General features: G+C 38.8%; 49 protein-coding genes and 1 riboswitch (2 of these 50 only partly in view). Of the genes, 40 read left to right on the top strand and 9 right to left on the bottom strand.

The window, feature by feature from the left end; genetic code table 11:
• The 4 genes from MKX96_RS14940 to MKX96_RS14925 all read left to right on the top strand — a co-directional run.
• Nucleotides 1-131, top strand: the final stretch of a protein-coding gene (locus MKX96_RS14940; protein WP_340884738.1) for an SDR family oxidoreductase. It extends 757 nt beyond the left edge of the window; only the last 131 of its 888 coding nucleotides appear in the window; its start codon lies off the left edge, out of view; the stop codon is at nucleotides 129-131.
• Complete coding sequence (locus MKX96_RS14935) at nucleotides 118-1194, top strand: N-acetylneuraminate synthase family protein (RefSeq protein WP_340884733.1); 1077 nt, start codon at nucleotides 118-120, stop codon at nucleotides 1192-1194. Before MKX96_RS14940 ends, MKX96_RS14935 begins: the two co-directional genes overlap by 14 nt.
• Nucleotides 1191-1715, top strand: coding sequence for a GNAT family N-acetyltransferase (locus tag MKX96_RS14930; protein ID WP_340884732.1), 525 nt, complete (start codon nucleotides 1191-1193; stop codon nucleotides 1713-1715). The genes MKX96_RS14935 and MKX96_RS14930 overlap by 4 nt, the downstream gene beginning before the upstream one ends.
• A 212-nt stretch (nucleotides 1716-1927) precedes the next feature.
• Entirely contained in the window at nucleotides 1928-3016 is a 1089-nt protein-coding gene (locus tag MKX96_RS14925; protein ID WP_340884728.1) for a DUF2920 family protein, read from the top strand.
• A gap of 54 nt (nucleotides 3017-3070) precedes the next feature.
• Here the strand turns inward: MKX96_RS14925 and MKX96_RS14920 are convergent, their stop codons facing one another.
• A complete protein-coding gene (locus MKX96_RS14920; protein WP_340886069.1) occupies nucleotides 3071-3889 on the bottom strand; it encodes a flagellin N-terminal helical domain-containing protein in 819 nt (272 codons plus the stop codon).
• Nucleotides 3890-4021: 132 nt separating this feature from the next.
• Between MKX96_RS14920 and MKX96_RS14915 the strand changes: the two genes are divergently transcribed.
• The 4 genes from MKX96_RS14915 to MKX96_RS14900 are packed head-to-tail and all read left to right on the top strand — an operon-like array spanning nucleotide 4022 to nucleotide 7238.
• Complete coding sequence (locus tag MKX96_RS14915) at nucleotides 4022-4402, top strand: flagellar protein FlaG (RefSeq protein WP_340862776.1); 381 nt, start codon at nucleotides 4022-4024, stop codon at nucleotides 4400-4402.
• A gap of 11 nt (nucleotides 4403-4413) precedes the next feature.
• Complete coding sequence (fliD, locus tag MKX96_RS14910; protein WP_340884726.1) at nucleotides 4414-6450, top strand: flagellar filament capping protein FliD; 2037 nt, start codon at nucleotides 4414-4416, stop codon at nucleotides 6448-6450.
• 36 nt (nucleotides 6451-6486) lie between these two features.
• Nucleotides 6487-6888, top strand: coding sequence for a flagellar export chaperone FliS (gene fliS, locus MKX96_RS14905; protein ID WP_340884724.1), 402 nt, complete (start codon nucleotides 6487-6489; stop codon nucleotides 6886-6888).
• The gene (locus MKX96_RS14900) at nucleotides 6888-7238 is read left to right on the top strand and encodes a flagellar protein FliT (protein ID WP_340884723.1); all 351 of its coding nucleotides are present in this window, start codon (nucleotides 6888-6890) and stop codon (nucleotides 7236-7238) included. The genes fliS and MKX96_RS14900 overlap by 1 nt, the downstream gene beginning before the upstream one ends.
• 36 nt (nucleotides 7239-7274) lie before the next feature.
• Here the strand turns inward: MKX96_RS14900 and MKX96_RS14895 are convergent, their stop codons facing one another.
• A complete protein-coding gene (locus MKX96_RS14895) occupies nucleotides 7275-7607 on the bottom strand; it encodes an SCP2 sterol-binding domain-containing protein (protein ID WP_340884720.1) in 333 nt (110 codons plus the stop codon).
• A gap of 156 nt (nucleotides 7608-7763) precedes the next feature.
• Here MKX96_RS14895 and MKX96_RS14890 point away from each other — a divergent pair, with 156 nt between their 5' ends.
• The 13 genes from MKX96_RS14890 (at nucleotide 7764) to MKX96_RS14830 (ending at nucleotide 25731) form a co-directional block, all read left to right on the top strand.
• Complete coding sequence (locus tag MKX96_RS14890) at nucleotides 7764-8468, top strand: C40 family peptidase (protein WP_340884717.1); 705 nt, start codon at nucleotides 7764-7766, stop codon at nucleotides 8466-8468.
• Nucleotides 8469-8487: 19 nt separating this feature from the next.
• Complete coding sequence (locus MKX96_RS14885; protein WP_340884715.1) at nucleotides 8488-10176, top strand: methyl-accepting chemotaxis protein; 1689 nt, start codon at nucleotides 8488-8490, stop codon at nucleotides 10174-10176.
• A 160-nt stretch (nucleotides 10177-10336) separates the two neighbouring features.
• On the top strand, nucleotides 10337-12019 hold the full coding sequence (locus MKX96_RS14880; protein ID WP_340884713.1) for a methyl-accepting chemotaxis protein: 1683 nt from the start codon (nucleotides 10337-10339) through the stop codon (nucleotides 12017-12019).
• A gap of 834 nt (nucleotides 12020-12853) precedes the next feature.
• On the top strand, nucleotides 12854-14521 hold the full coding sequence (gene ilvD, locus MKX96_RS14875; protein ID WP_169358833.1) for a dihydroxy-acid dehydratase: 1668 nt from the start codon (nucleotides 12854-12856) through the stop codon (nucleotides 14519-14521).
• 357 nt (nucleotides 14522-14878) lie between these two features.
• A complete protein-coding gene (gene ilvB, locus MKX96_RS14870; protein ID WP_445678218.1) occupies nucleotides 14879-16627 on the top strand; it encodes a biosynthetic-type acetolactate synthase large subunit in 1749 nt (582 codons plus the stop codon).
• The gene (ilvN, locus tag MKX96_RS14865; RefSeq protein ID WP_340884707.1) at nucleotides 16624-17142 is read left to right on the top strand and encodes an acetolactate synthase small subunit; all 519 of its coding nucleotides are present in this window, start codon (nucleotides 16624-16626) and stop codon (nucleotides 17140-17142) included. Before ilvB ends, ilvN begins: the two co-directional genes overlap by 4 nt.
• Nucleotides 17143-17166: 24 nt before the next feature.
• A complete protein-coding gene (gene ilvC / locus MKX96_RS14860; RefSeq protein ID WP_340884703.1) occupies nucleotides 17167-18204 on the top strand; it encodes a ketol-acid reductoisomerase in 1038 nt (345 codons plus the stop codon).
• Nucleotides 18191-19732 (top strand): 2-isopropylmalate synthase, encoded by a 1542-nt coding sequence (locus MKX96_RS14855; RefSeq protein ID WP_340884701.1) that lies wholly within the window; start codon nucleotides 18191-18193, stop codon nucleotides 19730-19732. The genes ilvC and MKX96_RS14855 overlap by 14 nt, the downstream gene beginning before the upstream one ends.
• 23 nt (nucleotides 19733-19755) lie before the next feature.
• Nucleotides 19756-20856 carry a 3-isopropylmalate dehydrogenase gene (gene leuB, locus MKX96_RS14850; RefSeq protein ID WP_340884698.1) on the top strand — a complete coding sequence of 367 codons (1101 nt, stop codon included), beginning with the start codon at nucleotides 19756-19758 and terminating at the stop codon, nucleotides 20854-20856.
• A gap of 15 nt (nucleotides 20857-20871) precedes the next feature.
• Nucleotides 20872-22281 (top strand): 3-isopropylmalate dehydratase large subunit, encoded by a 1410-nt coding sequence (gene leuC / locus MKX96_RS14845; protein WP_340884695.1) that lies wholly within the window; start codon nucleotides 20872-20874, stop codon nucleotides 22279-22281.
• A 12-nt stretch (nucleotides 22282-22293) separates the two neighbouring features.
• On the top strand, nucleotides 22294-22878 hold the full coding sequence (leuD, locus tag MKX96_RS14840; RefSeq protein WP_340884693.1) for a 3-isopropylmalate dehydratase small subunit: 585 nt from the start codon (nucleotides 22294-22296) through the stop codon (nucleotides 22876-22878).
• A gap of 388 nt (nucleotides 22879-23266) precedes the next feature.
• Nucleotides 23267-24112: a VOC family protein gene (locus tag MKX96_RS14835; protein WP_340884690.1), complete on the top strand. Its 846-nt coding sequence runs from the start codon at nucleotides 23267-23269 to the stop codon at nucleotides 24110-24112.
• A 242-nt stretch (nucleotides 24113-24354) separates the two neighbouring features.
• Entirely contained in the window at nucleotides 24355-25731 is a 1377-nt protein-coding gene (locus MKX96_RS14830; protein WP_169360310.1) for an IS4 family transposase, read from the top strand.
• 469 nt (nucleotides 25732-26200) lie between these two features.
• Here MKX96_RS14830 and MKX96_RS14825 read toward each other — a convergent pair whose 3' ends face one another.
• Nucleotides 26201-26992 carry an SDR family oxidoreductase gene (locus MKX96_RS14825; RefSeq protein ID WP_340884688.1) on the bottom strand — a complete coding sequence of 264 codons (792 nt, stop codon included), beginning with the start codon at nucleotides 26990-26992 and terminating at the stop codon, nucleotides 26201-26203.
• A gap of 487 nt (nucleotides 26993-27479) precedes the next feature.
• On the opposite strand from MKX96_RS14825, the gene MKX96_RS14820 reads away from it, so the two are divergent.
• The 15 genes from MKX96_RS14820 to MKX96_RS14750 all read left to right on the top strand — a co-directional run bounded on the left by MKX96_RS14820 (nucleotide 27480) and on the right by MKX96_RS14750 (nucleotide 44823).
• A complete protein-coding gene (locus MKX96_RS14820) occupies nucleotides 27480-27974 on the top strand; it encodes a C40 family peptidase (protein WP_169358843.1) in 495 nt (164 codons plus the stop codon).
• A gap of 387 nt (nucleotides 27975-28361) precedes the next feature.
• On the top strand, nucleotides 28362-28772 hold the full coding sequence (locus MKX96_RS14815) for a PilZ domain-containing protein (protein ID WP_340884685.1): 411 nt from the start codon (nucleotides 28362-28364) through the stop codon (nucleotides 28770-28772).
• A gap of 81 nt (nucleotides 28773-28853) precedes the next feature.
• Entirely contained in the window at nucleotides 28854-29411 is a 558-nt protein-coding gene (hpf, locus tag MKX96_RS14810) for a ribosome hibernation-promoting factor, HPF/YfiA family (RefSeq protein WP_340884683.1), read from the top strand.
• A 572-nt stretch (nucleotides 29412-29983) separates the two neighbouring features.
• Nucleotides 29984-32494, top strand: a complete 2511-nt coding sequence (secA, locus tag MKX96_RS14805) for a preprotein translocase subunit SecA (RefSeq protein WP_340886066.1) — start codon at nucleotides 29984-29986, stop codon at nucleotides 32492-32494.
• A 28-nt stretch (nucleotides 32495-32522) separates the two neighbouring features.
• A protein-coding gene (gene prfB / locus MKX96_RS14800) for a peptide chain release factor 2 (RefSeq protein WP_340886063.1) occupies nucleotides 32523-33624 on the top strand; the annotation gives its coding sequence in 2 pieces (ribosomal slippage) (nucleotides 32523-32594 and nucleotides 32596-33624; 1101 coding nt in all).
• A 78-nt stretch (nucleotides 33625-33702) separates the two neighbouring features.
• Nucleotides 33703-35172, top strand: coding sequence for a methyl-accepting chemotaxis protein (locus MKX96_RS14795; protein WP_340884681.1), 1470 nt, complete (start codon nucleotides 33703-33705; stop codon nucleotides 35170-35172).
• A 208-nt stretch (nucleotides 35173-35380) separates the two neighbouring features.
• The gene (locus MKX96_RS14790) at nucleotides 35381-36208 is read left to right on the top strand and encodes a YitT family protein (protein ID WP_251552822.1); all 828 of its coding nucleotides are present in this window, start codon (nucleotides 35381-35383) and stop codon (nucleotides 36206-36208) included.
• A 48-nt stretch (nucleotides 36209-36256) separates the two neighbouring features.
• Complete coding sequence (cccB, locus tag MKX96_RS14785) at nucleotides 36257-36607, top strand: cytochrome c551 (RefSeq protein ID WP_340884679.1); 351 nt, start codon at nucleotides 36257-36259, stop codon at nucleotides 36605-36607.
• A gap of 1545 nt (nucleotides 36608-38152) precedes the next feature.
• Complete coding sequence (gene ftsE, locus MKX96_RS14780) at nucleotides 38153-38839, top strand: cell division ATP-binding protein FtsE (protein ID WP_340884677.1); 687 nt, start codon at nucleotides 38153-38155, stop codon at nucleotides 38837-38839.
• Nucleotides 38829-39716, top strand: a complete 888-nt coding sequence (ftsX, locus tag MKX96_RS14775) for a permease-like cell division protein FtsX (protein WP_340884675.1) — start codon at nucleotides 38829-38831, stop codon at nucleotides 39714-39716. Before ftsE ends, ftsX begins: the two co-directional genes overlap by 11 nt.
• 28 nt (nucleotides 39717-39744) lie before the next feature.
• Nucleotides 39745-41052, top strand: coding sequence for a murein hydrolase activator EnvC family protein (locus tag MKX96_RS14770; protein WP_340884672.1), 1308 nt, complete (start codon nucleotides 39745-39747; stop codon nucleotides 41050-41052).
• Between the two features lie 186 nt (nucleotides 41053-41238).
• Nucleotides 41239-41817, top strand: a complete 579-nt coding sequence (locus tag MKX96_RS14765) for a redoxin domain-containing protein (protein WP_340884669.1) — start codon at nucleotides 41239-41241, stop codon at nucleotides 41815-41817.
• Nucleotides 41818-41889: 72 nt separating this feature from the next.
• Nucleotides 41890-43311 (top strand): S41 family peptidase, encoded by a 1422-nt coding sequence (locus MKX96_RS14760; protein WP_340884666.1) that lies wholly within the window; start codon nucleotides 41890-41892, stop codon nucleotides 43309-43311.
• Nucleotides 43312-43393: 82 nt separating this feature from the next.
• Nucleotides 43394-44563 (top strand): PDZ domain-containing protein, encoded by a 1170-nt coding sequence (locus MKX96_RS14755; protein WP_340884664.1) that lies wholly within the window; start codon nucleotides 43394-43396, stop codon nucleotides 44561-44563.
• An 8-nt stretch (nucleotides 44564-44571) separates the two neighbouring features.
• A complete protein-coding gene (locus MKX96_RS14750; RefSeq protein WP_169361045.1) occupies nucleotides 44572-44823 on the top strand; it encodes a CsbA family protein in 252 nt (83 codons plus the stop codon).
• 309 nt (nucleotides 44824-45132) lie between these two features.
• Here the strand turns inward: MKX96_RS14750 and MKX96_RS14745 are convergent, their stop codons facing one another.
• From MKX96_RS14745 to MKX96_RS14720, 6 genes are all read right to left on the bottom strand, one after another.
• Nucleotides 45133-46335: a M20 family metallopeptidase gene (locus MKX96_RS14745; protein ID WP_340884660.1), complete on the bottom strand. Its 1203-nt coding sequence runs from the start codon at nucleotides 46333-46335 to the stop codon at nucleotides 45133-45135.
• A 17-nt stretch (nucleotides 46336-46352) separates the two neighbouring features.
• On the bottom strand, nucleotides 46353-47216 hold the full coding sequence (locus MKX96_RS14740; protein ID WP_340884657.1) for a MetQ/NlpA family ABC transporter substrate-binding protein: 864 nt from the start codon (nucleotides 47214-47216) through the stop codon (nucleotides 46353-46355).
• A gap of 11 nt (nucleotides 47217-47227) precedes the next feature.
• Nucleotides 47228-47890: a methionine ABC transporter permease gene (locus tag MKX96_RS14735; protein ID WP_340884654.1), complete on the bottom strand. Its 663-nt coding sequence runs from the start codon at nucleotides 47888-47890 to the stop codon at nucleotides 47228-47230.
• Nucleotides 47880-48905: a methionine ABC transporter ATP-binding protein gene (locus MKX96_RS14730; RefSeq protein ID WP_340884652.1), complete on the bottom strand. Its 1026-nt coding sequence runs from the start codon at nucleotides 48903-48905 to the stop codon at nucleotides 47880-47882. Before MKX96_RS14730 ends, MKX96_RS14735 begins: the two co-directional genes overlap by 11 nt.
• A gap of 148 nt (nucleotides 48906-49053) precedes the next feature.
• Nucleotides 49054-49162, bottom strand: a riboswitch (SAM riboswitch).
• A gap of 293 nt (nucleotides 49163-49455) precedes the next feature.
• Nucleotides 49456-49764 carry an AzlD domain-containing protein gene (locus MKX96_RS14725; protein ID WP_340884650.1) on the bottom strand — a complete coding sequence of 103 codons (309 nt, stop codon included), beginning with the start codon at nucleotides 49762-49764 and terminating at the stop codon, nucleotides 49456-49458.
• A gap of 1 nt (nucleotide 49765) precedes the next feature.
• The gene (locus MKX96_RS14720; protein WP_340886060.1) at nucleotides 49766-50449 is read right to left on the bottom strand and encodes an AzlC family ABC transporter permease; all 684 of its coding nucleotides are present in this window, start codon (nucleotides 50447-50449) and stop codon (nucleotides 49766-49768) included.
• A 134-nt stretch (nucleotides 50450-50583) separates the two neighbouring features.
• Here MKX96_RS14720 and MKX96_RS14715 point away from each other — a divergent pair, with 134 nt between their 5' ends.
• The 4 genes from MKX96_RS14715 to addA all read left to right on the top strand — a co-directional run.
• The gene (locus MKX96_RS14715) at nucleotides 50584-51225 is read left to right on the top strand and encodes a TVP38/TMEM64 family protein (protein ID WP_340884648.1); all 642 of its coding nucleotides are present in this window, start codon (nucleotides 50584-50586) and stop codon (nucleotides 51223-51225) included.
• On the top strand, nucleotides 51218-51766 hold the full coding sequence (lepB, locus tag MKX96_RS14710; RefSeq protein WP_340884645.1) for a signal peptidase I: 549 nt from the start codon (nucleotides 51218-51220) through the stop codon (nucleotides 51764-51766). Before MKX96_RS14715 ends, lepB begins: the two co-directional genes overlap by 8 nt.
• A 79-nt stretch (nucleotides 51767-51845) precedes the next feature.
• The gene (gene addB, locus MKX96_RS14705) at nucleotides 51846-55340 is read left to right on the top strand and encodes a helicase-exonuclease AddAB subunit AddB (protein WP_340884643.1); all 3495 of its coding nucleotides are present in this window, start codon (nucleotides 51846-51848) and stop codon (nucleotides 55338-55340) included.
• On the top strand, nucleotides 55327-57671 hold the 5' portion of the coding sequence (gene addA, locus MKX96_RS14700; RefSeq protein ID WP_340884640.1) for a helicase-exonuclease AddAB subunit AddA. Its footprint extends 1369 nt past the window's final position; 2345 of the gene's 3714 nt are visible here — the first part of the coding sequence; it begins with the start codon at nucleotides 55327-55329; its stop codon lies beyond the right edge, outside the window. The genes addB and addA overlap by 14 nt, the downstream gene beginning before the upstream one ends.

The following is a 57671-nucleotide window of genomic DNA, read 5'->3' as shown; positions in this document are numbered from 1 at the left end:
CAAATTCATTAGGTTTAGACATTTCTAAATTACAAAAAGTTCTTCATAAACAACAGGTTCCTTCAAGTAAAGAGGTTATCAACCGATTATACGAAAAATTTAAAGAAGGTGAATTTCATGAATTATCATAGTGAGATTAATATAGGTAGCCAAAAAATCTCTATAAATGATCCAACTTATTTTATTGCAGATGTTGCTTCTAATCATGATGGAGATTTAGCTCGTGCTAAAGAATTGATTTGGTTATCGAAGGAAGCTGGGGCAGATGCAGTAAAATTTCAGCATTTTCATGCTAATAAAATAGTAAGTGATCAAGGATTTAAGAGTCTTGGAAGACAAAGTAGTCATCAATCGAAATGGGATAAAAGTGTATACGATGTTTTTAAAAAATATGAGCTAAACAGAGATTGGAATCTAGAATTAGTTAAAGAAGCCCAAAAAGCAAAAATTGAATTTCTTACAACACCATATGATATTGATGCTGTTGATGAAATAAATAATCATTTGTCTGCATTCAAAATTGGTTCTGGTGATATTTCATGGATTGAATTTATTAAATATATAGCACAAAAAGGTAAGCCGACTTTATTAGCAACTGGGGCATCAGATTTTTCTGATGTAAAGCGTGCGGTCAATGCAATAACGAATATTAATCCTAAGATTGTACTAATGCAGTGCAATACAAATTATACGGGAAGTTTAGAAAATTTTAAATATATTAATCTATATGTATTAAAAACTTATTCTTTAATGTATCCAAATATGATTTTGGGTTTGTCTGATCATACACCAGGCCACTCTACTGTTTTAGGAGCCATAGCACTGGGGGCAAGAGTAATAGAGAAGCATTTCACAGATGATAATAACCGTACTGGACCAGATCATCCATTTTCTATGAACCCATCTAGTTGGTGTGAAATGGTGAATAGGACAAGAGAATTAGAAAATGCCCTTGGTGACGGGGTTAAAGTAATAGAAGAAAACGAAAAGGAAACAGTTATTGTTCAACAAAGAGGAATCTATTTAAAAGAGAATGTGACTAAAGGACATTTCCTTACTATAAAAGATTTTGATTTTTTAAGGCCAGCACTTAAGAATGGATATCTTCCTTATGAGGCAGAAGAACTTGTTGGAATGGAAATGAAATATGAAAAGAAGGTAGGAGAGCCTTTAATTAAAGGAGATTTACAATGATAAAGGGTAAGTTTACTGGACTTAGAGCAATTGAAAGAACAGATTTGCCCATTCTCTTAGAATGGAGGAATAAACCTGAATTTCGTATTTTTTTTAGAGAACATAAAGAACTAAATATGGAAAATCAACAATCTTGGTTTGATAATTATGTAATACTTGATTCTAATACTAGAATGTTTGCAATTATTGAACTAAGCACACAAGAGTTGATTGGCGCTTGTGGTCTTTGCTATATTGATTGGGTAAATAGAAGCGCCGATTTCTCAATATATATAGGAAAAAATGATTTATATATTGATGATATATTGTCAATAGATGCTGCTCTTTCAATGGAGAAATATGCATTTGAAGAATTAAATCTTCATAGACTCTGGGCTGAAATCTACTCAATTGATGAAAAGAAAATAAAGTTTTTTAATAAATTGCAATTTGAACAGGAAGGTCACTTAAAAGAGACTCATTGGACAACAGGACGTTGGGTAGATTCATTATATTTTGGGAAAATAAATAAAAATTATTGAGTTAAAATCTATACTCATTTTTAATCGTTTGAAAATAGATTTGTAAATTTAGTGGAATTTGTTAATGTTTTTTTATTGTTTTTTTTGAATTGATTTTGTTAAAAGATAATATAGATAATTAGTATTTAAAGGTCGAAAATAAATGAAAGAAAGAAGTACTTATTATCTCCTTAGAATATTATAATTCAGTTAAAGTTAGGTGTTGAGAGTAATTGCCTGAAAATCAAAGCATCAAAATCCCTGCACATCATAACATCTATACTGGTTATTCAAATAGAGAGTTAAGAATTGACTTTTCGGTTCCTGAAAAAGGAACAAATGAGAACACTGGTATTCTATTGTTAGCTCCAGGTTTTGGGGGGAATATTGATTCAAATGTGTATAAGAAAATGAGAGAAACATTTGCTGAAAAATATAATTTAGTTACGGTACAATGTGAGTATTTTGGCAGTGAATTTATGCAAAGTACTACATCATTTAAACTAAAAAATAATCTGGAACAATTATTAATTTCTCTATCTCCAGAGGAAAGAAATACAATAGGGAATGACACAGCTAAACTATTTGATATATTATCTAATAAAAAAATAAATCTTCCTGTAATGGCAGATATAAAAGAAACAAATGATGACTTTAATGATATGGGCTATATGCAAGCAATTGATATTATTACGTCAATTGAAGCTATACGAATTATATTAAAAGACAATAATTTTATATTTAACGAAAAAAAAATAATAGGATATGGTCATTCTCATGGTGCTTATCTAATTCATTTAAGTAACCGTTTAGCACCTCATCTTTTTTCTCATATTATAGATAACTCTGCATGGATTGAACCAGTTTATTTAACTGCTAATCGCTATTTATTTCAGAAGTATGGGGAAATGATATTACAAATTGAATTTGATTACTTTGCAAAAGAAATTATAGAAGATAAACAATCACTTAATTTATTCACTGTGTATAATGACTTTAATAACGTGGCAAAAATTATTTCATTTCAAGGAAATAATGATAATTTAATTAACTATTTGGAAAAAGAAAAATTAATCAAAAGTATACCTGATACAAAGTTTATTTTAGTTGATGAAAAAAGAGTAGATGGGCAAATATTTAAATCTAATCAACATGGATTAGATGCTGATTTTTTGAGAATGTTTGACTGTGGACTTAAAGAATTAGGAGTACATCTTAATGATACAGACCTATCAACTAAATATGGAATTACATTATCAAATACAATGATTCAGGTTGACTACTCTCGGGGACTTCCGATTTTTAATAGAAGGTTATTGTAGGTATAAATAAAAAAGACTAGAAACCTTAAAATGGTTTCCTAGTCTTTTTTTATTTTAACTAAATAATCTCAGTACATCATTAACATTCTGATTCGTATGCTTAATTAGCATTTCATCGCCCTTTTGGCGTATTCCTTGTTTAACAAATTCCATCATTTCATAAGCCAAATCTGGATCTCGAATAAGAGATTCTGACTTTTGAAGACTTGCCTCGGTATTCGACACGTTATCCTTATGGTGAGTTAGTGCTTCGTAGTCTGCTCCAGTATTTGCAAGGTGACTAGAAATAATACCTTGGGCTTTATCCACGTTTGTTATTAAATCCTCTGCTTTTTCGCGTGTAGAAAGCTCAGCGATTGCTATACCTAAAGAAGCCGTACTCACATTTACTGTATCAATACGAAGTGCCTGTCCAGAGTTAGCACCCACGTGTATGTACAATGGTCGGACGTCACCGAGAATAGTTTGAGTGTTAAACTCCATTTTGTCGGCAGTATCATCAATTGATTGGAGAAGCTGGTCTAATTCCTTTTGGGCTGCTCCTCTGTCTTCATCTGAAACAGTATCAGTAGATGTTTGTACTGCTAATTCCCTTATCCGTTGTAATACACCGCTAACATGTTGAAGACCTGCATCCGTTGTCTCAAGTACAGAGAGCCCATCCTGCATATTAAGCTGAGCCCTTGCAAGTCCACGAATTTGCCCACGCATTGTTTCCGAGATGGACAAACCTGAAGCATTATCTGCAGCACGAGTCAATTTGTCGCCACCTGAAAGTTTTTCTAATGTTCTAGTTATTGCATTGTCATTTTTCTGATAACGATTGATAGAGAAGGCTATCCCTGCTTGGTTTTGTATTTTCAATTCATTCACCTCCATGTGAATTATTTTACTACTCTATTATTATCGTCAGCTTAAATGGAAATTTTGCTAACAACTGAAAATTAATATTAAATTGCCGATAATGAATATAAGAACATTGTTAGCATAGGGGGAGAGCCTAGTATGCGTCTATCAGCACAGGCACAGTCAAAAGATGTTGCAATTACATCTCAGCTAAAAAAAGAAGTAGTGGGAGATATAACAAAATCAAATGTAACAGAAAATTCTCTAAGACAAATTATGCAAGCTGAGCAAAAAGCAAATGAAAAGGAATTAATTCCAAAAGAAAAAGTACAAAAGGCAATAGATGCATTAAATGAGTTTATGACTATCCAAAACAGAAACTCCAAATTTGTTATGCATGATGGTTTAGATCGCTACTATGTAGAAGTTATAGACGCAGAGACGGAAGAGGTAATAAGAGAAGTTCCACCTCGAAAGCTATTGGATGCATTTTACACGATGCAAAAATTTTTAGGCATGATAATTGACGAAAAAATTTAGGGGGTTATAAAATGGCAGGTTTAAGAGTTGGTGGATTAGCATCGGGAATGGATATTGATCAAATTGTTGGAGATTTGATGAAGGCAGAGAGAATACCATTAGATAAATTATTTCAAAAGAAAACAACAACGGAATGGCAAAGAGATTCTTATCGTTCTATAAATACAAAATTAAAAACCTTTAGTGATTACTTACTTGATAATTTCACATTGTCCAGAAACTTTAACAAAAAAACTGTACAGAGCTCTAATTCAAGTCTAGTAACTGCAACTGCAAATTCCTCTGCTTCAAGTGCTTTATCTCTTGAAGGGGTATCCCAATTGGCTACTGCAGCGAGACAGATTGGAAATACTATCTCTACTACAAGCGGGGGAACAGTATCTGGTACTACTCAAATGAGCGAGCTTGGTGTTGGGGACACGACAATTTCTTTGAAGGCTATCCAAGCAGATGGCAATCTTGCAGCAAAAGCAACAGAGATAGAAATAAGTTCTACGGATACTATTGCTCAAGTAGTATCTAAAATAAACAATAGTAATGCGGGAGTATCAGCATTATTTGAGAATGGTAAGCTATCTATTACTGCAAAAAATACAGGTGATGTAAAGGGCGGAGCTGAAGTCCAAGTAGTTGCAGGGAATGATGTATTTTCAAAATTAGGCATGGCAGATTCTACTAATTTAGCATCTGGAGGAACTAATGCTGTTTTCCAAGTGAACGGTATTACAACGGAAAGATCTTCTAACACTTTCAATATCTCAGGATATACAGTGACATTAAATTCTACATTTAATGTTAAAAATACTTTGCAAGAACAAGTGGCACGATTAGAGATAGCAAAAAAACAAGCAGAGCAAGATGTGAAGAATGCTACAGCAGCTATACCAGTTGCAGAAAATGCTGAAAATGAAGCTAAAACTAACTACGATTTTGCTTTGGAAGGCTTAGGAGGATTAAAAGAAAGCTATACTAATTTAACTAATGGAAGCTCTAAGATCAAGAATACAATTGCTAAGTTAAGTGAAGAAGACTTTGCTAAGTTTAAACAAGGTGTAGAAGATCCTCCAATATCAAATGAAGGGAAAGTATTATTAAACAGTTTAAGTGAAGATGAAAAAACAAATTTAAAAAGTGTAACCGAATCAAATTTTTCATCCTTTAAAAATGTTGCGGAGCTAGACATTAAATTGGAATCAGCAACTACAAATTCAGAAAATGCTAGGAATGATTTGGTAGCTAAACAAATGAAAAGTACTCAGTTGAATGATGATTATAATGATGCAGTTGCTAAAAATAATGCTACATCACCTGATACAACTGTAGCTCCTGTTCAACTTACAGCTAGTGCTGATATAGACTCCATGGTAGATAAAGTAAAAGAGTTTGTTGCAAAGTATAACGAGTTAATTACTGGTATGAATGATTCTTTAAAAGAAAAAAAATATCGTGATTTCCCTCCTTTAACAGACGAACAGCGCAAAGATATGTCTGATAAAGAGCAAGAATTATGGGATGAAAAAGCTAAAAGTGGACTTCTTCGCAGTGATTCAATAGTTAGTAGTGGTTTATCTAGTATGCGTAATGCAATTTATGGTAGAGTAGATGGTATTGGTGATGATTTAATTGATACTCTTGCTGAAATGGGTATCACAACTTCTAGTGTTTACTCAGATGGTGGTAAACTTGTAATCAATGAGGATAAACTGCGTAAATCTCTAACTGAAAATCCCGATAAAGTAGTACAAACTTTAACTCAATCAGGAGAAAAAACTGCAACAGGAGACACCCGTGGTATTGTCAATAGGCTTCGTGATTCTATGAAGGAATTAACTGCAAAAATTGAAGCTAAGGCAGGGAAGGCTACCGCCACTGATCAGCAGTATACTCTTGGTAAAAGCTTAATAGACATGAATACTCGTATTTCTAACTTCCAACGTAGATTAGAAGATATCGAAACTCGTTATTGGAAACAATTCACTGCTATGGAGCAGGCGATTAGCAAAGCCAATTCACAATCAGGCTATCTATCACAATTTGGCCAAAGCTAAATAAAATTATATTTTCAACAAAAGGAGTTGTAAGATTTGTCAGCACAATCGGTCCACCAAGCTTATAAAAATAATAGTGTGAGTACTGCATCACCAGGTGAATTGACTTTGATGTTATACAATGGTTGTTTAAAATTTTTAGGTAAAGCAAAAATTGCGGTAACAGAAAAGAATATTCAAGAGAAAAATACAAACTTGCAGAAAGCACAGAAAATTATTCAAGAGCTTATGATGACCTTAAATATGGATATTGAAGTTTCTAAGTCAATGATGCAAATGTATGAATATATGAACCACCGCTTAATTGAAGCAAATATGAAGAATGACACTGCTATTATTGAGGAAGTGGAAGTATATGTCCTTGATTTCCGCGATACATGGAAGCAAGTCATCCAGATTAATCGTCAAAAGCAATTTACTACTGGCGGTCAAGCGTAATGGCTAGTGTCGAACAATTTTTAGCAGTCTCTGAAGAGCTTTACAACCATCTTTTGAAGAAAACAACTGATGATGAACGTACAGAATTTATAGAAGAAATTAATGAGTTACTGGATGTTCGTGAACAAGTATTGAAAACTATAGATGTAGAAGAAATATCTAAGTTGTCCATTTATAGTAAATTAATAGAGTTGGATTATGGAATTAATAAACAGTTAACTACTGTGATGACTCTTGTTAAGAAAGATATTAAGGAACTTCAGCAAAAGAAACGTCATGAAGGTTCTTATACCAATCCTTACGCCGCTACTCAAACAATTGATGGTATGTATTTTGATAATAAGAAGTAATAAAAAAACGACTTTCATAGCGAAAGTCGTTTTTTATTACGCTTGAAAATTATACTCCTTCAACAACCCCTCCAGCTTCAAAGCAAAACCAATACTCCCATCAACCTTCAGCTTCCCGAACATAAAGGCAGAAGTACTGTTCAAATCCCCATTAATCAGCTTTACAAAATCCTTTGAGCTTAATTTTAATGTGCAATCAGCCTTAGTAGAAGTGTCGTCTGTCACAAATGCTCTACCGTCTGCGATGACCAATTGTTTAACGGATGGCTCGTCGCCAGATAGGTGGAACTCGTAGCGGACGTTTTGGTTTTGGATTGGTGTTGGATTGTTGTTCATTGTGTTTTCGATTTGTGTCCATGTTTCATTCATAGTCATATCCCCTTTGTCTAAATGAATGGTTATTCATTTATGATTATGACATATTTTCTGATAACTTACGAGTGTTTATTTCCCAGGTAATATTTTGTTGAAAGTTGTGGATGTTACGAAAGTTTTACCGATATAAACAGAAAGGGGGTTTAAAGTATGAGAAAGAAAGTGCTGATTATAGCTTTTATGCTGTTTTTTATTACAGAAAATGCAAGTGCAAGTACGCTTTATGAGGTGAAGAAGGGAGATAGCCTTACAAAGATTGCTAAATTACATAAAGTAACGGTCGCTGATTTACGTACTTGGAACAAGCTGACGAAGGATAATATTTATATTAAGCAAAAGCTTGTTGTACAAAAACCAGCGACAGTTAAAAGTGCCACAAAGGTTGTCCCAGCTAAGGCGGCATCCGTTGTGACGCAGCCTGTTCAAACGGTAGCTGCTCCAGTAGCGACACCAGCTCCAGCACCTATTATTTCAGGTGAAGGACATGCCTATTACCCACTAATCATGGATTTTGCTAAACGTTTGGAAGGTATTCCTTATCTGTATGCTGGTAATACGATGGCTGGGTTTGATTGCAGTGGGTTTATTTACTTCCTACATAATCAGGCTGGAGTGAAAATAGAACGTAAAAGCAGTGAGTCTTATTATTTGGATAGTGTTGTGGTGACTAATCCGGTCCCTGGAGATTTAGTGTTTTTTCAAAATACATATAAAGAAGGAATCTCTCATATGGGAATCTTTTTAGGGGATAATCAATTCATCCATGCAGGATCTAAGGGAGTAGAAATTACTAAGCTCGATAATGTGTACTGGGATGAGCACTTTGTATCCTTTAATCGATTTGTTCAAAAGTAATTAAGACAGGAGAATGATTATGAAGTGGACCATTACAAAAAAAATGTGGTTGGGCTTCTCTGCAATTATCCTAGTGATGGTTGTTATTTCTTACTTTAGCAGCCTAGCATCGCAAACTACCACGAGTCAATACAGGGAAATCCTAGAGGTTGATAGTGTTAACGTGAGAATTATCCAGGACATTAAGATGGCTCAAAATGAGACTACAGAAAACCTTTATGATTTTTTATTGACGAAAACGGATGCTTCTAGAAAGAACGTGCGTGTTCATTTGGAGGATGAAAAGAAGCTGATGGAAGACCTTAAAAAAGGACTGAAATCTGATGAGTCGCTACCGTACATTGAGGACTATGAAAGAAAATACAAGATGTTTGTGGAAGCAAATGAAAAGCTAATTTCCAATCAAGTACTCATTGATCCATCTCAAATAAACACGTTAACAAAAGATGTTAAAACGATTAATGATAATATGATTTCTTTGCTAGATAAAATTGATGAGCAGGTTCAGCAGGATATGAATGCTACTGTTGGTGAGCTTTTGGATTACGAGCGCATTGCTATCATTTTTGTTATGTCTATTACAATTGTTGGAGCTGTCCTTGGAATAATCATTGCACTTTTAATCGGAAGAAGTGTTGCACGTCCGATTAAGCGTGTGACTTCCGGTCTGACAGAAATTGCAGGGGGCAATCTACATGTAGAGCCAATTCTTATTAAAAACAAAGATGAGGCTGGGGAAATGGCCACGGCATTTAACAAAATGTCAGCGGACCTCCGTATGATTGTTTCGAATGTACAGGAAACGTCTATGCAGCTTGCAGCTAATGCGGAAGAATTATCAGCCAGTTCAGAGGAAAGTTTAGCGAGCTCACAAATGGTAGCAAGCTCAGCTCATGAGCAAATGGCTAGCAGTGAACAGCAGGTACTCCATATGACAACTTCTATGGAAGGGATGTCGGAGCTTTCACAAGGAGTGAATGAAATTGCCTCTAGTAATGGCGAGATGCTTAATTCTGCTAATAATGTTGGAATGCTTGTAAAACAGGGATCTGATGTGATTGAGGCGGTGGCACAACAGATGAGCACTATTCATGAGACGTTTAATGAAACAGCAACCAATATGAGAGATATGGAGAAGCATTCTAATGATATTCAAGGTATTACTACTCTTATTACACAAATCTCAGAGCAAACAAATCTGCTTGCATTAAACGCTGCGATTGAAGCAGCTCGAGCTGGAGAATATGGAAAAGGATTCGCGGTCGTTGCAGACGAGGTACGAAAGCTTGCAGAGCAATCCAAAAATGCTGCATCTGAAATTGCTGAAATGGTTGGAGTCATCCAGGGAGCTACTGGAAATGCAGTAGTGGCCATCACTGCGGGAGAAGGCAAGGTTAAAGAAGGATTAGCGAAAACAAAAGAGTCCTTACGTGTGTTTGAGAATATTGAATCGGCCGTAGTAGAGGTAGGTTTTAAAGTGGAAACAGTTTCAGCTTCAATTGAGCAAATACAGGCAATTGCCCGAACGGTAACCGAGGGTTCAAGAGAGGTGCAAAGGCTTGCGGAGATCGTAGCTCAAGGGGCAACAGATACAAGCTCCGCTACAGAGCAGCAGCTTGCATCTAATAGTGAAATTACGTCTAATGCTCAATCTCTAGCAAATTTAGCAGAAAAATTACAAGATAATATAAGTCATTTTAAAATGTAGGTATAAAGGTTCTATACTTAATTTAAAAAGTGTAGAACTTTTTTATGCCATTAGGAATAAATATGTACATTTATCTATGTCAAAATACCTTATAAAGAGTATAATTATAGAGGTGCATTTTACTCATGTATGAAAATAATTACGGAAAAGGAGTTCCAAAATGAAATTATCAATTTCTAAAAAAATGTGGTTCGGGTTTTCATTTGTTTTACTTTTATTAGTTTTAATAAGTGTTATTTCTATTTTTACTTCTTATGACCTTGCAAATAAGTATAAAGATATTATTGATAAGGATATTGAAAAGATTAATTTAGTATCAGAAATTGAAGTAATTCAAAAGGATATGGCCACTGCTATTCTAGAGTTCGTTATGTTCGGTTCAGATGAGGCTGTCCAAAAATTTGATCAAGAAATAGAAAAGGGATCAGTCGCAGCTCGTGCTTTAATAGAATCTGTAAAGGATGAAGAGTCACAAAAGTTATTAAAGGACCTTCAAACAGAGACTGTACAGCTTTTTGAATCAAATGATAAAATAATCAAATTGAAAAAAAGTAATCAACCTTTTGAACAATATGCAGCAAAGTCAAGCGAACTTAACGGCAATGCTTTGGCAATTTTGGGTGAGTTAAAACAAATTCAACAAGATAATATGCTAAAAACTAGAGAAGAGTTAAATACATATAATGATAAAATTAATATATTTATAATTATATTGGCAATAGCAAGTATTATTATAGGTATACTCGTTTCTTATTTCATCAGTAAAGGTATTTCTAACCCAATTCGCAAGGTGACAGAAGGATTAGAGGAAATTGCAAGTGGTAACCTGAAAGTAGAACCAATTGTTATTAAAAATAAAGACGAAGTTGGGGCAATGGCAACTACCTTTAATAAAATGACAAGTGATTTACAGCGTATCGTTTCTAATGTTCGTGATTCGTCTATGCAGCTTGCTGCTAATGCGGAAGAGTTGTCTGCAAGCTCGGAGGAAAGCCTAGCCTCTTCTCAAATGGTTGCTAAATCGGCTGAGGAGCAAATGGCAGCAAGTGAAGAGCAAGTAAAGCATGTAGAAGACTCTGTGAGATCTATGTCCGAAATGCAACAAGGCGTCTCAGACATCTCACAAAACAACAAAGAGATGCTGGAAGCAACAGATGGTGTGAAAAAGCTGGTAACCAAAGGCTCTACAGTGGTATCTGGAGTAGCGAGTCAAATGAATACGATTCATGAAACATTCAAAGAAACAACAGAAATTATGAATAACATGGCTAAGCATTCCAATGAAATACAGTCCATTACAGCTTTAATCACGGATATCTCAGAGCAAACGAATTTACTAGCGCTAAACGCTGCGATTGAAGCAGCCCGTGCAGGGGAATATGGAAAAGGCTTCGCAGTAGTTGCAGAGGAAGTACGCAAGCTTGCTGAGCAATCCAAAAACTCTGCTTCTGAGATCGAATCTATGGTTAAACTCATCCAGTCCGCATCATCTGAGGCAGTTAAAGCAATCACAACAGGTGGAGACAAGGTAGAGGATGGTCTTTCTAAGACAACTGAATCATTAGACGTGTTCAATGAAATTGAGTCCAGTGTAGAAGAAGTTGCAGTGAAAGTTGCAACAGTTACTACCGCAATTGAACATATTAAGGAAATGAGTAGCTCAGTAACAGCAAGCGCACAACAGGTAGAAAACTTGGCAAACCATGCAGCAGAGGGAGCAAGTGATACGAGTGCAGCTACCGAGCAGCAATTAGCAGCAACCGAAGAAATTTCAACAAACGCACAAACATTGGCGACTCTTGCAGAAAAACTGCAAAGTGAAGTAAGCCATTTTAAAATCTAATAAATCGGGTTAACCCATAAAGAAGGCATTGTCACATATTGTGACGATGTCTTTTTTTGTAGAAATAAAAATTGGAGAAGGGATATAGAGAAGTCGCCAAGTGTAGGGTCTATGGCGGAAGTTCTACACTGATCGGGTGATATGTTGCGGGAAATAGGGAAAGAGTTGCGGAAATCAGTTGAAGTGTTGCGGAAATCGGGCAAAGTGTTGCGCCAACGGGAGAAAGTATTGCGGGAAATAAAAGTGTTGCGGGAAATAGGGAAAGAGTTGCGGAAATCAGTTGAAGTGTTGCGGAAATCGGACAAAGTGTTGCACCAATGGGAGGAAGTATTGCGGGAAATAAAAGTGTTGCAGGAAATAGGGGAAGAGTTGCGCAAATCAGCGAAGTGTTGCAGCAATCGGACAAAATGTTATTGCGCCAACGTAAGTAAGTGTTGCAGGAGAAAGAGCCACTGGCAAGTTAGGGAATGTTACATAGAAGTAAAGTAATTACAGTGTTACTTAATAGGAAAAATATTTTTTATCTCCCCTCTTCTTTTATCAAATCCCCACCCATATGCCTCTCACAATCATGTTATGTATAAACAAATTTCAAAATAATTTTTCCTTATACAAAATGCGATATATCGCTATTGTAAGCGATTACAATATAAATGAATATTCGAAACTAACAGAAAATTTAAAGAAATACGGTTGACTCTAAGGTTTATAGGGGTTATGATATCTTCAATATATTAAATATTGCAAGAAAACTCACATAGTAATTTTAACAGGTATTTACGATTTTTGCATAGGCAAACGCGTTGAAGCGGTAAAGTATAGGGGCGATAAAATATGAGAAGTGACATGATTAAAAAGGGTGTAGATCGAGCCCCACATCGTAGCTTACTTTACGCTACGGGGGTAAAAACAAGAGACTTGGATAAGCCGTTTATCGGTGTGTGTAACTCGTATATCGATATTATTCCTGGCCATATGCATCTAAATAAGTTTGCAGAGGTTGTAAAGGATGCCATTCGAGAGGCGGGAGGTATTCCATTCGAATTCAACACGATTGGTGTAGATGATGGAATCGCAATGGGGCATATTGGAATGCGATATTCGCTTCCAAGTCGAGAGCTAATAGCCGATTCAGCAGAAACGGTTATCAATGCCCACTGGTTTGACGGAGTCTTTTATATTCCGAACTGTGACAAGATAACCCCAGGAATGCTAATGGCAGCTGTAAGAACGAATGTCCCATCGGTTTTCGTGTCAGGCGGACCAATGGAGGCGGGTGTTTCTGCAGATGGTAAGCAGCTTTCCCTTACTTCCGTCTTTGAAGGAGTCGGCTCGTATAAGTCGGGCTCGATGACTGCAGAACAGCTGTTAGACATCGAACAAAACGCTTGTCCCACCTGTGGCTCATGCTCCGGGATGTTCACGGCAAACTCTATGAACTCTTTAATGGAAATGCTAGGTGTTACGCTACCGGGCAATGGAACGATTGTTGCTACATCGGATGAGAGACACCAACTGATTCGAGAGGCGGCAAAGCATCTTGTCCGGATGGTCAAGGAGGATGTGAAGCCTCGAGATTTGATTACGAAGGAAACGATCGATGATGCATTTGCACTTGATATGGCAATGGGCGGATCGACAAATACAGTGTTACATACGTTAGCAATCGCTCACGAGGCAGAAATCGAGTATAACGTAAGTGAAATAAATGAAGTAGCTAAGCGAATTCCATATTTATCGAAAATCATGCCGGCATCTGATTACTCCATGCATGATGTCCACTTAGCTGGAGGAGTCAGCGCGATTATAAAAGAGCTTTGTGAAATACCTGGAGCGGTTCATCCAGATCGTCTAACGATTACCGGTAAATCACTCTATGAAAATGTGAAAGACTGCGAGATTAAAAATGAGCAGGTGATTCGAAGAAAAGAAAATCCTTATAGTCCTGTTGGCGGTCTGTCTGTCTTATTTGGAAACATTGCCCCAGAAGGCGGTGTCATAAAGGTTGGTGCAGTTGATCCATCTATAAAGGAGTTTACTGGAGAGGCAATCGTCTTTGATTCGCAGGAGGCTTCCCAGGAAGCAATTGATAATGGAACGGTCAGAGAAGGTCACGTAGTCGTTATTCGCTACGAGGGTCCAAGAGGTGGTCCGGGAATGCCAGAAATGCTGGCACCGACATCGGCGATTCAAGGTCGAGGCTTAGGCACAAAGGTTGCCCTCATTACAGATGGAAGGTTCTCAGGTGCTTCCCGAGGAATTTCTATCGGACATATCTCTCCAGAGGCTGCTGATGGAGGACCGATTGCTTTAGTAGAAAATGGCGACATAATCGCGATTGATCTTATTAATAGAACGATAGAGTTACAGGTGAGTGAGGAAGAGCTCGTTAGAAGAAGAGCAGATTTACAACCATTTGAACCAAAGATTAAAAAAGGATATTTAGCAAGGTATTCCAAGCTCGTTACATCTGCAAGTACAGGTGGCGTGATGAAAATATAAATATTGCTGTAAATCTATGATGAGGTAAAAGTTAAAGGAATTTTGTATTCACAGAGAGCCGGTAGTGCTGGGAGCCGGCAATACAACCTTTAGCGACATCCCCTCGGAGTGAGGTGTTGAACGGGATTATCCCTTTTAGATACTTCCGGGTGTAGTAATAAGCTACTCTCGTTAAAAATGGACGTTCGATGCTATGTCGTTTGTCTGCGAGGTAGCGGTTGCGCTACGAATTAGGGTGGTACCATGAAAAGAATTTCATCCCTATACAAAAGAACGATGGTTTCTTTGTGTGGGAGGAAATTCTTTTCTTTTTTATTAGATAAAAACTGGACGATTTGAGGAAGAGGAGGAATGATGATGAAGTTAACTGTAGAAGCGGAGCAATTGTTAGAGGAGCCGGCGACCAGTATAGCTGTCCCGGAAAAGAATGGTGCAGACGTGTTTATCGAGACGCTAAAAAAGCACCAGGTGGAAGTAGTATTTGGATATCCAGGTGGTGCCGTCTTACCAATTTATGATGCACTTCATAAAAACCCGATTAAGCATATTCTTGCCCGTCATGAGCAAGGAGCAATACATGCAGCAGAAGGATATGCACGAGTGTCTGGGAAAGTCGGAGTGGTGATTGCAACCTCTGGCCCTGGTGCTACAAACGTGGTGACAGGGATTGCAGATGCAATGATGGATTCGATTCCATTAGTCGTATTTACTGGCCAGGTCGCCACAACCGTTATCGGAACAGATGCCTTCCAGGAGGCAGACATCATTGGAATCACACAACCAATTACGAAACACAATTATCAAGTAAAGGATGTAGCGGATTTCCCAAGAATTATGAATGAAGCATTTCACATTGCTTCCACAGGTCGTCCAGGACCAGTAGTCGTCGATATACCTAAAAATATAGCAACAGGTATTTTCACCCCAAGGGAAGGGGAAACGGAAGCAGTTAATTTACCAGGCTATCAGCCAACTACTACGCCGAACTTCCTGCAAATTCAGAAGGCTGCTCAGGCAATCTCTACCGCAAAGCAACCATTAATACTAGCGGGAGCAGGAGTGCTGTTTGCAAACGCCTCAGAACAATTGAAGGACCTAGCGGAAAAATACCAAATACCGATTACAAATACGCTACTAGGGCTAGGTAGTATCGAGGGAACACATCCTTTGTTTCTAGGAATGGCCGGTATGCACGGGACATACACAGCGAATATGGCCATCCAAACATGCGACCTACTCATTAATATAGGAGCAAGATTCGATGACCGTTTAACAGGGAATTTAAATTACTTTGCTCCAAACGCTAAAGTAATTCATATCGATATAGATCCAGCGGAAATCGGTAAAAACGTACCAACCGAAATACCGATTGTGGCAGACGCAAAAGAGGCATTAGAGGCCCTGCTCCACCAAAATGCACCAAATGGCAACACGGCAGCTTGGCTAGAGAGCTTAAAGGTCAATCAAGAGCAATACCCATTACACTATGATGCAAGTGGAGAGAGGGGTCTGCTTCCTCAGCAGGTTTTAGAACTAGTGCAGGAATACACAAATGGAGAGGCAGTTGTGACAACTGATGTCGGGCAGCATCAAATGTGGACAGCGCAGTATTACAAGTTCCAAAAGCCGCACAATTGGGTGACCTCAGGTGGTCTAGGGACAATGGGATTTGGCTTCCCAGCAGCGATTGGAGCTCAAATAGCTAAGCCGGATGCGAAGGTGGTATCCATCGTTGGAGATGCTGGATTCCAAATGACACTTCAGGAGCTCTCGTTACTCCAAGAAATGCGTATACCGGTAAAGGTCATTATTTTAAACAATCAGGCACTCGGTATGGTTCGACAGTGGCAGGAGACTTTTCACGGAGAACGTTATTCTCACTCCTTAATCCCGGTACAGCCAGATTTTATCAAGCTCGCAGCTGCCTACGATATTAAGGGATATAGAATCGAGACATATGAAGAGGCAAAGGTGCAATTAAAAGAAGCACTTGAGTCGGATGAGCCAGTGTTGATCGATTGCCGAGTAGTCCAAAAGGAAAGTGTCCTTCCAATGGTTGTCCCGGGCACAGCATTACACGAAATGATCGGGGTGAAGCCAGAATGAAACGAATCATTACTGTCACGGTCATCAATCAAAGTGGAGTGCTTAATCGCGTGACTGGTCTCCTGATGAAGCGTCAATTCAATATTGAGAGCATCACAGTAGGTCACACCGAACAGCCCCAAATTTCTAAAATGACCTTTGTCGTTAACGTAGAAGATGAACAGAAGCTTGAACAGCTGTTAAAGCAGCTTCAAAAACAAGTAGACGTGCTGAAGGTAAATGATATTACAGAAAAATCAATAGTAGTAAGAGAGCTCGCGTTAGTAAAGGTCGTATCTCCACCGTCTGGAAGAGCAGAAATCAATAGTTTAGTAGAGCCATTCCGAGCATCTACCATTGATACAGGAAAAAATGTAGTGACATTTCAGGTTACTGGAAACCCAGAAAAAATAGATGCGTTCATCGAGCTCGTCAAGCCTTATGGCATTAAAGAATTAACAAGAACCGGTGTTACAGCCTTTGTAAGAGAAACACAAAAGGCCGCAAATGCACCTTATCTTTCTATATTGCAATAACAAAACAAACAATTTGAGGAGGAAATGAAAATGGCGAAAATGTATTATAACGGGGATATCAATGAAGGATCTTTAAAGGAAAAAACAATTGCAATCATCGGGTACGGATCACAAGGTCATGCACATGCACAAAACTTAAAGGATTCAGGCTTTAACGTTATTGTAGGAATTCGTGCTGGAAAATCATTTGACCAGGCAAAAGAAGATGGGCAAGACGTTTACTCTGTACAAGAGGCTGCAGAAAAAGCAGACGTAATCATGATTTTATTGCCAGATGAACGACAAAAAGCAGTGTATGAGGCAGAAATTGAAGCTGCTTTAACAGCGGGCAAGGCGTTAGTATTCGCTCACGGCTTTAATATTCACTTCGACCAAATCGTTCCTCCATCAGACGTGGATGTATTTTTAGTAGCTCCAAAGGGACCAGGGCATTTAGTACGCCGTACATTTGAGTCTGGAGCAGGTGTACCTGGATTATTTGCGGTATATCAAGATGCAACTGGGCAAGCAAAAGATTTAGCTTTGGCTTATGCAAAAGGTATTGGAGCTGCTCGTGCTGGAGTATTAGAAACAACTTTCAAGGAAGAAACAGAAACAGATCTATTCGGAGAGCAAGCAGTGCTTTGCGGCAGTACAACAGCAATCGTAAAAGCAGGCTTCGAAACATTAGTAGAAGCAGGCTACCAGCCAGAACTTGCTTACTTTGAAACGTTACATGAGTTAAAGCTTATCGTTGACCTTATGTACGAGGGAGGAATGGCAACGATGCGCTCTTCCATTTCTGACACAGCGGAGTGGGGAGATTTCGTTTCCGGTCCACGCATCATTGATTCGTCCGTAAAGGATCGCATGAAGGAAGTTTTAACTGATATTCAAAATGGTAAGTTCGCTAAGGAATGGATTGAAGAAAATGAAACAGGCCGTCCAAAATACAATGCCATCAAACAAGCAGAGGCAGAGCACCCAATCGAAACGGTAGGTGCACAGCTAAGAGAAATGATGCCATTTATCAATGAAGGAAAAAAAGCGAAGAAGGAAGTGGTGACGAGTGGCCAAAATTGATATTTTCGACACTACGCTAAGAGACGGGGAACAGTCTGCGGGCATTAACTTAAACACTCATGAAAAGCTGGAGATTGCTCGTCAATTAGAAAAGTACGGCGTTTCAATTATCGAGGCAGGCTTTCCTGCTTCGTCACCTGGTGACTTCAATGCAGTTCAGCAAATAGCGAACACCGTTAAAAACTCAGTCGTAACAGGTCTCGCTCGTTCGATCAAAAGCGATATTGAAACGTCCTGGGAGGCATTAAGAGGAGGGGTTCAGCCTCATCTTCATACATTTATCGCTACATCGCCAATCCATATGCAATACAAGCTCAACAAAACACCGGAGCAGGTTATAGAAATCGCAGTAGAGTCAGTGAAGCTAGCACGTAAATACTTTCCATTAGTGCAATGGTCTGCAGAGGATGCAACACGATCTGACAAGGATTTTCTAGTTCGTATTATCAATGAAGTCATTAAAGCCGGAGCTACAACGATCAATATCCCAGATACAGTAGGCTATGCAACACCGATTGAATATGGTGCTTTATTTAGATATTTGTCTGAGAACGTAACTGGTATTGAGAAAGTTAAGCTTTCTGCACATTGTCATGATGATCTAGGTCTTGCCGTTTCGAACACACTTGCAGCTATTGAAAATGGAGCGACACAGGTAGAGGGCACGATCAATGGAATCGGTGAACGTGCAGGAAACGCGGCCTTAGAAGAGGTCGCAGTCGCATTGCATATTCGAAGCGATTATTACCAAGCGGAATCAGGCATCGTTCTGAAGGAAACTAAGCGTACGAGTCAGCTAGTAAGTAAGCTTACAGGAGTCGTCATTCAGCCGAACAAAGCAGTCGTCGGAAAAAATGCCTTTGCTCATGAATCCGGCATTCATCAGGATGGGATGCTCAAAAACCCTGAAACATATGAAATCATTACTCCAGAGCTAATTGGAGATGTCGCAACCGAGCTAGTGCTTGGTAAGCATTCCGGTCGTCACGCTTTCTTTAGTCGTGCAGTGCAAATGGGCTTCCAGTTAAGCGATGAAAAGCTAAATGCAGCCTTTAATGCATTTAAGAAGCTAGCGGATCGTAAAAAGGAAATATCCGATGAGGATCTATTTGTTTTATTGACAGATCAGCAAGTAAGCAGTGGAGAAGTTGAGGTTTACGAATTAGAGGAACTAGTCATTAACTACGAAAACAATGTACCGACTGCATCCATCACAGTGAAGATGCCAACTGGTGAGAGTAGGACCTCAAAAGGCAACGGCTCTGGTGCGGTAGAGGCCATCTTTAACACATTAGAAAAGCTAGTAAATGGAGAGGTAAGAATTTTGGATTATCGGGTTTCCTCTGTTTCAAAAGGGCGAGATGCTCTAGGTGAGGCAGTGATCAATCTATCGTATAACGGAGCAACCTCTTCCGGAAGAAATGCATCGCAGGATGTACTTAAGGCATCTGCGAGAGCGTATATCAATGCAGTCAATCGACAACTAATGAATGCACATTATAAAGAGCGTGTAGCAGTCATTCAATAAATAAAACAATGGGAGTGAATGGGATGGAAAAAACAATAACGGTATTACCTGGTGATGGAATCGGTCCTGAGGTTACGGAGGCAGCGGTAAAGGTGCTTCAAACAATTGCAAAGCGATATAATCATACATTTAATCTGCAATTTGCGTTAATCGGCGGAGCAGCAATTGATGCTTGTCAAAATCCACTGCCAGAAGAAACGATCAGCTTATGCAGTGATAGTGATGCCATCCTATTAGGTGCGGTAGGTGGACCTAAATGGGATCAAAACCCATCTCATTTACGCCCTGAAAAAGGTTTATTGGCAATCCGTAAGCACTTCGGACTTTATGCGAATATTCGTCCAGTGAAGGCTATTCCAGCTCTACTAGATTCTTCTCCACTTAAAAAGGAAATCGCTGAAAATGTTGACATGGTAATTGTTCGAGAGCTTACTGGCGGCTTATATTTTGCAGAGCCTCGTAAGAAAACGAAAGATTATGCATTGGACACTTTAGTCTACACTCGCTCTGAAATTGAGCGAATTGTAGACACGGCATTCCAGCTTGCCCGGAGCCGAAGAGGTAAGCTAGCCTCTGTAGACAAAGCAAATGTACTGGATTCCAGCAAACTATGGAGAGAGATTGTGGAAGAGAAAAAACAAGGCTATCCGGACGTTGAGGTAGAGCATATGCTAGTCGATTCAACTGCGATGAAGCTTATCACAAAGCCTGGTGCTTTTGATGTCATCGTAACGGAAAACATGTTTGGAGATATTTTAAGCGATGAAGCGTCTGTGATCACCGGCTCACTAGGAATGCTACCATCTGCGAGCACTCGTGGCGATGGCTTCGGTCTTTATGAACCGGTACATGGCTCTGCACCAGATATTGCAGGTCAAAACAAAGCGAACCCTGCTGCCTGCATCCTATCTGCTGCCATGATGATCCGTGAGGCTTTCCAAATGGAAACAGAGGCTGCAGCTATCGAAGAAGCGGTATTTAATGTACTAAACGACGGTTACTTTACAGGAGACTTGCAGACGAACGGGAAGCGAGTTCTATCCACAAGTGAATGGACTGACAAGGTGTTAGATGAATTAGACTCAGAATTTGTTTCAGAAAGCATTATGTATTCATACGTATAAAAGGAGAGGGACTAAATGGCAAAAACGATTATCGAGAAAATTTGGGATGAACATATTGTATACGAAGAAGAGGGGAAACCAGACCTTCTCTATATCGACCTTCATTTGCTTCACGAGGTAACGTCTCCCCAGGCGTTTGAGGGCTTGCGCTTAAATAATCGTAAAGTACGCCGCCCAGACCTTTGCTTCGCAACGATGGATCATAATGTGCCAACGAGAAATCAAAAAGAAATTAAAGATGAAATTGCTCGTAAACAAATTAATACGTTACAGCAAAACTGTGATGAGTTCGGAGTTCCTTTAGCAAATATCGGACATCCAGACCAAGGAATTGTTCACATTATCGGCCCAGAGCTAGGCTTAACGCAGCCCGGTAAAACAATCGTGTGTGGAGATAGTCATACCTCCACACACGGTGCCTTTGGTGCCATCGCATTTGGTATCGGTACAAGTGAGGTAGAGCATGTTTTATCGACTCAAACTCTTTGGCAGGCTAAACCAAAAACAATGCAAATTAAAGTGAATGGCGAGCTAGGCATAGGAGTAACAGCAAAAGATATTATCCTAGCTATCATCGCCAAGTTCGGAATTGATATGGGAACTGGCTACATCGTGGAATATACCGGAGAAGCTATTCGGAAACTCACGATGGAGGAGCGCATGACCATCTGTAATATGTCGATTGAAGCAGGAGCGAGAGCAGGTTTGATTAGCCCAGACGAGACAACAGTCGAGTTTTTACGAGGCAGAGAATACGTCCCAACAGGTGAAGCATTTGAACAGGAAGCTTCACGCTGGCTAGCCTTGGCGTCTGATCCAGAAGCTACTTACGACAAAACAGTGGAAATCGATGCAGATGAAATTGAGCCATTTGTCACTTGGGGAACAAACCCTTCGATGGGCTCTGGAGTGTCCCAAAGCATTCCGTATATAACAGACTTCCAAGATGCTTCCGATCAGCAGGCACATGAAAAAGCACTTACGTATATGGGACTGCAAGAAGGTATGCCATTGACGGATATTCGAATTAGTAATGTCTTTATCGGTTCTTGTACGAACGCTCGCTTAAGCGACCTGCGCAACGCAGCAAAAATAATAGAGGGGCGCACTGTTCATCCAAACGTCAAAGCTATAGTAGTACCAGGCTCGCAAACCGTGAAGAAGCAAGCGGAAGAGGAAGGCATCGACCAAATCTTCAAGGCAGCAGGCTTCGAATGGCGTGAATCCGGTTGTAGTATGTGTCTAGCGATGAATGATGACATCGTTCCCGCTGGAGAGCATTGTGCATCCACATCTAATCGTAACTTTGAAGGCAGACAAGGAGCAGGAGCGCGAACTCATCTTATGAGTCCAGCTATGGCAGCTGCTGCAGCTATCGAAGGACATATTGTAGACGTTCGAAAATTTCAACTAGTGCCTGCTTAAGGAGGAAAAAACATGGAGCCCATCAATGAAATTAATAGTATCGTTACACCTTTAAATAGAAAAAACGTTGACACAGACCAAATTATTTCCAAAGAGTTTCTTAAAAGAATCGAGCGCACAGGATTCGGAAAATATCTTTTCTACCATTGGCGCTTCGATGCAGAAGGAAACGAACGTCCAGATTTTATCCTAAATGACGAGCGTTATAAGGAATCCACTATTCTAGTGGCTCATGAAAACTTTGGATGCGGCTCCTCACGTGAGCATGCCCCATGGGCGATCCTGGACTATGGCTTCCGTGTCGTCATCGCACCAAGCTTTGCGGATATCTTCTACAACAACTGCATGAAAAACGGCATTCTTCCTATTAAATTATCAGTAGAGGAAGTGGAAGCCATCTTAAGTAAAGAAAATTACTCAATAGAAGTAAATTTAGAGGAGCAAACAATAGTGGGTGAGGATGGAGTCTCGTATTCATTCCCAATCGATCCCTACCAAAAGAAGATGCTTCTAAACGGCTGGGACGAAATCTCATTAACCTTCCAATACGAAGACCATATCAAAGCTTATGAGGAAAAGAAGTTTGCCGCTGTATAAATAGAAAGCCACTAATCGAAGCGGATTAGTGGCTTTTATAGTGTAAAGGATTAGGTACAGACTTGAGAAAGGAAGAATGCATTGTCAAAGCAATGGCAGTAGAAGTATATAGCCGAGCGGAGAGATTTATGACCGTTCAGAGAGAAGTATAACCGTTCGCGGAGATTTATGACCGTTCGGAGAAAAATATAACCGTTCGAGGAAGATTTATAACCGTTCACAGAAATATATGACCGGTAAGGAAGATACGAGTAGTATAACGTGGAGGTCATTCTCCAAAACTAATATCAGTGCAATGTTTTCCTACAATAAAGAGTAGTTGACTTAAGTAGGTAATTAAAATATAATTACTTACGAAAAGTAACTTAAAAAGAGGAGCTAATAAATTATGAAATTCCATCAAAAACCATCTACATATGTAGAACTAGTCGAGTTAAAAGTAACTGACCTAGAGCAATCACTTAAATTTTACGAAGAAGTAATAGGGTTTAAGGTATTAGATAGACAAGGGAATAAAGTATGGCTAACTGCTGATGGCAAAACAGCTTTGATATCTATTGAGCAGCCTGAAAATGTAATACCTAAGCAGCCAAAAACGACGGGACTTTATCATTTTGCATTATTATTGCCAAGTCGCGAGGATTTAGGAGCTGTATTAAGATTCTTTGCGGAAAATGGAATTCGAATTGGTGCAGGAGATCATCTAGTTAGTGAAGCACTGTATTTAAATGATCCAGATGGGAATGGGATTGAAATTTATAGTGATCGACCAGAAACAGAATGGAATTGGGAAAAGGGTGCAGTTGCCATGGACACTTTAGCAATTGATGCGCAAGCTATTTTAGCTGCGGGGGCAAACACCGAGTGGAATGGTTTACCGAAAGAAACAGTGATGGGGCATATACATTTACAAGTGGTGAATATAGAAGAAGCACAAGATTTTTATGAGCTATTGGGATTTGAAGTAGTTACTCCTTACCCTGGTGCATTATTTATGTCCACTGGAAAGTACCATCACCATATTGGCTTGAACACTTGGGCTGGAGCTGGAGCACACCCTGCATCTGAGGATATGTCAGGATTAGAGGCGTTCCATATTATTTATCCTTCTATAGAAGAAAGAGACACAGCGGTAAAGAATTTGCGTGAAAAAAATATTTCTGTTCTAGAAGAGAACGAGATCTTCTACACAAAAGACCCATCTGAAAATATAATAAAAATGGTAGTAAAATAAAGCTATATTAAAGATTAGGGTTGAGTCATAATGCATAATTCTCTAAGTCAGAAAGTAGAATTGATTTCCGCGCCAGCCGTACGCTTTCCGCGGGGTGAGCGATAAGCCATCACCCATCGCTAGCGCGCGTGGTTGTGATGGCTTATCTGTCTCACTCATCCTGCTGCATAGCTATCAAGTTAAGAAGTTTATAAAAACCCTCGAGGTTGGTATAGAAAACTAACCAACAGGAGGTGCTTCACATGAAAAAAACAGATTTAGACGAATGGAAACTCTTAATGGAACAATTGTATAAACTATTTTCCCCAGATAAGTTGGATTGTTGGGCCAAAGAATCAGGATGGATCAAACGAAAACGAAAGCTTGATGCGTATTCATTTCTCCACATCCTTCTTTATCATTGCGGAAACCTGGCCGGCAGTTCGCTACGCGAGCTCAGCCTGTCATTAGAAGAAACCTGTCATATTTCTATGACTCCAGAGGCAATAAACCAACGTTTAAATAAAGAATTAATCGTATTTCTAAAAAAGTGTTTGGAACATTTTATACAAGTGGAGTTAAATTATCAGTTGCCGATCAGTGACGAACTACGAAAATTTTGTGAGAGGATCCGTATAATAGACGCGACCATCCATTCCCTTCCTTCGGATTTGAAGGAGACTTTTCCTGGCGTCTATCGAGCCGAATTAAAATGCCAACTGGAGTATGAATTCCTGACAGGACAGTTCATATTGGCTGACTGGATGAACGGAAAGGAAAACGATTCTCTATATGGGAAGAATCGATTAGAGACGGTCTCACCTGGCGATTTATTTCTACAAGACTTGGGTTATTTCCATCTACCCACCTTCCAAAAAATTGATGAGTCCGGGGGCTATTTCGTCTCTAGAGTTCGACCAGATTGTTCTATCTATACAGGGAATCCCAACCCTCGTTACCATGCCGATGGCAGGGTCGTCAAATCCTCTTTTTATCAGAAGGAATCTTTGGCAGAGCACCTGGAACAAATGGAGCGTGGCTCCGTAAGGGAATGGGAGGAAGTTTATGTGGGGTATGACTATAAATTCCCTACCCGTTTAATTTTGTATCGCCATACAGAGGAACAAGATAAAAGTGATCAGTATAAACGTAAACATTCACGTTACCAGACAAAGGAGCACGTAAGAGCGCTAGATGGGGCGACGATTATTATGACAAACCTCCCGGATACTATCCCAGCTGAGAAAGTGATGGACCTTTACCGATTGCGCTGGCAGATCGAGTTATTGTTTAAAGGATGGAAATCTAATTTCCCGACCACTTTTTATAAACAGATAAAGGAAGAACGTGTCCTATGTCATTTTTTCGCTCATTTATTATTGTTTCTAATCACAACTACAACAACTTATCAGGCACGTTTATTCTTGCTAGAGAAATCTAGAATAGAGATAAGCATTCAAAAGGGCATCTCAGTTGCACTACGCTTTATTCGCTTGATGTTTGAAAGCATAAAAAAATACACCAAGCTTACCAATGGGGTACTGAAAAGGTTTCATGGTGCTCTTTGTAAACATGCATTGAAAACAAAAGGGCCACCTGAAAAGGATCCATTGATTATACTCGGTGCAAATTACAGTTAGTATTCTATGCCCTGTATAGAAAGAAATTAAACTTACATTTTTTGGTTAAACCAAAAAGTGTTAATTTCATATGGTCTAATTTTCAAAAATACCAGTTCATATGAGAGTGAATGACGTAAATTTTTCTTAACTTGATAGCTATGTCATCCTGCTGGAGTCGCCGTCTGTCGCTCCAATCAATAAATGGAGACGAATTTATTTTCATCTTCAAGCTCTATTTAGGAATAAAAAAATCGATAAAAATAACTCTAACCCATTTCATAATTTATTTATGTTCAGAATAGTCATTTGAATTATCCCATTCGTAATCTTTAGAGTCCCTTTTTAAAATAAATCTAAAAATCAACCCATAACTTTAACATAGTCTAAAACAAAGGAAATGCCTCCCATTCTTAGATGGAGGCATTTTTTCTTATGTTCCAAATGCAATAAAAAAAGACTGGAACAAACTCCAGTCTTCTTCCTCATTTTATAATGCCTTCAGCATTCCACCATCAATTACTAGGCTTTGGCCTGTCATATAAGTATTTGCCTCAGAGCATAAAAACGTGATGACTTTTGCAAATTCAGCAGGCTCTCCATATCTGCCCATCGGAATGATTTGTTTAAACCCTTCTCGAACCTCTTCTACGGTTATCTCACGCTTCTTTGCTGCAATTTCATCTAGCTCTGTTACGCGATCTGTTTGAATGCGCCCTGGTCCAACGGTATTAATCAAAATATTATCCTTGCCATATTCTCTTGCAATACTTTTAGACAAACCAACCATACCCAATCGGAAGGTATTCGACAAAATTAGACCATCTAATACTTCTTTAGTAGAAGACGACGAAATGTTTACTATTCTACCGAATTTTTGTGCTTGCATGAATGGAATAGCTTGTCGAATGGTACGTATATAGCTAAGGAGATTTTTTTCAAATGCATCCATCCAGTCTTGGTCGGTTACTTGTCCGAATCCTCCTGGAGATGGGCCACCAGCATTATTGACTAAAATGTCTACTCCACCAAGCTTAGTTTCTGCTTCTTTAAATAATTGAGCAATATCCTCTTCCTTCGTAACGTCACAAACGGTGTAGAAGATATTTGGATTGGAACTATGTTGTTTAATGTCCTCCATGGTTACCTTTAATTCTTCTTCATTGCGACTAGAGATAAGCACCTTTGCTCCTTCTTGTGCAAACTGTAAAGCGGTTGCTTTTCCTAAGCCCTTACTTGATGCCGTCACTATAACACGTTTATTTTGGAGGCCTAAGTCCATTGAAGCGCTCAACCCTTTCTTTTCTTATTTATAAGTATATCTTACATTTAATATTCAGATTTGTCAGTGTAAATGATTATCCTTCGATATGATCGTCATTATTTGTTTAAACAGCAGCCTCCAAAGAGAGATTTATACGCTGTTTTAATTTGTTAAATATTTTATTCCTCCTACTTTATAACTACCTATTTTTTTAGTATGCAGAGATGAATAAAATTATTCGTTTTGTCCTAAAAACAGATTAAGAGAAGATTTCACAGATTTTACATCTATATTTAGCGAAGAAACCATCGACAATTGTCGATGGTTTTTTATTGAAAACCTTATGTATCAAGGGTTGTCCCAAATTTAACAAGAAATTTCTTTGATTACATTAGACGTCTTTTGTAATGAAAATGTTACATAACTGTAAAATAAAAAAGGTTTAAAGAGTGATAAGATGAATATAGTTAAGTTTTCAGAAAATTTATGACGTCGGAGGAACTACATGAACTTGAAGTCTATATCGCAAAAAGTCATTGGTATAATTATTTTATCTATGCTTTTAGTCACAATTCCATATGCAGCTAATACTGAAGCTTCTAGCTCAATAGATTCATCTGAATTAGTATCCACTGCTAAAAACTTAATAGGCATTAAATATCGCGGAGGCGGAACTACTACTGCTGGATTTGATTGTTCAGGGTTTGTAGGTTACGTATTTGATGATTTAGGAGTTAATCTTCCAAGATCATCCGCAGGTATGTATGCAAAAGGATCAAAAGTAGAAAAGGACGATCTTTCATCAGGGGATCTAGTTTTCTTTAATACATCTGGTAAAGGCGTATCGCATGTTGGCATCTATATTGGAGACGGGAAATTTATTCACTCTTCAAGCTCAAAAGGTGTAAAGGTAGATAAGCTAAGCGATCCTTATTATTGGGGCAAACGTTTTGTTGGAGCTAAACGAGTAGCAGATGTAACGATGACTGCAAATAAATAAACATATAACAAGGTACCTTATCGGATTAGTCGATAAGGTATTTTTTTATAGCTTCATATAATAATAGTTTTAATCACAATAGGATGGTTTGCATTTAATATTCAGCGGTTTTCCTTTTCTAAGCCTTATGATTTTTTAAACGACTATGGCAACAACACACCCTTTAAAGGTTCTCTGACTTATGATTACCACTTATAACTCCAATATAAGCGGAATTATAGTATGGAATATCAAAGTGTTTAAAATACATAATTAGGGTATAAAAGTAATAGCAACATTATTTTCATATACCTCTAGCAGTCGAATAATTTCTTGTAAATAAATTCTTTATTAGGCATAATGAAGAAAAATAGAAGGTTATTATTGGTTCTTGTGGGAGGACATAGTATGCAATATAAAAGAAATGAATATTTTCGTTACACATTTGGTGAACCTACTGAAGCAACTTTTCGTCTAATAAAAGACTCGGGAGGTGACCAACCTGCTGAATTCTCTAATAAGGGGAACTGTCAAATCGTAGATATAAGCCCGAATGGCTTGCGAATAGTCACAGAGCTATCCATTGCTATCGAGCTAATAAAGCGAATTGAGATAAGTTTTATTATTGATGAGACCCCGCTGGATATGATAGGTGAGCTTGTTTGGTGCAAGAAGAGTGTGCATGGTTTCTTCGAATACGGAGTACGATTAGTTGGGGATCAGGACACGGAGCAAAGAATTGTTAATGAACTGAAAGCTCGCCGGCGAAAAGAAGTGGAAAACAAACCCAAAGATGTGACAAGATTCGACAAAAAATAATTATTTTATTTCTTAAAAAGAAGGATATTAAATAGGGATTGTAGAAATATTATATAGAGTTAAATTAAAGGAGGAGTTTACATGCTAAACTTTAACATTCGTGGAGAAAACCTTGAGGTGACTCCTGCAATTCGTGATTACGTTGAGGGCAAGATCGAAAAAGTTGGTCGATACTTTAACGAGGAAATCCAAGCGACTGCAAATGTCAACTTAAAGGTATACAATGACAAACAAACTAAGGTCGAAGTGACAATCCCGATGAAGAATTTAACTTTAAGAGCGGAAGAACGTCATACTGATATGTATGCCGCTATTGATTTAATCGTAGATAAATTAGAACGTCAAATTCGTAAATATAAAACAAAAGTAAATCGTAAAAGCCGTGAGCGTGAAGGGGTTGGAGCTTACTTCGCTGCAATCGATCCGCCAGATGCACCAGTTTCAAATACAGAAGAGGACGAATACAATATCGTCCGTACTAAACAATTTGATTTAAAACCAATGGACCAAGAAGAAGCAGTTTTACAAATGAACATGCTTGGTCACAACTTCTTCATCTTTACTGATGCAGACTCAATGGGTACTCATATTGTGTATAAACGTAGAGATGGGAAATACGGTTTAATCGAAACAAACTAATACAACACGAAAGCTAGTTGTATCATCGTAAAAAATACTTTCTAACGACAAAAAGTGACAAAACTCTTCTCTTACTTAGAGAAGAGTTTTTGTTATTGGTTAGGAAGTGTACCTGTGGATAAATTGATGTCTAGCTCCACCGCCTTGCCCCTCGGGGTCAAATGGATAAAAGCTCCGGTGGCTGAGGAGCTGCCTCCTCGCATTTCCCCATTTGCCTGTCGGGGCAGAGATAGGCGGTTGCGCTTTTCTTGATGTCTAGCTCCACCGCCTTGCCCCTCGGGGTCAAATGGATAAAAGCTCCGGTGGCTGAGGAGCTGCCTCCTCGCTTTTCCCATTTGCCTGTCGGGGCAGAGATAGGCGGTTGCGCTTTTCTTGATGTCTAGCTCCACCGCCTTGCCCCTCGGGGTCAAATGGATAAAAGCTCCGGTGGCTGAGGAGCTGCCTCCTCGCATTTCCCCATTTGCCTGTCGGGGCAGAGATAGGCGGTTGCGCTTTTCTTGTGTTACTCATTTGCGTGACTTTGTAACGAATGGTAAAATGGAGAGTAAGACTAAATGGGAAGTGAATATACTATGCTTAACGTTCTGAATAAAGTATTCGATTTAAATAAACGCGAGTTAAAACGATTAGAAAAAATCGCAGATAAAGTAGAAGCATTAGCAGGAGAGATGGAAGCTCTTTCTGACGAAGCATTAAGTGCAAAAACAGTTGAATTCCGTGAAAGACTTGTCGGTGGAGAGAAATTAGACCAGCTTCTACCAGAAGCATTTGCTGTTGCGCGAGAAGGGGCTAGACGAGTACTTGGTCTGTATCCTTTCCGAGTACAAATTATGGGTGCTGCTGCATTAAATGAGGGCAATATAGCAGAGATGAAAACCGGGGAAGGTAAAACACTTACCTCCACGATGTCTGTTTATTTAAATGCGTTAAGTGGACAAGGCGTACACGTAGTAACTGTCAATGAATATCTTTCTAGTCGTGATGCGGAAGAGATGGGTAAATTATATAATTTCTTAGGTTTAACGGTAGGATTGAATTTAAATTCTCTTTCTAAAGATGAAAAACGTGAAGCTTACGCTGCTGATGTAACTTATTCAACCAATAATGAGCTTGGCTTCGATTATCTTCGTGACAATATGGTGCTTTATAAAGAAGAAAAAGTACAACGTCCGCTTCATTATGCTGTAATTGATGAGGTCGATTCAATCTTGATCGATGAAGCAAGAACTCCTTTAATTATCTCAGGACAGGCTAACAAAGCTGCAGCTTTATATATGCAAGCCAATGCTTTTGTTCGTACGTTAACGAAGGAAGAAGATTACACGTACGAAGAATCAACAAAAGGTGTTACTTTGACTGATGTAGGTGTGGAAAAAGTTGAAAAGGCGTTCCGTATAGATAACTTGTTTGATTTAACCCATGTTCGCTTAAACCATGCGATTAATCAATCCTTAAAGGCGCATGTTTCTATGCATCTAGATGTAGATTATGTGGTGCAAGATGGGGACGTAGTAATTGTTGACTCCTTCACTGGACGTTTGATGAAAGGTCGTCGCTATAGTGATGGCTTGCATCAAGCTATTGAAGCAAAAGAAGGGTTAGAGGTTCAAAATGAATCTATGACGATGGCTACAATTACGTTCCAAAACTTTTTCCGTATGTATGACAAGCTGTCAGGGATGACTGGTACAGCTAAAACAGAGGAAGAGGAATTCCGTAACATTTATAATATGAATGTTATAGCGATACCAACGAATAAGCCAATTGCTAGAGATGATCGTGCCGATTTAATCTATGCATCTATGAATGGGAAATTTGAAGCGGTTGCTGCAGATATTGCTGAACGAAATAAAAAAGGGCAGCCAGTACTGATTGGTACTGTTGCCATTGAAACTTCTGAAATCATTTCCAAGCTGTTAACAAAGCATGGCATTAAGCATAATGTATTAAATGCAAAAAACCATGAGCATGAGGCAGAAATAATTGCAACAGCTGGACATCTTGGTTCTGTAACGATTGCCACTAACATGGCTGGACGTGGTACAGATATCAAACTTGGAGATGGAGTACTAGAAGTTGGCGGTTTAGCTGTCATTGGTACAGAGCGTCATGAATCTAGACGTATTGATAATCAGCTACGTGGTCGTTCAGGGCGTCAAGGAGATCCAGGGGTAACACAATTCTATCTTTCTATGGAAGATGAATTAATGCGTCGATTTGGTTCAGATAATATGCGTAATATGATGTCTAAGATGGGTATGGATGATTCACAGCCAATCCAATCTAAGATGGTGTCACGCGCGGTAGAATCTGCTCAAAAACGAGTAGAGGGTAACAACTTTGACTCTCGTAAGCGATTGCTGCAATATGATGATGTATTACGTCAGCAACGTGAAATCATCTACAAAGAGCGTAATGAAGTTCTGGAAACAGAAAACATGCGTGACTTAGTGGAAACCATGATTTTCGCTGTTATTGAGCGTCTTGTAACTACGCACACTAATGCAGAAAACAAAGCAGAGTGGAATTACAAAGCGATAGAGGATTATATTCAAGCGAATATGCTTCCAGAGGGTGTTATTACGCAAGAAACTTTAGAAAATCTTTCTCAAGAAGAAGTTATTGAGAAGATTAAAGAAGAAGTTATCTCCTTCTATGATGCAAAAGAAGAAGAAATGACAGCTGAACGTATGCGCGAATTTGAAAAAGTTGTACTGCTTCGTTCAATTGACTCGAAATGGATCGATCATATTGATGCAATGGATCAGCTTCGCCAAGGGATTCACTTACGTGCATATGGTCAAACAGATCCGCTTCGCGAATATCAAAGTGAAGGCTTTGCAATGTTCGAGGCAATGGTTGAGTCAGTCCAAGAAGATGTTGCTAAATATGCGATGAAAGCAGAAATTCGTAACAACTTAGAGCGTGAAGAGGTAGCAAAAGGGCAAGCTGTAAATCCAAAAGAAGAAGGCGGTCCTGTAAAGAAAAAACCTGCTCGCAAGCAAGCAACAGTGGGACGTAACGAACCATGCCCATGTGGTAGTGGAGAAAAGTTTAAAAATTGCCACGGAGCAGTTAGATAATAGAGATATTCGGAGGAAATAAAAAATGATAGAAATTTCAGTTGTAAGAAATGAATTAGACCGTACGGCGGGCAAGTTAAATGACTTTAGGGGGTCTCTTTGACTTAGAAAACAAAGAGGTTCGTATACAAGAGCTAGAGGAATTAATGACTTTCCCTGACTTTTGGGATGATTCCCAAGGAGCTCAAAAGGTCATCAATGAGTTAAACGCTTTAAAAGGCATAGTGGAGCAATACAACGACCTTATGTCTACACAAGAAAACTTAGAAATGACGTTAGAGTTATTGAAAGAAGTTCCTGATGAAGAATTGCAAGAGGAGCTTGGCAGTGAGCTGAAAGAGTTTACAGCTGCACTGGGAGAGTTTGAGCTTCAACTTCTTTTAAGTGAGGAATACGACAAGCACAATGCTATTTTAGAATTACATCCAGGTGCTGGTGGAACTGAATCCCAAGATTGGGGTTCAATTCTTTTACGTATGTATCAGCGTTGGGCAGACAAACGTGGCTTTAAAGTAGAAACAATCGATTACTTGCCAGGAGACGAAGCAGGTATTAAATCGGTTACGTTACTGATCAAAGGTCACAATGCCTATGGTTACTTAAAAGCAGAAAAGGGTGTACATCGTCTAGTACGTATTTCACCGTTCGATTCATCTGGTCGTCGCCATACGTCCTTCGTGTCGTGTGAGGTAATGCCTGAATTTACGGATGAGATTGAAATTGAAATCCGCACAGAAGATTTGAAAATTGATACGTATCGTGCAACAGGTGCAGGTGGTCAGCATATCAATACAACGGACTCCGCTGTCCGTATCACTCACTTACCAACTAACTCGGTTGTAACATGCCAATCAGAGCGTTCACAGATTAAAAACCGTGAGCACGCAATGAAGCTTTTAAAATCAAAGCTGTACCAATTAAAAATCGAAGAACAGGAAGCTCAGCTTGCTGAAATTCGTGGAGAACAAAAAGAAATTGGATGGGGAAGTCAGATTCGTTCCTATGTATTCCACCCATACTCCATGGTTAAGGATCACCGTACCAATGAGGAAAGTGGAAATGTCCATGCAGTCGTTGATGGGGAGATTGACCCATTTATTCATGCCTACTTACGTTCCAAAATAAATTAATAGACGGTAAAAAATCCCATGCTATAATAAAATAGTATGGGATTTTTACTATTTTATATGGGGATTGGGGAAAAGAATATGAACATGCATGAATTGAAAAAAAAGGATTTGCTAAGAAAAAATACAATCCTTTATTTGGCTTATGCCCTCGCAGTAGGATTAGGACTCTTAGTTCAAATTCTCATAAAGGCCGAATCAGCAATTATCTTTTCTATAGGTATACCATTTGCTATATCCATAATTTTTTATTTCCTTGCTAGAAAGTCAAAGTCAATTGAAATTGCTAAGATATTTCCTTACATAATTATATTATTTGGTGCGATTACTGCTAGCAGTACTGCATATTTTAATACAGTCAGTCTAGGAACCATTATTTTGGCATTTTTCGTTCTGGTATTAAGTAGTATCCATAATGACAAATTTATTTTTATTTATGGATATATTCTTTCCGCTTTTGCCTTATTTGTAAATGTTATAAATGATGAACCTAATGTATTTGATGGACAAACAGTGAACGTATTTTATATTCAATTTATAATGGCATTAGGTGTCTATTTACAGGTTATTCAAAGTAAATCTGTATTTAATAGAATGCAAGAACTAACAGAGGATGCAGCTATTAAAGCTCAGGAAGACAGTATCTTGAACGAAAAGTTGGAAAACGCAGTTCATGTAATTTCAAACAATTTAGAACAGATTCGCACAAGCACACAATCCGCTAACATTGCACAGCAGGAGATGCTATATGCAGTAGGAGAAGTGAGTGTCGGTGCTCAACGTCAGGCAGATCATGTGTCTGATATAGTACGAAATACGGAAGCAACTAGCAGCTCAGTAAAAGAAATGGCAAACAACTTAGAGTTAATCGTTCAAAAGGCAGAATCTGCTGGGCAAGATGCTTCAGATGGATCAAAAGTGATGGCAGAAATGACAAAAGATATTACCCAATTTACAATCTTTTTTGAAGAGTTAAATGAAACATTTCAAAACTTGTTCGAAAAAATTAATGAAACAAATCAATTTGCTAAAGATATTCGACAAATTACAGAGCAAACAAATTTATTAGCATTGAATGCCTCTATCGAAGCTGCCAGAGCCGGAGAGCATGGCAAAGGATTTTCTGTAGTAGCTGAAGAGATTCGAAAACTTGCAGGGGTAACTAATCAAACTGTAGAGAAAATAGATGATAATCTTAACAATGTCAATAAATTTAACGAGGCTGCTCTTCAAAAGCTGAAATTAGGGTTAGCACAAACGCACTCACAAGCCGAAACAGCGGAACAATCCAATGAGTCCTTCAAAGGTCTGTTTGAAACGATGAAGACGCTTCAGTTATCATTAACAAGCTATTTAAAAGAGATTGAAACAATTGCTGAAAACAGCGAATCCATCAATGTAAGTACAACAGAGTTTGCTGCAATCATTGAAGAAAGCACGGCTACTGTCGAGGAAATCAATGCAACTTTAGTCAATATCACAGAGGATCAGCTTGCGATTTCGGACTATATCGACGAAACCTATAAGGAAGCACAATCTATTAGTAAATAATTGTTGGTAATTAAAGTGTATCTAATTTATTTTAGATACGCTTTTTTATTTTGTGCAAGTAGCCTGTTAATACACCATCTTGCTAAAGTTCACAAAAATCTTTTCTGTTGTTATACTATTTCAGGTTGAATAAAAGAATTTACATGAAAGAGGAATAGTAATGACTACTACGACAAATAATAGAGTTCATAAAGAAATTTCTCCTTGGATGGCGAATGTTAGAGATTATTTATATGTCATCATTGGTGCTGCCATTATAGCACTTGGCTTTAACGTCTTTCTGTTGCCAAATCAGGTTGCTTCAGGTGGAGTAAGTGGGATAAGTACTATCTTAAAAGGAGTTTTTGGCTGGGAGCCTGGGCTTGTTCAATATGCTTTTAACATTCCTTTGTTTATCGCAGGCTTAATATTTCTTGGTGCAAAATTTGGGATTAAATCTTTTGTAGGAACCTTAGTTTTACCTGCAGTAGTTTTGCTAACTGCAAGCTGGGAACCATGGACGTATAATCCTTTGTTAGGTGCATTATTCGGTGGTATTACGGTTGGCCTAGGTTTAGGAATCGTTTTTAGAGGCGGCGCATCTACAGGCGGAACAGACTTAGCAGCTCAAATCATAACCAAATATACTGGCTTTTCTTTAGGGAGAAGTGTCTTGCTAATCGATGGCCTAATAGTGTTGAGCGCTGCCGTAGTATTTGATATTGAACAAGCTTTATACGCATTAATAGGTTTATTTGTAACTACTAAAACAATCGATATTGTGCAGCTAGGATTTAGCCAATCAAAAATGATTTATATCATTACGAATAAACAGGACGAAATTAGAGATGCTATCTATAAGGAGATTGATCGAGGGGTAACTAAACTACCTGCATATGGTGGATATACCAATGAAGAGAAATCTATCCTTATGGTGGTGGCGTATCAGACTGAGTTCACAAAGATGAAACAAGTGGTTCAAACCATTGACCCCACTGCATTTGTAATAGTTTCTGATGCCTATGAGGTATTAGGAGAAGGTTTCAAAAGGTACTAAATTTGGTATAATATGAGTGCATTCATAATGTTGAGGGAGGTTCATTAAATGAATAAAAAATTATTAGCTGTTATCTTTGGAGCAGGTCTTATGCTTGCTGCTTGTGGCGGTGGAGACGACGAAGCAAAAGATACTGGCACAACTGACACTGGTGCAACTGATTCAACTGAAACCGCGTCTGTAGATGCTGAAAAAATTGTAAATTCTAAATGTATTAGCTGTCATGGCGGAAATTTAGAAGGACAAGGTAATTTCCCAGCACTTGCTGATGTAGGTTCTCGCTTATCAGAAGATGAGATCTTAGATGTTATTTTAAATGGTCGAGGCGCAATGCCAGGTAAAATTATTGAAGGCGCAGATGCAGAAGCAGTTGCTGCATGGTTAGCGGAGAAGAAATAAGATAGTAGGACAAGCAGCTACTTTTATTGGTAGCTGTTTTTTTGTGGGAATGTGTCTATAGTGTAGGGGATGGTGTCCCAAAAATTAGAGGACGTGCCCCATAAATTAGATGAGAGCGCCCATAAAGTAAGTGAAGTTGTCCCGTAAATCTCAGGTATCCGCCCGTAAAGTTGAAAAGTGCCCATAGAATTGAGGGAAATGACCCATAAGTAAGAGGAAAGCGCCCATAAAGTAAGTGGATATGTCCCATAAATGCGAGTTATCCGCCCGTAAGGTTGAAAAGTGCCCATAGAGTTGAGGGAAATGACCCATAAGTAAGAGGAAAGCTCTCATAAAATATGTCGAAGTGTCCCATACATGCGGGGTATCCGCCCGTAAAGATGAAAAGTGCCCATAGAGTTGAGAGAAATGACCCATAAGTAAGAGGAAAGCGCCCATAAAATATGTCGAAGTGTCCTATACATGCGAGTTATCCGCCCGTAAGGTTGAAAAGTGCCCATAGAGTTGAGAGAAATGACCCATAAGTAAGAGGAAAGCGCCCATTAAGTAGGTGGATGTGTCCCATAAATCTCAGGTATCCGCCCGTAAAGATGAAAAGTGCCCATAGAGTTGAGGGAAGTGACCTATAAGTAAGAGGAAAGCGCCCATAAAGTAAGAGGATATGTCCCATAAATGCGAATTATCCGCCCGTAAAGATGAAAAGTGCCCATAGAGTTGAGGGAAGTGACCCATAAGTAAGAGGAAAGCGCCCATAAAATATGTCGAAGTGTCCTATACATGCGAGTTATCCGCCCGTAAGGTTGAAAAGTGCCCATAGAGTTGAGAGAAATGACCCATAAGTAAGAGGAAAGCGCCCATAAAATATGTCGAAGTGTCCTATAAATGCGAGGTATCCACCCATAAGGTTGAATTACTCTAATTAGTTTCTAGAGGTGTAACCAAAACTCAGCGAAACGCACATAAAGAGAGCAAAGTGTCACCTAAAACTCTGTAATCCGCACCTAACCCCGCCAAACACACCTAAATATAGAAAAGGTGTAACCTAAACCCTAGTAAAACGTACATAAAGAGAGCAAAGTGTCGCCTAAATCCCAGCAACACGCACCTATCATCATCCCATAAAACTTCAATATCCACTCAATACCGCCCAAAAAATACCATAAATATTACAAAACCCCTCACACCACACCACACCACACCACACCACACCCAAAATTAGCTCCAAGAAACTATCCAAGCTTCATAGCTTTATTTGTCGATTTTCACAGAATGTTAACTATATTGGAGAAATAAACCTGTAGTTGTAAATATTTTCTCTGGCAAGAAAATATAGCAGGAATTATGAAAGAATGTGTAGAAATAAAGGGTATAGTCCTTTTGTAACTGAGTAAAAAACACTAAAAAAACTGAAAAATCGCTAATATTTTAGTTTTTCTGACTAAATTTACCTACAAAATGAAATCTATTTGTAACATTAAGAAAGACATCAAGTGTTATAATAAGCATTGTTGTATTTAATAAAAGAAAGTAATTAGGTGGTATAAAATGATAGAAATGACTAACGTCTATAAAAAATATCCTAATGGTATTGTTGCAGCTAACGGGATCGACGTAAATATTAAGCAGGGCGAATTTGTGTACGTAGTTGGACCAAGTGGAGCAGGAAAATCGACATTTATCAAAATGATGTATCGAGAAGAGCGCCCAACGTCAGGTACGATCATAGTCAATGGTATGAATTTAGCAACCTTAAAAAACAAAAATGTACCTTACTTGAGAAGACAAATTGGCGTTGTCTTTCAAGACTTCAAACTACTTCCTCGACTAAACGTGTATGAAAACGTTGCTTTTGCTTTAGAAGTAATAGAGGAATCCCCTAAGGTGATCCGTAAAAAAGTAATGGACGTATTGGAGCTAGTAGGACTAAAAAATAAGGCAAGAATGTTCCCGACTGAGCTATCAGGTGGAGAACAACAACGTGTTTCCATAGCGCGCTCCATTGTTAATACTCCTAAACTAGTAATTGCAGATGAGCCGACCGGAAATTTAGACCCCGAAACTTCATGGGAAATTATGAACACATTTGAAGAGATTAATTCCCGAGGAACTACAATTGTTATGGCAACTCATAATAGAGAAATTGTAAATACAATTCGACACCGTGTTATTGTAGTTGAGGGTGGCTTAATCACTCGAGACGAGTACGGAGGAGATTACGGATATGAAGGCTAGAACAGCAGGACGACACTTTAGAGATAGCTTAAAAAGTATCAGCAGAAATGGTTGGATGACATTTGCATCCGTCAGTGCTGTTACCGTTACATTATTACTGGTAGGCGTGTTCGTCATGATTATGATGAATTTAAATAAAGTAGCAGACGACCTAGAAAAAGACGTGGAAATCAAAATCTACGTAGAGTTAACAGCAAGTGAAGAAGACATTGCTAAGCTACAAGAAGAAATTAAAAATATGCCGGGAGTTGCAGAGCTAGTATACGCAACTAAGGGAGAAGAATTAAAGAAACTTGTTATGGATTTTGGGGAAGACCTGGAATTATATGAGCAAGAAAACCCTTTACATAATGCTTTTTATGCAAAAGCTGTAGATCCTCAAGAAACTGAAGCGATTGCGAAGGAAATCGATAAGTTGGGTAACACATTTGAGGTTAGTTATGGAGAAGGAAAAATAGAACGATTATTTTCCGTGTTAAACATGGGTAGAAACGTGGGCGTAGTGTTAATCCTTGCTCTATTATTTACAGCTATGTTCTTAATCTCGAATACAATTCGAATAACGATTGTTGCTAGAAGAAGAGATATAGAGATTATGAAACTAGTTGGAGCTACAAACTGGTTTATCCGTATCCCATTCATATTAGAAGGAATGTGGCTTGGTATTTTAGGAGCGATTGTACCAATCACGTTAGTTACGGTGCTTTACTATAATCTTTATAATGCATTACAGCCGAAATTAGAGCTAGGAAATTTATTTAATTTACTAGAGTTTTCCCCATTTATTTATCAATTAAACGCATTAATTCTATTAATGGGAGTTTTAATCGGTATTTGGGGTAGTTTCATGTCAGTTAGAAAATTTTTACGAGTATAAGAAGGTATCTTGAAAGGAGCAATAAGATTTGAGAAGACAATCCAAATGGGTGTTGCGTATTGTCGCAATAGCTGCATCCGGAGCGCTACTATTTAACACACCAAGCGCTCTTGCCAATTCATTGAACGACCTTAAAAAAGAACAACAGAACATTCAAGAAAAGAAAAGTTCTATTCAATCGAATATTAAAGAAACTGAAACAAAAATTGATACTAATGAGTCTAAAATTGATCAAATAATGGCTCAAATCAAAAAGTTGGATAATGAAATCATGGCAACTGAAAAAAGTATTTCAGCGGTTTTAAGTGAGATTGAAAAGACTACAAGTGAAATCGAAGCATTAAAAGCTTCTATCGCTGAGTTGGAACAGAAAATTGCAGCTCGCGATGAATTGCTAAAAGAAAGAATACGAGCTGTTCAAGTTAGTGGCGGATCAGTCAATTATTTAGACGTATTACTTGGAGCTAATAGCTTCGTAGATTTTATTGACCGTTTTTCAGCAGTAAATACATTGATGGAAGCTGACCGTAAAATTCTAAAAGAACAGTCAGAAGATAAAAAAGAACTTGAAGAGCAAACTGCAAGCCTAGAGAAGAAACGTCAAGAGCAAGAAGCAAGTAAAGATCAGCTTCTTTCCTTAAAAGCTAATTTAGATGGCCAAAAATCTTCTAAGAGCACATTAGTAGATCAACTAGAAGTTGAACAAGCTAAACTTCTGGAAGACAAAGAACAAATGGAAACAGAATATGAAGAAGTTTTAAACCTAGATAAAGCGATTCAAGATAAAATTGTTGCAGAGCAAAAGCGTCAAGCAGAAATAGCTAGAAAAGCAGCAGAAGAGAAAAAGAAAAAAGCGGCTGCAGAACGTCAACGTCAGCAAGCTGCTAGCGGATCTTCAACTGCAATTCCTGCCGTTTCAGCTGGTAACTGGACTAAACCTGCATCAGGAAGCTTTACCTCTGGTTATGGATACAGAATGCATCCGATTTACGGTAAAGGAAAAATGCATTATGGTATAGATATTGCCAACAGTACTGGGACACCAGTATTATCGGCTGCTGATGGAGTCGTATCGTATGCATCACCTTTAAGCACATACGGTAATGTAATTATGGTGACTCATTCTATTGATGGTCAAACTTTCACTTCATTATATGCTCATTTAAGCAGTATAGGTGTAGGAGTTGGACAAGTTGTCTCTAAAGGTCAACGTATCGGAGCAATCGGAACTACAGGTAATTCCACTGGACCACATCTTCACTTTGAAATCCATTTAGGATATTGGGAAGGTATGGCTGGTAACTCAGTGAATCCATTGAGATACATTTCTCTATAAAATAACAGCAAAATGAGGCATTCAATTATTATATAATTGGATGCCTATTTTTTTAGAATGAGAGAATTTAATAGAAGTCTTTTTTTGTACACATTTGGAAAAAACATAAGCTATCGAATAGTATCTATTAGGATTTATGCATATAATTAAAATAATAATATTTTATAAGTAAAGTGGAGGTTAAGTGTGAAAAAAATAATTGGATTACTAGTTATAGGTTTCTTAATAGCGATTGCTACTATATCATTTGTAAAAAATAATATTGATGAAAAGGAAGATCCTTTTGAAGGTGAGCAAATGGGAACAGATATGGCTGAAAACCCAGCAAACAAAGGGACTGGTAAAGGAGATAGTGCGCCAGACTTCACTTTAACCACATTGGATGGTAAAGAAGTTTCGTTATCTGATTATAAAGGGAAAAAAGTAGTATTAAATTTTTGGACATCGTGGTGTCCACCTTGTAAAGCAGAAATGCCACATATGCAAAATTATTATGAAGATATGACCGAAGAAGATAATGTAGAAATCTTAGCAGTAAACCTCACTAACAAGGATAACGGATTAGACGAGGTGTCTTCCTTTATAGAAGATTATGGTCTAACATTTCCAATACCTATGGATGAAGAAGGGCAAGTGGGAAATGCTTATAAGATCATCTCTATTCCAACAACCTACATGATTGATACGAGTGGTATCATTCAAAATATAATAGTAGGTCCTATGGATGAGCAAATGATGATAGATTATGTCGATAAACTAAAATAAGAATCTGATTTTTGGGCAAGTATTAAACTTCGTTTTCCTCACATATATTAGTGGAAAACTAGGAGGTTGAACTTGCGCAAAAATCGGATTATTTTATTTGGATTCATTTTAGCCATTGTGTTGGTATTAGGGTATTTATGGATGTCTGGAAAATCGTCAGAGTCCGAGAAAAGTAACGTTAGTAGTAGTCAAGTGATTGATGAAGCGTATCAGTTAATAAAAAAAGAGGCAGTTTTCTCGAAGAATGAAAAGTTATTAGTAGAGGGTGCAATTAGAGGCATGGCTGAAGCTTTAGAAGATCCACATTCTTCGTATTTAACGAAAGAGGAAGCGGAGACGCAAGAATCTTCTTTAGCTGAGGAACGGGTTGGTATTGGTGTAGAAATTATGAATTCTGGCGGTAAGTTTATTGTTGTGGCTCCCATTAAAGACTCTCCAGCTTACAAAGCAGGTTTGAAGCCTCAGGATGAAATCGTGCGGGTGAACAGTGAACGAGTAGATGGGAAATCTATGGCTGAATTAGTTCGATTATTAAGTGGTGACAAAGGCAGTAGTCTTAAAATGACGATATATCGTCCAAGCGAAAATCGTCATGTAGAGTTACATATGAAACGAGAGACAATCGCGTTGCATACTGTTTCCAGTGAAGTACTAGAGGTTGATGGAAAATCTATCGGTATTGTTACTATCACAATTTTCGGAGAGAAAACGGCAGAAGAGTGGGAAAAACAAACAAAAGCGTTAGTCGAGCGAGGAATAAACGGACTAGTTGTGGATGTCCGAGGTAATCCTGGAGGTTATTTATTTAGCGTTTCTTCTATTATAGGAACCCTTCTACAAAATGGAAGTACATTTGCTTACATGCAAGATGCTAAAGGTGTTTTAGAAACGTTGAATACGGTAAATAAGGATACCCCTTATCTGAACAAGCTACCAGTTGTTTTATTGCAAAATGGAGGTAGCGCATCTGCAAGTGAAGTTTTGGCCGGAGCATTAAAAGATAATAATCGTGCCATGATCGTAGGAGAAACAAGCTTTGGTAAAGGTACTGTTCAAGAAACCCATCCTTTGTCTAATGGCGGAAAGTTAAAAATCTCTACCCATAAGTGGTTAACTCCAAAGCAACAATGGATTCATCATAAGGGGATAGAGGCAGATTTGAAGGTAGAGCAGGATGAGTTATTCAATACAGATATTAAATATTATCATGGTGAGTTCCACCAAGGAGATTATGGAGATGAAATTAAGTACGTACAACAAATTCTTAGTGGATTAGGCTACAACATATCACGCAAGGACGGTTATTTTGATGAAGCTACTGTTGAAGCCATAGATAAATATAGAGAGCAAAATAAACTAGAAATTAATTCGAAGCTAGATGAGACGTTCTTTCAGGATTTAACGAACACAATTAATGAGTATAAGGCGCGCAAAGAGAATGATCAGCAGCTTCAAATGGGTGTAAGTTATATAATTCACACCTTAAATAAGTAACTTGAGACAATAAACCTATACGGAAGTTCTCCTCGTTTGTTACAATAATAGGAAGACTATGTTGTAAGCGAGGAGGATTCGTATGGTACAAGAAATATTAATAGAATTGGCAAAAGGGATTGGACGTTTCTTCCTTCATCCAGCTGTTTATATAACACTTCTTTTTTCTGTATTAATCGGATACTTTCGGGTGAAGAGAGAGAGAAAACAATTTCGAGCGAGAATACTTTGGGGTTGGACAGAGGCCAAGCATTTTTTGCTAGATGGTTATGTATGGGCAATTATTATATCTGTAATTAGTGTGGCGGTTGGATTGGTTATACCGTCCAGTTGGTTAATGGTTTATAGTGTATGGATGATTTTATTTGTTCTACTCTTTATGTATCAGGCCGGTTCTGCAATTTATGCAATTGCCTTAGCGGTAGCTACTTTTTATATCATGTTTTTCTATGATTGGTCTTATGAAATATTTTCATGGGAGATTGTTGGACAAGATATAGATGGACAAGTCATTGTTCCAATTGCTATTTTAGCAGGTTTATTGCTGATAGCAGAGGGTTATATTATCCAAAAGCATGGAGCGACAAATGCTTCGCCTAGATTGGTTAAAACGGCAAGAGGCAGCGAGGCAATGGAATATGTTACTAAACGACTTTGGTTGTTACCGATTCTATTAGTCATACCTGGAGATGTTATACATACATATCTACCGTTTTGGCCACAGTTTACTTTAGGAGAGTCTACATTTTCTTTAATATTGTTCCCTTTTGTAATAGGCTTTCAACAAAAAAGCAGACATTCGCTGGCAGAGAATTTTTTCCCTATGTACGGAAAAAAGGTGTGGCAATTAGGAATAATCGTGACAGTTGTAGCAGCGGTAGGCTATATAGAACCACTTATCAGTCTAATAGCTTTGGCGTTGGGAGTAATAGGAAGACTAGTAATATCCTTTGTTGAGTATAGAAGAGAGCGTAATGGCTCCTTTGCTGTGTCTCCGCAATCAAATGGGGTAATGATTGCTGGTGTGCTTTCCGACTCTCCAGCAGAAAAGATGGGCTTAAAAATTGGAGAATGTATAGTTAAAGTAAACGGACAAAAAGTAACAGATGAGCAAGAGCTTTATGAAGCTGTTCAAATCAATGCAGCCCATTGTAGATTAGAAGTATTGGATCATAATGGAGAGCTTCGATTGAGACAGCATGTTTTGTTTAGACATGACCATTACAGACTAGGATTAATCTTAGTAAGGTAGGAGAAACAATGGAAACTTTATCTATACCAACACAAGTGATACTTGCGATTGTTGCACCTGCTTTGTTAGTTGTGCTATTTACTCGAATTACCTTTAATCGATATGTGGCCTTGCTACTAACAGTCGCTCTCTTCGCAGCATCTGTGTATGCAGGCTATACTCATCGTTGGTGGATTTATATATTAGATGCTGCATCTCTGACATTTGGATTTTGGTATGCTAGCTATATGAAAGCGCGCGACAAAAAATCCGCCCCATAAAGGGCGGATTTTTTTTTACCTATCGACTGATGGAAATTAATAGTTTAGTAGACTTCCTCAAACAGGGGGGGGCAAGAGGAAGTCAATTGGTAAAGTGAGATACTTGGATTGGTGCAACACTTCAAGCCGTAAGTGCAACACTTTCCCATTTAGCGCAACACTTCGGGTAAAATGCGCAACACTTGAAGTCATTCCCGCAACACTTTGCCCATGTACAATACTTTCAGCGGCTACTGCAACACTTCTACCCAAATGCCAAAACTTCACCATTTAACCATAGGCTATCATTCAGCGAATCAGGTATTCATCTCAATCTTGCTTCTTAGCTAGCGCTTCTTCATATTCCTTTCGTACGTTGTGAAGCAGTTCAGCATCAGTTAGGATGCGATAGCCGGTATTGGCTAGAGCCTTAGCTCCCTTAATTAGTGCTTCGTCGCCAAGCTGGGATTTGGCAGCTTCACGGAACTCGATGGTGTGACCTACTAAATCATCTGGACCAATTTTAATATGTGGATGGGCAGTAGGGACAGCATAGCTGATGTTGCCAGCGTCTGTTGATCCTTTGCCTTTTCGTTTTTCTGTATGGACAAACTCTCCTACTGCCTCAAGCTCTTCATGAAGAATTTCATCTAATTTAGAATTTAATACAAAGTCCTGAACCTCGTTTTGGAATCGCTCAATTCGTACGGAGGCTCCTGTTGCAAGTGCTGCGCCATTTGCAATAGCATGGACTTTTTCTGCTACTTCCTCTGTTTTCTTCCAGCTTTCTGCTCGGATATAGAAGCGAGCAGAAGCGTAGTCAGGAATAATGTTTGGAGCATCTCCACCGTGGGTGATGATTCCGTGGATACGTACATTGCTTGGAAGCTGCTGACGAAGGGCATTAATGCCATTGAATAAAAGAATGACAGCGTCTAAAGCGTTTATTCCTTTCTCTGGAGATCCAGATGCATGTGCTGCTTTCCCATGAAAATGAAAATCTAATGGATCCACAGCCAGTGTTTCACCAGTTAAAGAAGTCTTACCAGAAGGGTGAATCATTAGTGCAACATCAACATCCTTAAGGAAACCGTGTTTTACAAAACTTCCTTTTGCACTTCCATTTGGTCCACCTTCCTCAGCGGGAGTCCCAAGAACGACTACGTTTCCTCCTGTAAGAGGGAGGGCCTCTGCTAAGGCAATTCCAGCTGCAACGCTCGTTGTTCCGATAATATTATGCCCGCATGCGTGACCTAGTCCTGGAAGGGCATCATACTCTGCAAGGTAAGCTACGGTTGGCCCTTCTTTTGCTCCCTTTTTTATAGCGTAGAAGGATGTTTCATGGCCTGCAACGGAAGTAGTTACCTCGAAGCCGGCGTCACGTAGTAGCTTTACATGTTTTGCACTAGCGAAGAACTCCTGGTTGCCGATTTCAGGATTATTATGGATTTCCTGACTGACCTGCACGTATAATTCTTTGTTTTCCTCAATTGACTTTAACAATAATTCCTTTGGTTCTTTTACAATACTCATCTGTATTCCTCCTATTTTTATTTGATTAGATCTTCAAATGTTTTATCTAGTTGTTCTTGCGTTAAAATAACTAAAGCGGATCCGCCTTTTGTATCCTCGGTGATAACTTTTTGGATATCTTCTTCTTGATATAATTCGACAATACGTGTGTATGTTTCGTTATTTTTATCTTCTCCACGGGCTACTATTGTGTTGACATAAGGATAGATGGATTCATCCTTTCCTTCTTCTTTATATATAGGGTCCTCACCAGGTGAGAAGCCAGCCTGACCAGCAACGCCGTTATTGATGATAGAAGCAGTAACGTCCGGCAACACTCGTGGTGTTTGTTGGGCAACCATCGGAATAATATCTAAGTTCAATGGGTTTTCGACAATGCCGCTTGGATCTCCAAAAAGCCCGAAGCTATCTGAAAGGGTGATTAAATCAGCAGACTCTAACAAACGAAGTGCACGAGCCTGGTTAGATGGGTCATCTGGAATAGCAATTTTATCGCCTTTTTTGATTTCACTAATGTCTTTAATTTTTTCCGAATAAACGCCAAGAGGAGCAAACATGGTTGAACCAATTGGAACAAGGTCATTTCCACTTTCCTTTACGTATTGGGATAGGAAGGAAATATGTTGGAAGGCATTTAAATCGATATCTCCCTGTGCTAAGGCATTATTGGGTAAAGTGTAGTCTGCAAACTCTATTAACTCGATTTCAATACCTTCATTTGCTGCTTTCTCCTTTAATATTGGCCACTGGGCACCATCTGAGCCATTCACACCAATTTTCACTTTAACTGTATCTTTGTCTGAAGCAGCTGAAGAGTCGTTACAAGCTGCTAAGACTATTGCTGCCAAAAGAGCAATTACTAATAAACTAATTTTTTTCATATCTATTCTCCTTATCGTCTGATGAATTTTTTTGATAATGCATTACCTAACCACTGGGCAAGCTGAACTAATACGATGAGTATAACGACGGTTACGAGCATGACACTTCCATCGAAACGCTGATATCCATAGGTCATTGCTATATGGCCTAGTCCGCCTCCACCGACTGTTCCTGCCACAGCAGAAAAGTCTATTAAGCTAACAGTTATAAAGGTTAAGCCGAGAATAAGAGGTCCTAGAGCTTCAGGTATTAAAACGGTAAATATAATTCGTAATGGACTTGCACCCATCGCTTGCGCTGCTTCTATCACCCCGGGATCAATGCTAACTAAGTTATTTTCCACAACTCGAGCTATAGAAAAGCTGGCGACAATGGTCATTGGGAAAATGGCGGCTGCAGTTCCAATAGTTGTTCCCATTACAAATCTAGTGAGCTGAGAGATGGCCACTAAAAAGATGATAAAGGGGATTGGTCGAATAATATTGATTAATATGTTCAACACTTGAAAAACAATTTTGTTTTCTAAAATGTTTCTTTCTCGTGTTACGAATAATAGAAGACCAATCGTTATTCCTAAAATAGAACCAAATACTAAAGTGGCAATAACCATAATAATGGTTTCCCCAGTAGCTTCTACAATCCTTGGCCAGAAAGTACTCCAATCAACTTTCATGCTTTGCCACCTCCTGAATGTCAACGATTGTCTCTAGCTCATTAATGGCACTTTGTATTGCCACCGTGTCGCCTTCAAAAGACACGATTAAATCTCCAAAAAGCCTTTCCTGTAACTCTCGTATAGAACCATAAACAATATTGAAATGAATGCGATGCTTCTGAGTTATTTGAGATAAAATGGCTTTATTTGTTACGTCGCCCTTGAAGATTACTCGATAAAAGCCGTTGCCTCCTCGAGAACGCCAATCCTCTAAAATTTGTGGAGAAGGTAGATCCTGTTGTACAGATCGTATAAAGCGCTGAGAGGTAAGATGCTGTGGATCAGTAAATACATCGAATACGTCTCCTGATTCAATAACCTCTCCATTTTCCATTACAGCTACTCGATCGCAAATGGACTGAATGACGTGCATTTCATGTGTGATTAACAAAATGGTAATTCCAAATTCCTTATTCACCTTTTTAAGTAAGCGAAGAATTTCTGCAGTAGTTTCGGGATCCAATGCAGAAGTTGCTTCATCGCAAATGAGAATATCAGGTGATGTTGCAAGAGCTCGAGCAATGCCAACGCGCTGTTTTTGTCCACCAGACAACTGGCTTGGATAATCTTTCTCTTTATCAGAAAGCCCGACAAAGCTAAGAAGTTCATTCACCCTTTTTGTAATTTCATTTTTACTCAAGCCCGCTAGCTTTAGAGGGTAAGCTATATTTCCGCCAACTGTTCGAGAGTGGAACAAGTTAAAGTTTTGAAAAATCATTCCAATATTTCTTCGTCTTGCTCGTAACTGTTTGGAAGTCAATGATTTAACATCGATATTCTGAATAAATACAGAGCCTGCAGAAGGACGTTCCAGCATATTAACTAGTCGGAGCAGCGTACTCTTTCCCGCACCACTAAATCCTATGATGCCAAATATCTCACCTTCTTTTATTTTTAGAGAAACATCTTTTACTGCATGCACCTCCCGCTTGCCAAGACGAAAGGTCTTGGAAACATTTTTAAACTCGATCATTCAAATTACCTCCTCATACATCATTGGTTCGTTACAGACAAAAGATAGTCATCTACCTTTCTATCACGAGAAAAAGAGAGCTTCCTTGTTCTTATCTAAAAATGATAAGAAAAAGAAAGCTCTCCAGAATTTACGAAAAAGCCAACTTTTCTCATCTTTCAAGCATTGCGCTTGCAGGAGTTGGCACAGTATTCAAAGATTTGAACCTGTTGCCGAAACGTCATAGGGCCTGATCCCTCGGTTTCTCTAGATAAGAAAGTGATGTGCTATTTAATTGTTGTAAGAATTGTTTTAAACTTTAAACAATAAAAACATAACAGTCAAGAGGTTTTCAAAATTAGGGTAATTTGAACTATAATATGCAATATTTAAATTACAAATTTATTAAAGTCACGGACAATTAAGAGAGAATTATTAAAAATATAAAGTTTTGTACTCTACGAGGAGGCATTCGTCGGTGAACGATAAGCTATCAGACGTCGCTGCCACTCTATCATAATTCGTAAAATGCATGTTTAATAAAATGAATTTTTTGAAGAAATTAACCCCTTTATATAAAGAGGCTATAAACTGCTAAAAAACCAACTGTTCCAAGGACTACTACCATCACATTTTGAAATAAAAAGGCGAGAGTAAAAGCAATGATTGCACCTATAAAACCAAATAAAATATCGCCTTCTTGTATGTATAAAACTGCTGGAAATATTAATGCCCCTAAAACAGCAAAAGGGATATTACGTAATATACCTGAAATAACAGGTGGCAGTTCCTTGCCTTCTAAAAATGTTAAAGGAAATGCTCGAGGAATGTAAGTAACAACTGCCATACCAAAAAGCATCCACCAATACCAACTACCCAATTTATAACACTCCTTTTGGCAAGCTTTTTTGTTTTCTTGCATAGATGATTTCAACTAGAATAGAAGAAGCAAGTGTTGCGACTAATATAGCCCATCCAGTAGAAAGTAAGCTAGTCCAGTAAAAAAAAGCATTAATCACAGCAGAAATGAGGGCTAGCATGACTACTTTTCGGTTATCCTTCATAGACGGGACTAGTAATCCTATGAACATGGCATATAAAGCTATAGCCATCGCTGCTTTTAAAAAAGCAGGGAGGTTTGCACCAATCGCATGACCAATTGCAGTGAAGACAACCCAGCTACTATAGGCAATAATCACGACACCAAATGCAAACGGGGTGGAAATTTTCTCGCCTTTTTTAGTAGCAAGAACCGAAAAGGCTTCGTCCGTTATCCCAAATGCATAAATTCCTTTTATCCATCGTTTCTCGCTTTGCATCTTTTCATTGAGTGATGCCGTCATAAGAAAGTGACGGATATTTACTACAAAAGTATTTAATACAATTAATATAGGGTCTACCCCTTTTGTAATAAGCGTTAAGGACATATATTGGGCTGCTCCAGCGTAGACAAATATGCTCATGGCGGTTGCCTCCAGAAGAGACAATCCTGAGGTTTTTGCTAATAGGCCAAAGGTGAGAGCTACGGGAAAATAACCAATAGCGATACTTAGTCCATCCCGCATCCCGCTAGCGAAAGATCTATTCACAAAATATTCACATCCTTTTTACATAATGAAAAAATTATACTATAAGAATATAGTTTTATGTATACAATAAAAGGGGAAAGTATAAATATACATAGGCGGAGGAGAGAGACATGCCAGATTGGTTATCGTTTGAGACACTTACTGATTTAACAAAAGAATATCGGACACTTGGCCCGATTATCGGCATTTTTCTGCCCTTTCTGGAAGCCTTTCTGCCATTTTTACCATTAGTGGTTTTTATCGTTGCTAATGTAGCTGCTTATGGTTTATTGTTTGGATTTTTATTATCATGGGTTGGTTCCTTTGTTGGAGCTTATACTGTATTTTTAGTTATTCGTAAATATGGACGGGCCAGAGTTTTAGGTTTTATAACTAGGCATGAAAGAATACAAAAATTAATATTATGGGTAGAGAGGAATGGTTTTGGACCACTATTCCTATTGATCTGTTTCCCTTTTACTCCATCTGCTCTGGTTAATATCGTAGCAGGGTTATCGAATATAAAAAAACATACGTATTTATGGACTGTAGCCTCAGGAAAGCTCATTATGATTTTTGTCGTTAGCTTTATCGGCTCAGATCTTAAAGCGCTTGTTACACAACCGGTTCGAACTGCAATTGTTATCCTAATTATTGCTATCTTATGGTTTATTGGAAAGCGTGTGGAAAAAAGAATTGAAAAGAGAGTAGAAGAAGACATAAGTGGGGTCAATATAAAAAGAAAGAGAAAAAGAGGAGAGACATTTGAGTAAATTTAAGCAGGAGACAATGGAATGGGTCATTGCCATAACTATCGCTATAGCTATTGTAGTCGTAGTTAGAATGTTTCTTGTAACAAATTATGAAGTTAGTGGTAAGTCGATGATGCCAACCCTTGCGGATAAGGATAGGGTATTAATTAGTAAAATCTCTCCAATCAACCGTATGGACGTCATCATTTTTAACAATGGAGAGGAAGACTTTGTAAAGCGTGTCATTGGGTTGCCGGGAGACACAATCCGGTATGAAAATGATGAGCTATTTGTGAACGAAAAACAGATAAAGGAGCCATTTCTAGAAAGTAATCTTGCTTATAAAAATCCAGATGAACATTTTACCGAAGACTTTAATTTACTTGAATTAACTGGCAGTAATACGGTACCGAAAGGCAAGCTTTTTGTACTTGGAGATAATCGAATTGCCAGTCTAGACAGTCGGTATTTTCATTTTATAGATAAAGATGAAGTTATTGGAGAGGTTAAATTCAAATACCTTCCATTGGCAGATGCCACCTTCAATTTTACGTCCGAATAATTTCCCTCACTTGACTATGTTTTGTACAATAGAGAGTAGGAGATTATTCGTTTTTTTTATGGAAAGGAGCTTGTTTAGCTTGTCATTACGAATTATTAGTGGTCGGTCTGGATCCGGTAAGACAAAGTTTATACAACAAGAAATTGTTCAATCAGTAGATGCGGCTCCATTCGGAGATCCGATTTTTTATATAGTACCTGACCAAATGTCATTTTCCAGTGAATATGACATGGCCGCTGATTCAGGGGTAACTGGAATTATTCGCGCCCAAGTGAGTACATTTAAACGGCTTGCTTGGCGTGTTCTTCAAGAAACAGGTGGTATAGCTAAAGAAGAAATTAGTGGCTTTGGCTATCGTATGCTTATTCGTAGCTTATTAGAGGACAACAAGGACGAATTTACTTTGTTTAAGCGTGCATCTACTAAACGGGGGTTCACTGACCAAATAGAAGTGCTATTGAAGGAATTTAGTCGTTATTGTGTGGACTCCTCTTCGATGAGCAATGCCTTTAGCAGCTTAAAGGCTGTCGATGCCCCTCAAACATTATTAGATAAATCCTCGGATATTATGATGATGCTTGATTTAATCGAACAAAGGCTAGGGACAAGCTATGTAGACGGAGAAGGGTATTTAACAATACTCGCAAATAATATTAAGGACTCCTATCTATTGGAAACCTCAGAAATTTATATTGATGGGTTCACCTCCTTTACTGCTCGAGAGCTAGAAATTATTCAAGCATTGATGAAAAAGGTGAAGAGACTATCTATTGCACTGCCGATGGAGAGTCTTTCAGATGCCTATGATGAGCAATCTCTTTTCTTCCAGCCTGCTAATACAGCTGCTAGATTAATTGAAATGGCTCAGACTGAACACGTTCAGGTAGAGGAAACGATGCATTTTAAAGATCAAAGACGGTTCGTAGCAGAAGAGCTTGCTCATATTGAAGCTAATTTCGATCAAATACCAGCTTCTCAAATTATGTCTAACGGAGCACTAAGGCTAACGGAGGCAATGAATAGACGCGCCGAGATTCATGCGGTTGCTAGACAAATTAGAGATTTAGCTCATTTTAAAAATGTCCGCTATAACGAAATGGCAATATTACACCGGGATACTGAAAGTTATGAAGGGCTAATAGAGACAACCTTTCCCCAATATGAAATCCCATTTTTCATAAGTAAAAAGAAATCTATGCTTCACCATCCTCTGATCGAGCTCAGCAGAACAGTTTTAGAAATTATTCAATCTGATTGGAAATATGAGCCGATGTTCCGAGCGATTAAAACGGATCTTTTCTTCCCGATCGATGCACCTAAAACGATGTGGAGAGAGCGAGCAGATCGTTTAGAGAATTTCGTACTGTCCTTTGGTATATACGGGGATAGATGGTTTGATAGTCGAAGATGGGTGTACAAAAAGTATAGAGGCCTAGAATTCTATTCAAAGGTACAAACGGATGAAGAGCTTAGTATTCAGGCTGATATTCATGCTGCGAGAGATATTCTTATCCAGCCGATAAAGAATCTGGCAGATGCCCTGGAGGAATGTAATACAGGAAAAGATATAGCTATTGCGCTCTATACCTTTATGGAATCATTACAGGTGTACGAAAAACTGCAAAATCTTAAAGAAGTGGAGGAGGAAAGCGGACAGCTGTTGCTGGCTACAGAGCATGACCAAGCATGGAATGAATGGGTCGATGTGCTAGACCAATTTGTTCTAATGTTCGGAGAGAAGGAAATGTCTCTCGAAGAGACTATGAAAATCCTTGACGAGGGCTATGACCAGTTAGAGTTTTCTCGCATTCCTCCATCGATTGATCAGGTGATTGTTGGAAACGTGGATACTGCGCGTCTGACAAATATAAAAGCGGTTTTTGTAGTTGGAGTGAACGATGGTGTGTTTCCAAAAAGAATCGATCACGAGGGCTTGCTGTCGGATACGGAGCGTGAGTGGTTCGCACAAGTAGGCTTCGAGCTAGCACCGACTTCTCGAATGAGATTGCTCGATGAAAATTACTTGACGTATAAAGCCTTTGCTACGCCTTCTCACTATTTGTATGTTTCCTATGCTATTGCCGATAGTGAAGGGAAGGCTCAGTTGCCTTCCATGTATATTAGTAAACTCCAACAGCTTGTAGGAGGGGTACCACTAGAAATAGCGGTAATCGACCCTTCTGATATAAAGGACCCTAGCTTTAGTATGACGTTAATCAGCCACCCGAGAACGACTCTTGCTTACCTGTCGATGCAGTTACGACAGGCTTTACAGTCTGGAGAGTTGTCAGATGAATGGCAGGCTGTGTATCAGTATTATATGGAGGATCCTTATTGGTCAACGCTTATTAAGCGAATTATTCGCCCAATGCTGCGTGGAAACAAAACAGACCTTCTATCCTCGAATATAACGGCTGCTTTATACGGAGAAACGATTAATTCCAGTGTTTCAAGGGTTGAAAAGTATTATAGCTGTCCGTTTGCCCACTTTGCTGGTTATGGGTTAAAGCTAGAGGAGCGTTCAGAATATCGCTTAGAGGCACCGGCTATGGGAGATCTTTTTCATGCTGCAATGAAATGGATTTCAGATGAAACCTCTCGCTTAGATTTAACGTGGGGACAGTTGACTAGAGCACAATGCATGCAGCTTGCCAAGCAGGCAGTCGACCATATCGTACCAATTTTTGTACACCAACTATTGTTGAGTACAAATCGTTATCGTTATATTCAAAGAAAATTAGAGCAAATCGTTGGAAATACGTTAGTGGCATTAAGCAGACATTCCAAAGTATCTGGCTTCGTACCAATTGCTATCGAGGCAGGCTTTGGTCCAGGCGAACAATTGCCACCTCTAGAGATACCATTAAAACATAGACGTAAGATGCAATTGCGTGGAAGAATTGACCGAGTGGACGCAGCGAATGTAAATGGCAATATGTTCATGCGTATCATTGACTATAAGTCCTCCAAAAAGGGTCTTGATCTCAATGAAGTGTATCACGGTATTTCCTTACAATTGTTAACGTACTTAGACGTTGCTGTAGAAAATGCTAAAATATGGCTCCAGGAAGAAGCAGAGCCTGCTGGTGTACTTTATGTTCATATGCATAATCCGTTTATTCAAAGCGAGAAGGAATTAGAGGATGAGGAGCTACAGGATTCCATATATAAATCCTATAAAATGAATGGACTGTTGTTATCGGATCCAGAAGTGATTACAGAGATGGACGAGCAAATAGATGGATTTTCGAAGGTAATTCCTGTCCGGATGAATAAGGACGGCAGCCTTTCCAAATCCTCCTCAAAAGTTGTAGAACCAAATCAAATGAAACTTCTTCAAACCTTTGTCCGTAAAAAGCATGAACAGGCTGGGAACGGCATGAACGCAGGTGACACGAGAGTATATCCATATGTCATGAAGGATAAGATGCCTTGCCAATTTTGCTCATATAGGAGCGTTTGTCAATTTGACCCGCAGGATCCGGAGCAAAAGGTGCGAGTGTTAAAAGTAGATAAACCAGATATTATAGCGGACAAGATACAAAAGGAGATGAGTACAAATGAAGATTCCTAAGATGCCTGATGACTTAACTTGGACACCAGCGCAGTGGAAGGCAATCTGGGCAACTGGTTCAGATGTGCTCGTAGCTGCCGCTGCAGGTTCTGGTAAAACAGCTGTGCTCATCGATCGACTTATACAAAAAGTGATTGCAAAGGAAAATCCAATAAACGTAGATGAATTGCTAGTCGTTACATTCACAAATGCTTCAGCAGCAGAAATGCGTCATCGAATGAGAGAGGCATTGGAAAAAGCGATTGCCTTGGACCCTAACTCAAATCATTTAAGAAAGCAGCTGACGTTGTTAAACAAAGCACAGATTTCCACCTTGCACTCCTTTTGTTTAAACATTGTGCGTCAGTATTCCTATATGCTTACAATCGATCCGGGCTTTCGAATAGCAGATGACACAGAGGCAGCTCTTCTGCGCGACGATGTACTTGCAGACATCCTAGAAGAAGCGTACCAGACAGAAAATCCAGAAGCTATGTATCTATTATCCGACAGCTTCACCTCCGATCGAGATGATCAATCGATTGAAGTGATGATCGATAAGTTATATACGTATGCTCGTGTGCATCCAGAGCCAAAGAAATGGCTACTAGCTATCCCGGAAGCTTATGAGCTAGACAGTGACATGACGATAGATGAACTGCCATTCATCGACCCATTAAAGCTCGCAATAATTTATCAGCTGGAGGAAGCGATGGCGCTGGCAGAGGATATTCGAAAGCTTGCGAATCTTCCTGATGGCCCTGCTCCACTCGAAGACACGGCTAAAAATGATCAACAACTTATACAAGAAGCCATACGCTTACTGAAGATGGGGAGCTGGCAGGACGCGTACTATTACTTCCAAGGTTTAAAATGGGGGAAAGCTGCCTCCATCCGAAAGGATTCCTGTGATGAAGAGCTGAAAAAGAAGGCTACGACTAAGAGAAATAAGGCTAAAAAGGTAGTCAACGATCTCAAGGATAAATATTTTACGCGCACACCTGAACGACTTTTAGAAGAGATGAGATTAATGGCTCCTCACTTAAAAACATTAGTAAATCTTGCTATTTCTTATGGAGAAAGATACACTGCAGCAAAAAATGATAGAGGGCTAGTAGACTTTTCTGACCTCGAGCATTATGCCTTAGAGATACTCACTGATCATGATGAGGACGGAAATTTAGTACCTTCAGCTATCGCAAAGGAATATCAGGAGCGATTTAAAGAAGTGCTCGTGGATGAATACCAGGATACTAATAATCTCCAAGAAACTATTCTTCAATTAGTTAAAAGCGGTGATGAATTAACTGGGAACATGTTCATGGTTGGAGATGTAAAGCAATCTATTTACAGATTCAGACTTGCCGAGCCTATGCTTTTTCTTGGAAAGTATCGCGTATTTAATGAAGAGCCATTAGAATCTGGAGTGAAAATTGATTTAAATGCAAACTTCAGAAGTCGTCAAGAAGTGCTCCATGGAACGAACTATATTTTCCAACAAATTATGGGTAAAAATGTTGGAGAAATAGATTATGATGATGCTGCTTCCTTAAAGCCTCAAGCTCCATATGATGACAAAGACGCAGCGGTAGAGCTTGCTTTGTTATATGAAGTGGAAGATGGAAGTGCCGAGGTAGATTCAGATGAGGAGGATTTTTCATCTGTTGATGCCGAGGAGGAATTAAAAAAATCTCAAGCAGAGGCACGTTATATTATTTCAAAAATAAAAGAAATGATATCGAGCGGACATTCAGTGTATGATCCATGGAAAAAGAAAGAACGACCAGTACAATATAGCGATATGGTTATTCTCATGCGGTCTATGACCTGGTCACAGGAAGTCAATGAACAGTTTAAAGAGGCTGGGATTCCTTTATATGCAGAGCTTTCCAAAGGCTACTTTGAAGCGATAGAAGTTCTCATCATGCTACATACCCTACGTACCATTGATAATCCTTACCAGGATATTTCATTAGCTTCTGTTCTTCGAGCACCTTTCGTTGGTTTAACCGAATCAGAGCTTGCCCTTATCCGATTAGCTGCACCGAAGGAATCCTTTTATGAAGCGTTGAAGCTATTTGTCTCAAGTGGTGGAGCAGGCTTATCCTCTGAGACGGCAGAGAAGCTCCAAAGATTCCTGCTACAATTTGAGGATTGGAGAGATCTTAGTAGAAGAGGCTCTTTAGCAGACTTAATATGGCAAATCTATTTGGACACCCATTATTATGAAATTGTTGGCTCTATGCCCAACGGAAAGCAGCGCCAAGCGAACCTACGTGTGTTACATGACCGAGCAGTTGCTTATGAAAAGACATCCTTCCGTGGATTGTTCCGTTTCTTACGATTTATTGA

It is taken from the genome of Psychrobacillus sp. FSL W7-1493 (assembly GCF_038004905.1).
Taxonomy (GTDB): Bacteria; Bacillota; Bacilli; order Bacillales_A; family Planococcaceae; genus Psychrobacillus.
Note: the sequence above shows the minus strand (reverse complement) of the source record. Positions and strands in the feature narration are given on the sequence as shown.

What these genes read in the sequence shown, in the direction of transcription:
- MKX96_RS14935 (WP_340884733.1), top strand. Translation starts at nt 118, where the DNA reads ATGAATTATCATAGTGAGATTAATATAGGTAGCCAAAAAATCTCTATA.
- MKX96_RS14930 (WP_340884732.1), top strand. Translation starts at nt 1,191, where the DNA reads ATGATAAAGGGTAAGTTTACTGGACTTAGAGCAATTGAAAGAACAGAT.
- MKX96_RS14915 (WP_340862776.1), top strand. Translation starts at nt 4,022, where the DNA reads ATGCGTCTATCAGCACAGGCACAGTCAAAAGATGTTGCAATTACATCT.
- fliD (WP_340884726.1), top strand. Translation starts at nt 4,414, where the DNA reads ATGGCAGGTTTAAGAGTTGGTGGATTAGCATCGGGAATGGATATTGAT.
- MKX96_RS14900 (WP_340884723.1), top strand. Translation starts at nt 6,888, where the DNA reads ATGGCTAGTGTCGAACAATTTTTAGCAGTCTCTGAAGAGCTTTACAAC.
- MKX96_RS14895 (WP_340884720.1), bottom strand. Translation starts at nt 7,607, where the DNA reads ATGAATGAAACATGGACACAAATCGAAAACACAATGAACAACAATCCA.
- MKX96_RS14890 (WP_340884717.1), top strand. Translation starts at nt 7,764, where the DNA reads ATGAGAAAGAAAGTGCTGATTATAGCTTTTATGCTGTTTTTTATTACA.
- MKX96_RS14885 (WP_340884715.1), top strand. Translation starts at nt 8,488, where the DNA reads ATGAAGTGGACCATTACAAAAAAAATGTGGTTGGGCTTCTCTGCAATT.
- MKX96_RS14880 (WP_340884713.1), top strand. Translation starts at nt 10,337, where the DNA reads ATGAAATTATCAATTTCTAAAAAAATGTGGTTCGGGTTTTCATTTGTT.
- ilvD (WP_169358833.1), top strand. Translation starts at nt 12,854, where the DNA reads ATGAGAAGTGACATGATTAAAAAGGGTGTAGATCGAGCCCCACATCGT.
- ilvB (WP_445678218.1), top strand. Translation starts at nt 14,879, where the DNA reads ATGAAGTTAACTGTAGAAGCGGAGCAATTGTTAGAGGAGCCGGCGACC.
- ilvN (WP_340884707.1), top strand. Translation starts at nt 16,624, where the DNA reads ATGAAACGAATCATTACTGTCACGGTCATCAATCAAAGTGGAGTGCTT.
- ilvC (WP_340884703.1), top strand. Translation starts at nt 17,167, where the DNA reads ATGAAAATGGCGAAAATGTATTATAACGGGGATATCAATGAAGGATCT.
- leuB (WP_340884698.1), top strand. Translation starts at nt 19,756, where the DNA reads ATGGAAAAAACAATAACGGTATTACCTGGTGATGGAATCGGTCCTGAG.
- leuC (WP_340884695.1), top strand. Translation starts at nt 20,872, where the DNA reads ATGGCAAAAACGATTATCGAGAAAATTTGGGATGAACATATTGTATAC.
- leuD (WP_340884693.1), top strand. Translation starts at nt 22,294, where the DNA reads ATGGAGCCCATCAATGAAATTAATAGTATCGTTACACCTTTAAATAGA.
- MKX96_RS14835 (WP_340884690.1), top strand. Translation starts at nt 23,267, where the DNA reads ATGAAATTCCATCAAAAACCATCTACATATGTAGAACTAGTCGAGTTA.
- MKX96_RS14830 (WP_169360310.1), top strand. Translation starts at nt 24,355, where the DNA reads ATGAAAAAAACAGATTTAGACGAATGGAAACTCTTAATGGAACAATTG.
- MKX96_RS14825 (WP_340884688.1), bottom strand. Translation starts at nt 26,992, where the DNA reads ATGGACTTAGGCCTCCAAAATAAACGTGTTATAGTGACGGCATCAAGT.
- MKX96_RS14820 (WP_169358843.1), top strand. Translation starts at nt 27,480, where the DNA reads ATGAACTTGAAGTCTATATCGCAAAAAGTCATTGGTATAATTATTTTA.
- MKX96_RS14815 (WP_340884685.1), top strand. Translation starts at nt 28,362, where the DNA reads ATGCAATATAAAAGAAATGAATATTTTCGTTACACATTTGGTGAACCT.
- hpf (WP_340884683.1), top strand. Translation starts at nt 28,854, where the DNA reads ATGCTAAACTTTAACATTCGTGGAGAAAACCTTGAGGTGACTCCTGCA.
- secA (WP_340886066.1), top strand. Translation starts at nt 29,984, where the DNA reads ATGCTTAACGTTCTGAATAAAGTATTCGATTTAAATAAACGCGAGTTA.
- MKX96_RS14795 (WP_340884681.1), top strand. Translation starts at nt 33,703, where the DNA reads ATGAACATGCATGAATTGAAAAAAAAGGATTTGCTAAGAAAAAATACA.
- MKX96_RS14790 (WP_251552822.1), top strand. Translation starts at nt 35,381, where the DNA reads ATGGCGAATGTTAGAGATTATTTATATGTCATCATTGGTGCTGCCATT.
- cccB (WP_340884679.1), top strand. Translation starts at nt 36,257, where the DNA reads ATGAATAAAAAATTATTAGCTGTTATCTTTGGAGCAGGTCTTATGCTT.
- ftsE (WP_340884677.1), top strand. Translation starts at nt 38,153, where the DNA reads ATGATAGAAATGACTAACGTCTATAAAAAATATCCTAATGGTATTGTT.
- ftsX (WP_340884675.1), top strand. Translation starts at nt 38,829, where the DNA reads ATGAAGGCTAGAACAGCAGGACGACACTTTAGAGATAGCTTAAAAAGT.
- MKX96_RS14755 (WP_340884664.1), top strand. Translation starts at nt 43,394, where the DNA reads ATGGTACAAGAAATATTAATAGAATTGGCAAAAGGGATTGGACGTTTC.
- MKX96_RS14750 (WP_169361045.1), top strand. Translation starts at nt 44,572, where the DNA reads ATGGAAACTTTATCTATACCAACACAAGTGATACTTGCGATTGTTGCA.
- MKX96_RS14745 (WP_340884660.1), bottom strand. Translation starts at nt 46,335, where the DNA reads ATGAGTATTGTAAAAGAACCAAAGGAATTATTGTTAAAGTCAATTGAG.
- MKX96_RS14740 (WP_340884657.1), bottom strand. Translation starts at nt 47,216, where the DNA reads ATGAAAAAAATTAGTTTATTAGTAATTGCTCTTTTGGCAGCAATAGTC.
- MKX96_RS14735 (WP_340884654.1), bottom strand. Translation starts at nt 47,890, where the DNA reads ATGAAAGTTGATTGGAGTACTTTCTGGCCAAGGATTGTAGAAGCTACT.
- MKX96_RS14730 (WP_340884652.1), bottom strand. Translation starts at nt 48,905, where the DNA reads ATGATCGAGTTTAAAAATGTTTCCAAGACCTTTCGTCTTGGCAAGCGG.
- MKX96_RS14720 (WP_340886060.1), bottom strand. Translation starts at nt 50,449, where the DNA reads ATGCGGGATGGACTAAGTATCGCTATTGGTTATTTTCCCGTAGCTCTC.
- MKX96_RS14715 (WP_340884648.1), top strand. Translation starts at nt 50,584, where the DNA reads ATGCCAGATTGGTTATCGTTTGAGACACTTACTGATTTAACAAAAGAA.